This window comes from uncultured Megamonas sp. (genome assembly GCF_958438645.1).
In the GTDB taxonomy this organism is placed as follows: Bacteria; Bacillota; Negativicutes; order Selenomonadales; family Selenomonadaceae; genus Megamonas.
On the sequence record NZ_CAUBSM010000010.1, the window covers coordinates 1 to 57,671 of the forward strand.

At 31.5% G+C, this 57,671-nt stretch carries 51 protein-coding genes and 1 other RNA gene (1 of these 52 running past the window's edge); 50 read left to right on the forward strand and 2 right to left on the reverse strand.

Translation table 11 applies throughout. The features are described 5' to 3' along the window. Positions 1–415: 415 nt before the first annotated feature. From Q5I67_RS07730 to Q5I67_RS07785, 12 genes are all read left to right on the forward strand, one after another. Complete coding sequence (locus Q5I67_RS07730; protein ID WP_302486934.1) at positions 416–1,309, forward strand: phosphate ABC transporter substrate-binding protein; 894 nt, start codon at positions 416–418, stop codon at positions 1,307–1,309. Between the two features lie 93 nt (positions 1,310–1,402). Continuing rightward, a complete protein-coding gene (gene pstC, locus Q5I67_RS07735; RefSeq protein ID WP_302486935.1) occupies positions 1,403–2,308 on the forward strand; it encodes a phosphate ABC transporter permease subunit PstC in 906 nt (301 codons plus the stop codon). Next, positions 2,305–3,180: a phosphate ABC transporter permease PstA gene (gene pstA, locus Q5I67_RS07740; RefSeq protein ID WP_302486936.1), complete on the forward strand. Its 876-nt coding sequence runs from the start codon at positions 2,305–2,307 to the stop codon at positions 3,178–3,180. The genes pstC and pstA overlap by 4 nt, the downstream gene beginning before the upstream one ends. A 2-nt stretch (positions 3,181–3,182) precedes the next feature. Continuing rightward, entirely contained in the window at positions 3,183–3,947 is a 765-nt protein-coding gene (pstB, locus tag Q5I67_RS07745) for a phosphate ABC transporter ATP-binding protein PstB (protein WP_296898623.1), read from the forward strand. 33 nt (positions 3,948–3,980) lie between these two features. After that, the gene (gene phoU / locus Q5I67_RS07750) at positions 3,981–4,628 is read left to right on the forward strand and encodes a phosphate signaling complex protein PhoU (RefSeq protein ID WP_302486937.1); all 648 of its coding nucleotides are present in this window, start codon (positions 3,981–3,983) and stop codon (positions 4,626–4,628) included. 127 nt (positions 4,629–4,755) lie between these two features. Next, on the forward strand, positions 4,756–5,793 hold the full coding sequence (locus Q5I67_RS07755; protein ID WP_302486938.1) for a protein tyrosine phosphatase: 1,038 nt from the start codon (positions 4,756–4,758) through the stop codon (positions 5,791–5,793). 249 nt (positions 5,794–6,042) lie between these two features. Continuing rightward, positions 6,043–6,708, forward strand: a complete 666-nt coding sequence (locus Q5I67_RS07760) for a hemolysin III family protein (protein WP_296898616.1) — start codon at positions 6,043–6,045, stop codon at positions 6,706–6,708. 165 nt (positions 6,709–6,873) lie between these two features. After that, a complete protein-coding gene (locus tag Q5I67_RS07765; RefSeq protein ID WP_296898614.1) occupies positions 6,874–7,374 on the forward strand; it encodes a hypothetical protein in 501 nt (166 codons plus the stop codon). 39 nt (positions 7,375–7,413) lie between these two features. Continuing rightward, positions 7,414–8,076 carry an L-serine ammonia-lyase, iron-sulfur-dependent subunit beta gene (gene sdaAB / locus Q5I67_RS07770; RefSeq protein WP_296898612.1) on the forward strand — a complete coding sequence of 221 codons (663 nt, stop codon included), beginning with the start codon at positions 7,414–7,416 and terminating at the stop codon, positions 8,074–8,076. A 17-nt stretch (positions 8,077–8,093) separates the two neighbouring features. Beyond that, positions 8,094–8,963 (forward strand): L-serine ammonia-lyase, iron-sulfur-dependent, subunit alpha, encoded by an 870-nt coding sequence (gene sdaAA, locus Q5I67_RS07775; protein ID WP_302486939.1) that lies wholly within the window; start codon positions 8,094–8,096, stop codon positions 8,961–8,963. A gap of 30 nt (positions 8,964–8,993) precedes the next feature. Continuing rightward, positions 8,994–10,040, forward strand: a complete 1,047-nt coding sequence (locus Q5I67_RS07780) for a glycosyl hydrolase family 18 protein (protein WP_302486940.1) — start codon at positions 8,994–8,996, stop codon at positions 10,038–10,040. A 90-nt stretch (positions 10,041–10,130) separates the two neighbouring features. Further along, positions 10,131–11,006 (forward strand): DMT family transporter, encoded by an 876-nt coding sequence (locus tag Q5I67_RS07785; protein ID WP_296898607.1) that lies wholly within the window; start codon positions 10,131–10,133, stop codon positions 11,004–11,006. 140 nt (positions 11,007–11,146) lie between these two features. Here the strand turns inward: Q5I67_RS07785 and ssrA are convergent. After that, positions 11,147–11,497, reverse strand: a transfer-messenger RNA (tmRNA) gene (ssrA, locus tag Q5I67_RS07790). Positions 11,498–11,854: 357 nt separating this feature from the next. Here ssrA and Q5I67_RS07795 point away from each other — a divergent pair. The 12 genes from Q5I67_RS07795 to sucD all read left to right on the forward strand — a co-directional run bounded on the left by Q5I67_RS07795 (position 11,855) and on the right by sucD (position 24,627). Then, positions 11,855–12,535 carry an N-acetylmannosamine-6-phosphate 2-epimerase gene (locus Q5I67_RS07795; RefSeq protein WP_302486941.1) on the forward strand — a complete coding sequence of 227 codons (681 nt, stop codon included), beginning with the start codon at positions 11,855–11,857 and terminating at the stop codon, positions 12,533–12,535. 36 nt (positions 12,536–12,571) lie between these two features. After that, a complete protein-coding gene (locus tag Q5I67_RS07800; protein WP_296899828.1) occupies positions 12,572–13,453 on the forward strand; it encodes an N-acetylneuraminate lyase in 882 nt (293 codons plus the stop codon). A gap of 120 nt (positions 13,454–13,573) precedes the next feature. Then, a complete protein-coding gene (locus Q5I67_RS07805; protein ID WP_302486942.1) occupies positions 13,574–15,079 on the forward strand; it encodes a sodium:solute symporter in 1,506 nt (501 codons plus the stop codon). 113 nt (positions 15,080–15,192) lie between these two features. After that, positions 15,193–15,642, forward strand: a complete 450-nt coding sequence (locus tag Q5I67_RS07810; protein WP_302486943.1) for a YhcH/YjgK/YiaL family protein — start codon at positions 15,193–15,195, stop codon at positions 15,640–15,642. 29 nt (positions 15,643–15,671) lie between these two features. Next, positions 15,672–16,811: a cyclically-permuted mutarotase family protein gene (locus Q5I67_RS07815; protein WP_302486944.1), complete on the forward strand. Its 1,140-nt coding sequence runs from the start codon at positions 15,672–15,674 to the stop codon at positions 16,809–16,811. 36 nt (positions 16,812–16,847) lie between these two features. Beyond that, the gene (locus Q5I67_RS07820) at positions 16,848–17,744 is read left to right on the forward strand and encodes an ROK family protein (RefSeq protein ID WP_302486945.1); all 897 of its coding nucleotides are present in this window, start codon (positions 16,848–16,850) and stop codon (positions 17,742–17,744) included. A 15-nt stretch (positions 17,745–17,759) separates the two neighbouring features. Continuing rightward, positions 17,760–18,617: a MurR/RpiR family transcriptional regulator gene (locus Q5I67_RS07825; RefSeq protein ID WP_302486946.1), complete on the forward strand. Its 858-nt coding sequence runs from the start codon at positions 17,760–17,762 to the stop codon at positions 18,615–18,617. A gap of 38 nt (positions 18,618–18,655) precedes the next feature. Then, the gene (gene nagB, locus Q5I67_RS07830) at positions 18,656–19,411 is read left to right on the forward strand and encodes a glucosamine-6-phosphate deaminase (protein WP_296897032.1); all 756 of its coding nucleotides are present in this window, start codon (positions 18,656–18,658) and stop codon (positions 19,409–19,411) included. Between the two features lie 417 nt (positions 19,412–19,828). After that, positions 19,829–20,704: a PRD domain-containing protein gene (locus Q5I67_RS07835; RefSeq protein ID WP_302486947.1), complete on the forward strand. Its 876-nt coding sequence runs from the start codon at positions 19,829–19,831 to the stop codon at positions 20,702–20,704. A 4-nt stretch (positions 20,705–20,708) separates the two neighbouring features. Continuing rightward, positions 20,709–22,220 (forward strand): PTS transporter subunit EIIC, encoded by a 1,512-nt coding sequence (locus Q5I67_RS07840; RefSeq protein WP_302486948.1) that lies wholly within the window; start codon positions 20,709–20,711, stop codon positions 22,218–22,220. A 313-nt stretch (positions 22,221–22,533) separates the two neighbouring features. After that, a complete protein-coding gene (gene sucC / locus Q5I67_RS07845; protein ID WP_296895987.1) occupies positions 22,534–23,706 on the forward strand; it encodes an ADP-forming succinate--CoA ligase subunit beta in 1,173 nt (390 codons plus the stop codon). Positions 23,707–23,724: 18 nt separating this feature from the next. Further along, the gene (sucD, locus tag Q5I67_RS07850; RefSeq protein ID WP_296895989.1) at positions 23,725–24,627 is read left to right on the forward strand and encodes a succinate--CoA ligase subunit alpha; all 903 of its coding nucleotides are present in this window, start codon (positions 23,725–23,727) and stop codon (positions 24,625–24,627) included. A gap of 128 nt (positions 24,628–24,755) precedes the next feature. Here sucD and Q5I67_RS07855 read toward each other — a convergent pair whose 3' ends face one another. Next, on the reverse strand, positions 24,756–25,706 hold the full coding sequence (locus Q5I67_RS07855; RefSeq protein ID WP_296895991.1) for an L-lactate dehydrogenase: 951 nt from the start codon (positions 25,704–25,706) through the stop codon (positions 24,756–24,758). 318 nt (positions 25,707–26,024) lie between these two features. On the opposite strand from Q5I67_RS07855, the gene Q5I67_RS07860 reads away from it, so the two are divergent. The 26 genes from Q5I67_RS07860 to Q5I67_RS07985 form a co-directional block, all read left to right on the forward strand. Then, positions 26,025–27,062, forward strand: coding sequence for a rod shape-determining protein (locus tag Q5I67_RS07860; protein WP_302486949.1), 1,038 nt, complete (start codon positions 26,025–26,027; stop codon positions 27,060–27,062). Positions 27,063–27,213: 151 nt separating this feature from the next. Continuing rightward, a complete protein-coding gene (locus tag Q5I67_RS07865) occupies positions 27,214–28,599 on the forward strand; it encodes a phosphodiester glycosidase family protein (protein ID WP_302486950.1) in 1,386 nt (461 codons plus the stop codon). A 99-nt stretch (positions 28,600–28,698) separates the two neighbouring features. Beyond that, entirely contained in the window at positions 28,699–29,004 is a 306-nt protein-coding gene (locus tag Q5I67_RS07870; RefSeq protein ID WP_296895998.1) for a biotin/lipoyl-containing protein, read from the forward strand. A 28-nt stretch (positions 29,005–29,032) separates the two neighbouring features. Then, complete coding sequence (locus Q5I67_RS07875) at positions 29,033–31,129, forward strand: SpoIVB peptidase S55 domain-containing protein (RefSeq protein WP_302486951.1); 2,097 nt, start codon at positions 29,033–29,035, stop codon at positions 31,127–31,129. Positions 31,130–31,272: 143 nt separating this feature from the next. Then, complete coding sequence (locus Q5I67_RS07880; RefSeq protein ID WP_296897661.1) at positions 31,273–32,043, forward strand: ABC transporter permease; 771 nt, start codon at positions 31,273–31,275, stop codon at positions 32,041–32,043. A gap of 9 nt (positions 32,044–32,052) precedes the next feature. Continuing rightward, positions 32,053–32,790: an ABC transporter ATP-binding protein gene (locus tag Q5I67_RS07885; protein WP_296897663.1), complete on the forward strand. Its 738-nt coding sequence runs from the start codon at positions 32,053–32,055 to the stop codon at positions 32,788–32,790. Between the two features lie 4 nt (positions 32,791–32,794). Continuing rightward, positions 32,795–34,075: an MlaD family protein gene (locus Q5I67_RS07890; protein WP_296897665.1), complete on the forward strand. Its 1,281-nt coding sequence runs from the start codon at positions 32,795–32,797 to the stop codon at positions 34,073–34,075. Positions 34,076–34,093: 18 nt separating this feature from the next. Beyond that, positions 34,094–35,425 carry a TolC family protein gene (locus tag Q5I67_RS07895; RefSeq protein ID WP_302486952.1) on the forward strand — a complete coding sequence of 444 codons (1,332 nt, stop codon included), beginning with the start codon at positions 34,094–34,096 and terminating at the stop codon, positions 35,423–35,425. A gap of 126 nt (positions 35,426–35,551) precedes the next feature. Beyond that, complete coding sequence (locus Q5I67_RS07900) at positions 35,552–39,871, forward strand: translocation/assembly module TamB domain-containing protein (protein ID WP_302486953.1); 4,320 nt, start codon at positions 35,552–35,554, stop codon at positions 39,869–39,871. 142 nt (positions 39,872–40,013) lie between these two features. After that, positions 40,014–42,023 (forward strand): outer membrane protein assembly factor, encoded by a 2,010-nt coding sequence (locus Q5I67_RS07905; protein ID WP_302486954.1) that lies wholly within the window; start codon positions 40,014–40,016, stop codon positions 42,021–42,023. A gap of 137 nt (positions 42,024–42,160) precedes the next feature. Next, a complete protein-coding gene (locus Q5I67_RS07910; RefSeq protein ID WP_302486955.1) occupies positions 42,161–42,706 on the forward strand; it encodes an OmpH family outer membrane protein in 546 nt (181 codons plus the stop codon). A gap of 94 nt (positions 42,707–42,800) precedes the next feature. Further along, positions 42,801–43,895, forward strand: coding sequence for a hypothetical protein (locus Q5I67_RS07915; protein ID WP_302486956.1), 1,095 nt, complete (start codon positions 42,801–42,803; stop codon positions 43,893–43,895). Between the two features lie 28 nt (positions 43,896–43,923). After that, a complete protein-coding gene (locus Q5I67_RS07920; RefSeq protein WP_302486957.1) occupies positions 43,924–44,406 on the forward strand; it encodes an OmpH family outer membrane protein in 483 nt (160 codons plus the stop codon). 14 nt (positions 44,407–44,420) lie between these two features. Further along, entirely contained in the window at positions 44,421–45,452 is a 1,032-nt protein-coding gene (gene lpxD, locus Q5I67_RS07925) for a UDP-3-O-(3-hydroxymyristoyl)glucosamine N-acyltransferase (protein ID WP_296896428.1), read from the forward strand. Positions 45,453–45,586: 134 nt separating this feature from the next. Beyond that, entirely contained in the window at positions 45,587–46,477 is an 891-nt protein-coding gene (locus Q5I67_RS07930) for a lysophospholipid acyltransferase family protein (protein ID WP_296896430.1), read from the forward strand. A 49-nt stretch (positions 46,478–46,526) separates the two neighbouring features. Continuing rightward, positions 46,527–47,354, forward strand: coding sequence for a UDP-3-O-acyl-N-acetylglucosamine deacetylase (lpxC, locus tag Q5I67_RS07935; RefSeq protein ID WP_296896432.1), 828 nt, complete (start codon positions 46,527–46,529; stop codon positions 47,352–47,354). Between the two features lie 19 nt (positions 47,355–47,373). Beyond that, on the forward strand, positions 47,374–47,814 hold the full coding sequence (gene fabZ, locus Q5I67_RS07940) for a 3-hydroxyacyl-ACP dehydratase FabZ (protein WP_008539755.1): 441 nt from the start codon (positions 47,374–47,376) through the stop codon (positions 47,812–47,814). A 93-nt stretch (positions 47,815–47,907) separates the two neighbouring features. Continuing rightward, positions 47,908–48,711, forward strand: coding sequence for an acyl-ACP--UDP-N-acetylglucosamine O-acyltransferase (lpxA, locus tag Q5I67_RS07945; protein ID WP_302486958.1), 804 nt, complete (start codon positions 47,908–47,910; stop codon positions 48,709–48,711). 15 nt (positions 48,712–48,726) lie between these two features. Then, positions 48,727–49,533: an LpxI family protein gene (locus Q5I67_RS07950; RefSeq protein WP_296922975.1), complete on the forward strand. Its 807-nt coding sequence runs from the start codon at positions 48,727–48,729 to the stop codon at positions 49,531–49,533. Positions 49,534–49,610: 77 nt separating this feature from the next. Then, complete coding sequence (gene lpxB, locus Q5I67_RS07955) at positions 49,611–50,765, forward strand: lipid-A-disaccharide synthase (protein ID WP_302486959.1); 1,155 nt, start codon at positions 49,611–49,613, stop codon at positions 50,763–50,765. 5 nt (positions 50,766–50,770) lie between these two features. Beyond that, a complete protein-coding gene (locus Q5I67_RS07960) occupies positions 50,771–52,504 on the forward strand; it encodes an ABC transporter ATP-binding protein (protein ID WP_302486960.1) in 1,734 nt (577 codons plus the stop codon). Between the two features lie 9 nt (positions 52,505–52,513). Next, positions 52,514–54,991 carry a tetraacyldisaccharide 4'-kinase gene (gene lpxK, locus Q5I67_RS07965; protein WP_302486961.1) on the forward strand — a complete coding sequence of 826 codons (2,478 nt, stop codon included), beginning with the start codon at positions 52,514–52,516 and terminating at the stop codon, positions 54,989–54,991. Between the two features lie 2 nt (positions 54,992–54,993). Further along, the gene (gene kdsB, locus Q5I67_RS07970) at positions 54,994–55,731 is read left to right on the forward strand and encodes a 3-deoxy-manno-octulosonate cytidylyltransferase (protein ID WP_302486962.1); all 738 of its coding nucleotides are present in this window, start codon (positions 54,994–54,996) and stop codon (positions 55,729–55,731) included. A gap of 24 nt (positions 55,732–55,755) precedes the next feature. Continuing rightward, positions 55,756–56,586 (forward strand): 3-deoxy-8-phosphooctulonate synthase, encoded by an 831-nt coding sequence (gene kdsA / locus Q5I67_RS07975; protein WP_302486963.1) that lies wholly within the window; start codon positions 55,756–55,758, stop codon positions 56,584–56,586. Between the two features lie 44 nt (positions 56,587–56,630). Then, complete coding sequence (locus tag Q5I67_RS07980) at positions 56,631–57,602, forward strand: SIS domain-containing protein (protein ID WP_302486964.1); 972 nt, start codon at positions 56,631–56,633, stop codon at positions 57,600–57,602. Beyond that, positions 57,602–57,671: the start of an HAD family hydrolase gene (locus Q5I67_RS07985; RefSeq protein ID WP_302486965.1), read on the forward strand. 512 nt of this gene lie beyond the right edge of the window; the window shows 70 of its 582 coding nt (coding positions 1–70); the start codon lies at positions 57,602–57,604; its stop codon lies beyond the right edge, outside the window. The genes Q5I67_RS07980 and Q5I67_RS07985 overlap by 1 nt, the downstream gene beginning before the upstream one ends.

Consider the following 57,671-nt stretch of genomic DNA (forward strand, 5'->3'; position numbering starts at 1 on the left):
AAGTTATTAGTTTCTCGATTACTCATAGTTTGCACATCATGGATATGATAGCAATTCGGACAAATACCATGTTCATCTAATTCATGATTACATTTTGTGCAACGCATAATTTTTCTCCTTATATTGTTAAAACTTAAATACATTCATATTTTAAGTATATTAGTCAAAAAGTCAATTGTCAAGAATTATATCTAAAAACGTGAGTATTTTAATTATTTTTATATTGGAACTAATAATATTTGATTTAGTACTTAAAAAATATTTTACAATTCCTTTACAAAATGGGGATATTATAGCGTATTTTTGCTATATTTATTTTAAATTTTACAAAAAAGTCATTATAACTTTACATTGGATATGTATACTAAGTACAACAAATTAATTGTAAGGTATTTTTTAGGAGGATTAAGGTATTATGAATTGGAAAAAATTAGCATCTCTTGGCGTTGTTGCGATGATGTCCCTTAGTATTTTAGGTTGTGGCAGTGATACAGCTTCTAATGATAAAGCTGCAACATCTGGTAGTTCTAGCAGTGTATCTGGCAGTATCACAGGATCAGGTTCTTCTGCATTATTACCATTAGCTAAAGACGCTGCTGATAAATTTAAAGAATTACATCCAGAAGTTTCTATTACATTAAATGGTGGCGGATCTGGTACAGGTCTTAAACAAGTTGCTGATGGCTCAGTAGATATCGGTAATTCTGATGTAGCCGCTGATACAAAACTTGATAAAGCAGTAGCTGATGGTTTAGTTGACCATAAAGTTTGCGTTGTAACAATGGCTCCAGTAGTAAACAAAGATATTGCTGAAACTGTAAAATCTTTAACAAAACAACAATTAACAGATATCTTCACTGCTAAAATTACAAACTGGAAAGAAGTTGGCGGTCCTGATGAAGAAATCGTATTGATCACTCGTCCTTCTACATCTGGTACTCGTGCATTATTCAAAGAATTTGCTTTAGGTGGAGCAGAAGAAGCTTCTAACAAATCTTTAGAAACAGATGACTCTGGTACTTTACTTCAGAGCATTAAAGATAATAAAGGTGCAATTGGTTATGTAGCATTATCTTATCTTGTAAATAATCAAGATGTTGCAACTGTTGCTGTTGATGGTGTAGCTCCTACTTTAGAAAACACATACAATGGTACTTATCCTGTATGGGGTTATGAACATATGTATACTAAAGGCGAACCAAATGCTACTGTAAAAGCATATTTAGATTTTATTATGTCTGATGAATATGGTAAATCCATGGAAGCTCAAGGTTACGGTGTAACTAGCAAAATGCAAGTTCAGAGATAAGAAAAAAGAAAATTGGGCGAATGAATTTTCGCCCATTTTTTTTATAAACATAAATCCTAAATAAGTACTGATTTTTATTAAAGGAGTGTCAAAATGGAATCAACACATACAGCTGTATTTCGTCAAAACAATATTTGGCGTGGCATTATTACAGCTTGCGGTTTATTAATGATTATTATAACCTTAGCCATTGGTGCTTTTTTATGTTACAAAGGCGTAGGTACATTCACTACATATGGTCATAGCGTTGGTGAATTTTTATTTTCTTCACAATGGGCACCAGCTGATAATGCTCAAGGTGGCGGTAAAGTCGGTGCAGCAATATTTATTTTTGGTTCAATTATCACTTGTGCTTTAGCACTTGTAATTGCTACACCATTTAGTATTGCAAGTGCCGTATTTATGACAGAAATTTCCCCAGGTATTGGTAGAAAAATTCTTCAACCAGCTGTAGAAATATTTGTAGGTATTCCTTCTGTTGTATATGGGTGGATTGGTCTTACTATTTTAGTACCATTCATTAAAGATTTATTTGATTTAAAATTTGGTTTTTCTGTATTAGCAGCTGGTATTGTTTTAGCAGTAATGATTTATCCAACGATTACTAGTTTATCCGCTGATGCAATTAGAAGTATTCCTAAATCTTTCCGTCAAGCTTCTTATGGATTGGGAGCAACTCGTTGGCAGACAATCAGTCAAGTTGTAATACCTGCTTCTAAATCCGGTTTGATGACAGCTATTGTTTTAGGTCTTGCTCGTGCATTTGGTGAAGCTTTAGCTGTAGCAATGGTTATCGGTAAGATGAAAGCTTTTCCAGAAAGTCTTTTGTCTCCAACTACAAACTTAACAGCAGCGATTGCTTCTGATATGGGTGGTGCGATGGAAGGCAGTGAATATAATATTGCTTTATGGTCTATGGCATTATTGTTATTCATTATTTCCTTAGTATTTATCTTTGTTATACATTATATTTCAGCTAAAGGAGGCCATAAGGCATGAATGTAATTCAAAGAGCCAAATTCATGGATAAATTGATGACTGGCTTCTTTTATGTTGTCGCAGGTTTTTTCCTCTTATTATTACTAGCTTTTACTTTATATGTAATTATTAAAGGTTTTGCTAATTTTACACCGAATATGTTTTCTTTTTCAAGAAATGGCATTGGCAATTTGTTCTTTAATACAATTTATCTAGTATTTTTATCTTTAGTAGTTAGTGTACCTCTTGGAATTGCAGCTGGCATTTATATGGCAGAATATGCAAAACCTGGCAAAATCACAAAATTTTTAAGAATTTGTATTGAGACATTGTCTTCTTTACCTTCAATTGTTGTTGGTTTGTTCGGTTATTTAGTATTTATTGTAATGACAGGTTCTCAATGGAATTTATTTGCGGGTGCGTTGGCTGTATCTATTTTGAGTTTACCTTTGATTACAACAGTAACAGAAGATGCTTTTCGCTCCTTACCTCCTGGATATAAAAAAGGTAGTATGGGTATGGGGGCTACACTTTGGCAGACTATTCGTTATGTAATGCTTCCTGCTTGTATGCCTCGCATAATGACTGGTGTTATCTTGGCTGCTGGTCGTGGTTTTGGTGAAGCAGCTGCACTTTTATATACTGCTGGTATGAGTACAGATATTGTTTGGTCGAATTGGAATCTTTTATCTCCAACTTGTCCGCTCAATCCATTTAGACCAGGGGAAACTTTAGCACTTAATATTTGGGCTTCAAGAACAGAAGCTTTAGCTCCTAATGCGGCAGATATTGCCAATTTATCTTCAGCAATTTTGATGATAATGGTATTTACATTTAGTATAGGTGCTCGTCTTTTAAGTAGTTATCTTGATAAGAAAAATGGAGGAAAATAAACGTGGCTAATAATGCTGATATAAAATTTAATGTTGATAATCTAGAATTATTTTATGGTAATTTTAAAGCCTTAAAAGGCATAAATATGGAAATCAAGAAAAATGAAATTACTGCACTTATCGGGCCTTCTGGTTGTGGTAAATCTACTTTTTTAAAGACTTTAAATCGTATGAATGATTTAGAAGATGGTGTAAAAGTAACAGGTAAGATCTGTTTAGATGGTGTGGATATCTATAGTGAAATGGATTCGATTACACTTCGCCATCGTGTAGGTATGGTATTCCAGCAACCAAATCCATTTCCAAAAAGTATTTATGATAATGTAGCTTATGGACCAAGAATTCATGGTATTCGCAAAAAAAGTCAATTAGATGAAATTGTGGAAAGAAGTCTTCGCCAAGCTGCTATATGGGATGAATTAAAAGATCGTTTGAATAAATCTGCACTTGGTTTATCTGGTGGTCAGCAACAGCGTTTATGTATTGCCAGAACATTGGCTGTTCAACCTGATGTTATCTTAATGGATGAACCTACTTCTGCTCTTGACCCTATTTCTACAATGAAAATTGAAGATTTGGCACTTGAATTGAAAAAAGATTATACGATAATAATCGTTACTCACAATATGCAACAGGCAAGTCGTATATCTGATAAAACAGCATTTTTCTTATTAGGTGAGTTAATCGAATACGGAGAAACTACAGAATTATTCGCTAATCCTAAAAATCCAAAAACAGAAGAATATATCACTGGTAGATTTGGTTGATTTAGTAGTATTTTCTATTTGAAGGAGATAAAAATGGCTAATAGAATAAATTATGTAAATGAATTAGAATGTTTGATTAGAGATGTAGAGTTGGTAGGGGCACAACTTCAAGAAACTTTAGATGAAGTTATTGGCAATTTAGCTGAAAAAAATGAAGTTTTAGCCAAAAAAATCATAAAAAATGATATATGGTTTAATAAAGCAGAACATGATATCAATGAAAAATGTTTGCGTTTAGTATTGACTCAAGCACCAGTAGCTACAGATTGGCGTGAAATAGCCTCTATCATGAAAATGATTGGTGATATTGAACGCATGGCTGACCATTGTGGAGATATTTCTAAATACACTATGAGTTTAGCAAAAGAAAATCCTGTTAATTTACCGGATTATTTTGGTGAAATGGTAAATGTAATGCGTGAAATGGTTTTTGATAGTGTAAAATGTTTTAGAGATTCTGATGTTGATTTAGCAAGAAAAATTATTGAAACAGATAGTACAGTAGATAATTATTTTAAAAACTTCAGTGAAGATATTGCTAATTTAATAAAAGAAAATCCGCAAAACGTAAAACCATATCTTGATTATTTAATGATCGGTAAATATGTAGAACGTATAGCAGACCATTCTACAAATGTAGCAGAATGGATTATTTATATCGTTAAAAATGAATTAAAATAAATTAAAATGAATATAGATAAACTCATAGTAAATACTTGATATAATTTTTAGAAAAAAGCTATTTACTATGAGTTTTTTTATTGTCTTTATAAATATATAGGAATAAACTTAAGTTGAGGTGATAAATATGAAATTAAAATATTTAAGTTTAATTTTAAGTTCAATGTGTGTTATTCAATTTACAGCAACAGAGCAAGTAGTAAATGCTCAAGAACAAGTAGCTGATACAAAAGTGGTAGCTACTGGGCAGACGAATATAGGCGATATTCAAAATGTTAATGAATATAAAGGTTATATTTGGCGTATTGATGCAAAAGATGATGATAAATTGCCAAGGAGTTTCCGCACTTCCGAAGATGGTTTTAAAAAGGCAAGTGATAAGTATGGAATTGACATTAATTATGTGCCAACAAGAGAGGGCTTAGACAAATTGCATGCTTCAGGAAGTGCACAATTCTCCATAAATCAATTTGCGACATTGGTAAAAAATTTGCGTCAAAAGACAGATAAAGATATTTATATTGTAGATTTAAGACAAGAAAATCATGGATTTTTTAATGAAGATGCTGTCAGTTGGTATGGTAAAAGAGATTGGGCAAATATAGATAAATCAAGAAAAGAAATTATTCGTTTAGAACCTAAATTATTAAAAGCTAATTTAGATAAACATACAGAAAGAGCTACTTTAGATGATAATAAAAATGCTGATGAAGTGGATACTTCTTTAATAAAATCAGTAGGAACTGAAAAAAAATTAGTGGAAAAGAATAATTTACATTATGTACGTATAACAGCAACAGATCATGTTTGGCCTAGTCCAGAAAATATAGATGAATTTATTAAACTTTATAAATCTTTACCTGAAGATGCATGGTTACATTTCCATTGTGAAGCTGGCAAGGGCAGAACAACAACTTTTTTAGCTATGTATGATATGATGAAGAATCCACAAGTACCATTGAAAGATATATTATATCGTCAATTGTTATTAGGTGGAAATTATGTAGCATATACAGAAGATATTTCTACAAGCAGTAATTGGAAAGCTCCTTATTATAATCAAAAAGCTAAAATGATAAAAGTATTTTATCAATATGTACAAGAAAATCATCAAAATGGGTTTAAAGTTTTATGGTCAGATTGGTTAAAAAATCATAGCTTATAAATAGGATAAAGTGTATTTTAAATATGTATTTAGAAAAACTTTCGATCAAGAAAAATAGATAATAAATTTTTATAAGGTCAATGATTTTAACAGGAGTATTGATATTGATTGACTTAATCAGCATTTTTTTATTTTAAAATTAAAACCTATTAATTTAATATGTAAATACTATCTATTAATAATTTTTTATTGTGATATAATTGTTGATGTTAAAAAGATTTAAAGCTTGTGAGAAAGAAGGCGACAAAAATGAGCACGGAATATGTATATAAGTCTACGAAAAAAATAGAAGAAATTTTAAATGCCGTTACACATGGTGTAGGAACGCTACTAGCTGTTATGGGTTTAATTGCCATGCTTTATTATGGCTATGATAAGGGAATCTTACATTTAACAAGTATAATAGTATATGGTGTTTCTATGATATTATTATATTTAGCTTCAACTTTATATCATAGTTTTAGTTTTTGTAGTCAAAAAGTACAATCAATATTTAAATGTATAGACCATTCAGCAATATATTTATTGATTGCGGGTAACTATACGCCATTTGCCTTGATAGCTCTATATGGTACTTTGGGCTGGGCTGTATTTGGCGTAGCTTGGGGATTGGCTTTGGCTGGAATAGTTTTTCAGATTTTCTTTTACAATCGTTTTCGTGTGGTTGGTACTATCTGTTATTTAGTCATGGGCTGGCTTGCTGTTACAATTGTAAATCCATTACTTGATACTTTATCTGTAGAAGCTATTTGGTGGCTTGTAGCTGGCGGTGTTTTATATAGCATTGGAGCAATTTTTTATTTAGTGCGTAAAATACCATATAATCATGTTATCTGGCATATATTTGTAATTTTGGGTAGTGCAGCTCATTTTATTACTATTTATTATTATGTATTGCCACTTAGTATAAATTAAATATTTTTTAGAAAATTTAAAGCTCAATTATCTAAAATAATTATAGATAGTTGAGCTTTTTCTTGTTTTCTGTTTTAATTAAAGATGAGAAATAATGAAGTTTAGTTGAATTTAATTATATATAAATAATTTAATCTAAAAATTTTTATAAAGGGAGTGTTTTTGATGAACGAAGATTTAGATTTAATGAAGGTAATAAAATCAGAAGAGGAAATAGAACAAGAAGTTGAGTCTTTGTGCCGTTGGGCTGCTGCTAGAGCTGGTGTAATTGTAGTAGCACCTATACTTGGACAGATTGCACTGGCTGCTAATGAAATTTATCTGATAAAACGCATAGCTGGTGTATATGATAAAAAATTTGATGAGACAGCTAGTTGTGCTTTTGTTGGAGCATTAGGTGGTACATTTGTAGGTCAAAGTTTAGCAACTTTGATACCATTTCCACCATTGCAAATTCCTATTGGTATGGGAGTAACTTATGCTGTAGGAAAAGCTGCTAATGCATGGATAAAGGATGATATGCCAGACATTAATGAATATGCGGATAAATATAAAGAAATTTTTAATAAAGCAAAAGAAGATGTAAAAAATATCATACCTAGTTTAAAAAATAACCCAGATAAAGATAAACCACTAGGTGATGAAGATAAAAAATTTAAATTTTAAATTAAAGGCTAAATATTACAGGATATTGGAGGAAATATAATGCGAAGTGCATTTGACATCATTGGACCAATAATGATAGGTCCATCAAGTTCTCATACAGCAGGAGCAGTGCGACTAGGATTGATGGCAAGAGCTATTTTAGGTGAAGAAGTAAAAGCTATAAATATAAAATTATATGGTTCATTTGCACAGACTTATAAAGGACATGGTACAGATAGAGCGTTGATTGCTGGAATTATGGGTTTTAAACCAGATGATGAAAGAATTCGTAATTCTTTAGAGATAGCAAAAGAAAAAAATATAGAATTTGCTTTTGGTACAGTAGAGTTAGAAGATGCTCATCCAAATACTGCTATTATAGAATTAACAGGTGTATCAAATCGAAAAGTACAAGTAACAGGTGCTTCTATTGGTGGTGGAAATATCATTATTTCAGCTATAGATAATTATGAAGTGCAATTGAGTGGAAAGTATCCATCGGTAATTATTGTGCATCAAGATATGCCAGGTGTGGTAAATGGTGTTACAGCGGCTTTAGCTCGATATAATATAAATATTGCTTATATGAAAGTATCGAGAAGTGAAAGAGGTGCAGAAGCTTTGATGAATATTGAAGTGGATGATACAATTTCTGATGAAGCAGTAAAAGCTTGTAGTAAAGTTATTGGTGTAAAAAAAGTATTGAGAATTGATGCAATTTAATTTAATGAGGTGATTTAGTGATAAATTTTTCTTGTATACAAGATTTGATAGATATGGCAAATGCTCAAGAGCGAACAATAGATGATATCATTGTAGAATATGAAGCTACGCACAGTTTTAAATCTGTGATTTATATTAAAGAAAATATGCAAAATATTTGGCAGGTCATGAAAGAGTCAGCGGAAAATGGCATAAATAATACGCAAAAATCTGTCAGTGGCATGGTAGGTGGAGATGCTCAAAAATTATTTACTTTTAAAAATAGTTTTGCTGGAGATTTTGTCAAAGAAGCAGCTTCTTATGCTGTGGCGGTAGCCGAGACCAATGCTTCTATGGGGAAAATAGCTGCTTGTCCGACGGCAGGTTCTTGTGGAATCGTTCCAGGGGCGTTGATTGCAGCTCAAAATCATTATGGTTATGATGATGAACAAATTTGCAATGCACTGTTTACGGCAACTGGTATTGGTATGGTCATTGAAAATAATGCAATGATTGCAGGGGCTCAAGGTGGGTGCCAAGCAGAATGTGGTTCAGCAGCAGGAATGGCAGCTGGAGCATTAGTTTACCTTGCAGGTGGTTCGCCAGAGCAAATCGGCAATGGTGTAGCTTTAGCGATTAAAAATTTATTAGGATTAGCTTGTGATCCAGTAGCAGGACTTGTAGAAGTTCCTTGTGTAAAACGCAATGGATTTGCAACGACAGTAGCGATTTTAGCTGCAGATATGTCACTTGCTGGAATAAAATCAGTAATACCAGTAGATGAAGTAATTGATGCTATGTATCGAATTGGCAAATCTATGCCAGAGAGTATACGTGAAACAGCTACTGGCGGTTTAGCTACAACACCTACAGGTTTATCATTAAAGGAAAAAATTTATAGCAAATAATGAATTAATACAAGGAGAAGGGAAAATCAGTTGCATTCATATAAAAAAATTATCTATATTACATTAGGTATATATATGATGATGATATCTATGTGTTTTGCTTCACAAATAGATAATTTATCTAAAGAGTCATCAGAAAAAATAAATCTAGTATGGCAACCAGTAATTGATGAAGATAATGACTTATCAAAAATAGATAAAATACAAGGTGTAAATGTAGTATCACCTTCTTGGTTCGTCATTGATAGTGATCAGGGACATATTCAAAATAAGACGAATATAAATTATTTAAGGGATATAAAAACAAAAGGTTATAAAATATGGCCGTTAATTCATAATAATTTTGATGCTGAAATGACTCATAAATGGCTAAATGATGAGAAAGCAAAAGATTATATTATTCGTCAATTGATATTTTATGCACATCGCTATGATATAGAAGGTTATAATTTTGATTTAGAAAATATCTATGATGAAGATAAAGATAAATTGACACAGTTCATGCAAGAGGTGACAGAGGCTTTACATCAAGATAATATTGTAGTTTCTATGGACATAACAGTCAGCTCAGAGATGCAAAATTGGTCTAAATGTTATGATAGAAAAGCCTTAGGAGAATGTGTAGATTATCTAATTTTAATGGCATATGATGAACATGGAAGATTATCAGAAACATCTGGTTCAGTAGCTTCATTAAATTGGGTAGAAAATGGAATTGCGGATTTAGTAGAGCAAGTTCCTTCCGAGAAAATTATTTTAGGTATTCCTTTATATATGCGTTTATGGGAAGAAGATTATCAAGGCAATGTATCGGCTAGAACATTGACTATGGAAGAAGCCAATAAATTGATGAAAGAAAAAGATAAGTATCCTATTTGGCTCAAAAATGAAGGTCAAATATATTTTGCTTATCATGAAAATGGCAAAATATATCGCGTATGGAAAGAAGATGTAAATTCTTTGCGATTAAAAATCGATTTGGTTAAAAAATATAAACTCGCAGGAGTAGCATCATGGCGAAAAGGTTTTGAGACAAAGGACATTTGGCCGATGATAAATAAACGTCTGCAAAAATAATAAAACTATTTGTTTATGAATTATGCATAAACAAATAGCTACATAATTATCGATATTTAGAATGAAAATATAAAATATAAAGGAGTAAAAATGTCAAATAAAGTATTAGGAGGAATTTTTCTAACTATAGCAGCTAGTATTTGGGGCGGTATGTTTGTAGCTGTAAAATTAGTAGTGGATATAATACCGCCAATTCCTTTAGTATGGTTTCGTTATTTAGTTGCCTTTGTTGTTTTATTGATTGTTGTAGTGTATGAAGGCATTAATCTAAAAATAGATAAAAAAGATATATTATTGTTGATCAGTATAGGTGTGATAGGACATACGATTTCTATTGTTACTCAAGAATATGGCACGATGTATTCTTCAGCACAGATGGGTTCGGTTGTTACTTCAGCAACTCCAGCATTTATGTTGATTTTTGCTATGTGGTTATTAAAAGAAAAGATTACTTTACGCAAAATTTTATCTATTATCTTAGCAACTGTCGGTGTTATCATGATTGCAGGTATTGATAACATGGATTTTGATAGACAATTAGGTGTAATGTTTTCGACTATAGCAGCTTTAACATGGGCATTGATGTCTGTAATGTTAAAATTAATACCTAGTAAATATCCGCCATTGTTGATAAATTTTTATGCAGTAATAACAGGAATTGTATGTTTAGCACCGCTTAATATACCTACATTAGATTTACTGCCATGGGACCAGATATTAAATCCAGTAGCAATCGGTTCTGTAGTTTATTTAGGAGCGATATCTACAGCAGGTGCATTTTTACTTTGGAATAAAGGCTTATTGCTTATGGAGGCAGGGGCTAGTGGTTTATTTTTCTTTTTTCAGCCAATAGTAGGGACTTTTTTAGGTTGGTTAGTTTTAGATGAACAAATTACTTTGAATTTTTGGATAGGAAGTATTTTGATTTTTATAGGTGTATTTTTAGTTACAGTTAGAAATGAGTAAAATATTATTGATTTTAAATAAAATACGAAGACCGCAAATAATTTAAAAAATTTGCGGTCTTTATTATTTGATGGATATAAAAAATAAACCAGTATTAAAAATAATACTGGTTTATATGTAAAGTTTATTGATTTTTATTTTGGTGGAGATGAGGAGAATCGAACTCCTGTCCGAAAGTATTGTTTCACAGCTTTCTCCGAGTGCAGTCTATATTTTAATTTTATAAAACTATCGCCTATAGACAGGCTATAGTTTTACTATCTCGATGAATTTCCCTAAAAATCTCCGAGAATTGATTTTTAAGTATCCCACTGTTGGCCTCTTTTCTATTCACGTGGGAAAAGAATAGAAAGAGGTTAGCATTAAGCTGCTAAAGCGTAATCTTTGTTAGCTTTTATATTTAAATAAAAGTTTCACCTTACTAACGGGTTGATGACCTCCCGACTCGCTTACCATGCACCAACTACCCCCGTCGAAACCATTACATCCCCGAGAGTTAATATATTATATCATGAATAAAGTTTAAAAGCAATAAAATAAGTATAAATTAAAATAAAAATGAAATTTTATATCAAAAAATTGAATATATTTATTTTAATAAAAATTTGTTTTTCGTCTAAGTGAAGAATAAATTGATTTAAAATACAGTGATTAAATAATGCTTTTAACAGTTATTGATTTGATAAAATTTTAAATGATTGTAAATAAAATTGCTATTTATAAAAAAATATATGAAATAATTTGAAATAATATTGCATTTTTTGAAATATAGTATTATAATTAATTCGTAAGGAAAAAGACATTAAATGTAAGTGAATAAATTTGGATAAAGAGAGGAGTTATCAATTTTGTTAGAACAATTTAAAGGAAAATTAATAATTTCTTGTCAAGCTCTTCCTGACGAACCATTACATAGTCCATTTATTATGGGTCGTATGGCTTTAGCTGCAAAACAAGCTGGTGCTGTGGGTATTCGAGCACAAGGTGTAGAAGATATAAAAGAAATAAAAAAAGTGACAGGATTACCTGTTATTGGTTTGATTAAACGCAATTACGACGATTCAGAAATTTATATTACAGCTACAAAAAAAGAAGTAGAAGAATTATTAGAAAGTGGCTGTGAAATAATAGCTTTAGATGCAACATTACGCAAACGTCCAAATGATGAAAAATTAGAGGATTTAGTTAAATTGATAAAAGATAATGGTAAAATCGCTTTAGCTGATATCTCTAATGATGAAGAAGGTATTTTTGCTCAAAAGATTGGTTTTGACTGTGTATCTACAACATTATCTGGTTACACAGATTATACACCAAAATTGAAAGGCCCTGATTTTGGTCTAGTAGCAAGAATGGTAGATAGACTTGATATTCCAGTTTTTGCTGAAGGTAGAATAAATACACCTGAAGATTTAAAAATAGCATATGAATGTGGTGCTTTTGGTGCTATCGTAGGTTCAGCAATTACAAGACCGCAATTAATTGCTAAAAATTTTGTCAATGCATTAAATGATATCAATATAAAATAATTTTTATAAATAAGATAAATAATTGGAGGAAATAAAATGTCAACTAGAGATTTAAAAGGATTATATTCTGCTTTATTAGTAGCTTTTGACGAAAATGGTAATATTAACGAAAAAGGTTTACGTCAGATAATCCGCCATAATATCGATGTATGTAAAATGGACGGTTTATATGTTGGTGGTAGTACAGGCGAAAACTTCATGCTTTCCACAGAAGAAAAGAAACGTATTTTTGAAATCGCTAAAGATGAAGCTAAAGATGATATTACTTTAATTGCTCAGGTTGGTTCTATCAATCTTAAAGAATCTGTAGAACTTGCTAAATTTGTTACAGACTTAGGATATGATGCTATCAGTGCAGTAACTCCATTCTATTATAAATTTAGCTTTGACGAAATTAAATATTATTATGAAACAATCATCAAAGATGTAGATAACAGAATGATTATTTATTCTATTCCTTTCTTAACTGGTGTAGATATGAGTCTTGCTCAATTTGGCGAATTATTTGCTAATCCAAAAATCGTTGGTGTTAAATTCACAGCAGCAGATTTCTATTTATTAGAAAGAATGAGAAAAACATATCCAGATGTTTTAATCTTTGCTGGTTTTGATGAAATGCTTTTACCTGCTACTGTATTAGGCGTAGATGGTGCTATCGGTTCTACTTATAACGTAAATGGTGTACGTGCTCGTCAAATTTTTGAATTGGCAAAACAAGAAAAAATCTCTGAAGCTCTTGAAATTCAACATGTTACAAATGATTTAATCACAGACATTTTAGATAATGGTTTATATGGCACTATAAAATTATTACTTGAAGAAGCTGGCGTTGAAGCTGGTTGCTGCCGTGAACCAATGAAAAAATATTCTCCAGAAATGAGAGCTAGAGCTAAAGAAATTTATAAAAAATATTTTTGATATTAATTAAAAAGTAAAAAGTAAAAGGTGCATTAATTATTATCTTAATGCACCTTTTTATAAAAAATTAAATATAAAGAATTTTATAAAAATAAGTGAAGTTTTAGGAGGGGACAAAAGATGCAGGGATTTACATGGATAGATACCACTGTATTGGTAGTATATTTACTGGGTGTTTTATTTGCTGGATTATGGTTTTCTAATAAAGAACATCAAGGAAAAGAGTTTTTCAAAGGTGACGGAACAATTCCTTGGTGGGTAACATGTGTATCTATCTTTGCTACTTTATTGAGTCCTATTTCATTTTTATCATTACCAGGTAACTCTTATGGTGGTTCTTGGATTTTATGGTGGGCTCAAATTGGTATGTTGATTGCCATTCCATTAACTATTAAATATTTCTTGCCAATATATAGTACTCTTCAAATTGATACAGCTTATCATTACTTAGAAAAAAGATTTGGTAGCAAAGGCTTACGTATCTTAGGTGCGTTGATGTTTATTGTTTTCCAAACTGGTCGTATGTCTATCATCATGTACTTACCTTGCATTGCTTTAGCTGAACTTACTGGTATAAATGTAAATATTTTAATCGTTGTAATGGGTATTATCGCAATTATCTATTCTTATAGCGGTGGTTTGAAAGCCGTTTTATGGACAGACTTTATTCAAGGTGTAGTTTTAATCGTAGGTATTGCCTTGACTTTAGTAGTTATGATCGCAAGTATCAATGGTGGTTTTGGTACAGTAATGGATACTTTGACTACAGGTCATAAATTCTTATTAGAAAATGAAGTTTGGTTTAGCCCTGATATTTTATCCACAAGTGTATTTGTAATCTTAGTTGGTGGCGGTTTAACAACATTTTCTTCTTATGTATCCAGCCAGGATATTGTACAGCGTTTCACAACTACAACAGATATCAAACAATTAAATAAAATGACTTTAGGTAATGGGGTATTATCCATTTTTGCCGCAACAGTATTTTATTTAGTTGGTACAAGTTTATATGTATTTTATAATCAAAATCCAGAGCTTTTAATGACTACTCGTCAAGATTTAGTATTTGCAACTTATATCACTTATGAATTACCAGCAGGTATCACAGGTATTTTACTTGCAGCTATTTTTGCAGCATCTCAGTCCACTTTATCTACAGGTATTAACTCCGTAGCTACAAGCTGGGTATTAGATATTCAATCTGTAATCAATCCTACAATGTCTAGTGAACGTCAAACAAAAATAGCACAATATATCTCTTTAGGTATTGGTATTTTAGCTATTATCGTAGCTATATTCTTAGCTAGTGGCGATATTAAATCTGCATATGAATGGTTCAATAGCTTTATTGGTTTAGCACTTGGTGCTTTAGTAGGTATGTTCGTACTTGGTGCATTTAGCAAACATGCAAATGCTAAAGGTGCTGTTGCAGCATTCATCGTATCTAGTATCATTGTAATTTATCTTAAATATTTCGTACCATCTGTTTCTTACTGGACATATACAATTATTACAATTATTAGCTCCTTAGTAGTTGGTAATATTGTAAGTTATTTAACAGATAAAAGTTTTGTGGCTCCAAAAGGAACTACTGTATATACAAGTAAAGCTCCATCTAGTAAATAATTTAAGTAATTAATGTAAATAAATGTTGAAATTGTATTTTAGATAATGCAATTTCAACATTTAATATTTAGTCAAAATTTAGGAATTTAAATCCTATGTCAGGAGGTATTTTTATGATTTTTGGTAATATTAATCAAGAAAAAACATATGAATTTTTACCTGAAAATGTAAAAGCTTGTTTTAAATATGTAAAAGAACATGATTTATTAAATTATGAAAAAGGTACACATAAAATAGATGGTGATAATCTTTATGTGAATGTTGCAGAATATACAACAGTAAAACGTGAAGATCGTTTTTGGGAAGCACATAAAGCATATTTAGATATTCATATTTTAGTCAAAGGTGAAGAAACAATAGATATAAACTTCATTGAAAATATGAAACTCGGTGAATATAAAGAAGTGGACGATTTTCTACCTATGGAAGGTGATATGCAAGCTAGTGTAACTTTAAAACCAGGCGATTTCTTGATTTGTTATCCAGAAGATGCACATCGTACAGGGGTTATAGCAAGTAAAGTAAGTGATTTGAAAAAAGGTATTTTTAAAGTAAAAATTTAATTTTTATTAAATATATGAGGTGGATTAATATGAAAAAATTATTAGCTAGCTTGATTGTTTCTGCTACAGTAGCAGCTACATTACCATTAACTTCAGCACTAGCAGCTCCAGAAACAGTTGGACAGCCACAGATTTTATGGCAATCCGTAGGAACTTTATCACCAGCTCAAGGACAGACAGAAAATATCGGTGTAGCTGGTATGCTATCTGGAAATTATAACGGCTATATTATTGCAGGTGGCGGAGCTAATTTCCCTAATGGTGGCCCTGCTGTGGGTGGTCCGAAAAAAACATATTCTGATGTATATGTTTTTAAAGCTAGCAAAGAAGGTTTAACAGAAGTTGACCATCAACAAATGCCTTTTGAAATTGCTTATGGTATGTCTGTAACTACTAAAGATGGTGTTTACTATATCGGTGGTAGCACAGATGCAGTAGGTGCAAAAACTATAACTCGATTGACTACTGATGCAAAAGGTAAATTAAAAATTGAAAAAGTTGGAGAATTGCCTTTTAAAATACAAAATGGTGTAGCTGGTTATGCAAATGGAGCACTCTATATTGGTCTTGGCAATCAAGATGGTAAAGCAAGTGCAGACTTTTATAAGTTTGATTTAAAATCAAAAGAATTAACAAAATTAGCAAACTTCACTGGTGCTTTGCGTGAACAATCTGTATATCAAATATTGAATAATAAATTATATGTATTTGGTGGCGGTACAAATACTGCTTTAACAGATGGATATGTATATGATATTCAAAAAGATACATGGGATAAAGCAGCTAATGTAGAAGTAGATAATAAGGCAATTTCTGTATATGGTGGAAATTCTATAAAATTAAATGAAGATGAAATGCTTGTAATTGGTGGCTTCAATAAAGAAGTTTATGATTGGGCTGTAAGTAACTTAGGAAGCTTAAAAGACCAAGAATTAGCTGATTTCAAAGCTAAATATTTTGGTGCAGATGTAGCTGACTTCAAATGGAATAATCAAATTTTAGTATATAATGCTAAAACAAATACTTGGCGTTCTATAGGTCAGATTCCATTTAATGCACCATGTGGTGAAGGTCTTGTTTATGCAGGCGATAATATCATATCCATTAATGGTGAAGTAAAACCAGGTGTTCGCAGCAATAGAATTTATCAAGGTTTTATTGTAAAATAAGATTAAGATAAATTTATTGCAAAGAAGGGCGAGATTATGGATAAACAAAAGTATATTTGCATAGACATCGGTGGTACAGCTATAAAATATGGTTTGGTAGATGAAAAGGGGGTTTTTATAGAAAAAAGCTCCATGCCGACAGAAGCTAAATTATATGGTGGTCCGGGTATTGTAGAGAAAGTAAAAACAATTATTAGTGGCTATATTACTAACTATCAAGTTGCTGGAGTTGCCATATCTACAGCTGGCATGGTAGATCCAAAAGAAGGATATATTTTTTATGCTTTGCCAGATGCAATACCTGATTATACAGGAGTACAGTTAAAGAAAATTGTTGAAACTGAGTTTAATTTAAATTGTGCGGTAGAAAATGATGTTAATTGTGCGGCGTTAGGCGAAATGTGGTTAGGTGCAGGCAAGGGTTGTTCTTCATTATTTTGTATAACTGTAGGAACAAGTGCTGGTGGCTGTGCTGTATATAATCATCAAGTAATTCATGGTGCTTGCAATAGTGCTGGAGAAATTGCTTATATGAGAATTCCAAAAGGAACAATGCATGAAGTCGTTTCAACCACTCGTTTAGTAAAAGATGTAGCTAAAGCAAAACAGATGAACGAAACTGATTTAAATGGAAAAATTATTTTTGAATGGGCTAAAAACGGTGATGTAGATGCTAAAGAGGCTATTAATACATTAATGGAAAATTTAGCAGACGGTATTACAAATATAACATCAGTATTAAATCCTGAAATGGTTATTTTGGGTGGAGGCATAATGGCTCAAAGAGAATATTTAAGACCATTAATAGATAAAGCTTTAAAACAAAGATTAGTAGAAGACGTATATAATCATACAAAAGTGGATTTTGCAAAATTGGAAAATGATGCTGGTATGTTAGGTGCATTATATAATTTATTGCATCAAACAAATTGATTTGGGGAGAAGATTATGAAAATATTACATCAATTAGATAGACCAAAATTTAAAGCATCAAAATCTGATAAAATTTTAATAAAATATATAAAAGAAAATGCAGAAAAATTTTGCACTACACCAATCGCTTTATTAGCTACAAAATGTAAAGTTAGTGAAGCTACTATTACACGTTTTGTAAGAAAAATGGGCTTTAGTAGTCTTCAATTATTTAAACTTACATTGACAGAAGAGATGGTCAAAAATGAAAAAAGGACTATAATCAGTAGAGATATTACTAGTAATGAAAGTATTCTTATAACAGCAAATAAATTATTAGCTAATAATATTGCAACTTTGGAACAAACGGTAAGTGATCTAGATGAAGAAACTTTATTGAAAACCGTAAATATGTTAAAGGAATCTGAGCGTATATTTTTTATAGGTTTAGGAAATTCTGGATTTGTAGCAGATGATTCAGCTTATAAATTTATGCGAATTGGTTTTAATACAAGAGGTATAGATAATAGCCATCTTATAATGCTTCATATGGCACTTTTACATGAAAGTGATGTCGTTGTTGTCATTTCTCATTCAGGAGAGTCATTTGAAATCATAAAAGCAGTTGAATTAGCTAAGAAAAATGGTACAAAATTAATAGTAATAACATCAAATAGAGATACTATTTTGAAAGAATATGCTGATGCTTGTATTTTTTATGAAACAAGAGAATCTACATTGGAAACTGGCTCAATTACCACAAAATTAACGCAAATTTTTATTGTTGATTTATTATATACTCAGGTTGTTAAAGATACTATGGATTTAGCTTCTGCATTTAAACAAAGAACAACAGAAGCAATTAATATTTTACGATTAGATAATAAAAAATAAAAATTTAAAATTAAAGGAAAATAAGGAAGGTATATATAATGCGTATAATAGTTACAGATTCCTATGAAGTAATGAGCAAAGTAGCAGCAAGAATTGTGGCAGGTCAATTGTATTTAAAACCAAATAGTGTTCTTGGGCTTGCAACAGGTTCTACTCCAGAAGGTATGTATGCTAATTTAGTAAAAGTACATCAAAATATAGGTTTAGATTTTTCAGAGGTAATCAGTTTTAATTTAGATGAATATATAGGTTTAGATAAAGATAATGAACAAAGTTATTATTACTTTATGCATAAACATTTATTTGACCATGTAAATATTAAACCTGAAAATATTCATATACCAAATGGAAATCCTAAGAATTTAGAAGAAGAATGTAAAAAATATGATGAATTGATTGAAGCAAAAGGTGGAATTGACCTTCAAGTTTTGGGAATTGGACAAAATGCACATATTGGTTTCAATGAACCAGATATTAAATTTGAAGCAACTACACATAAAGTTAAATTAGATGAAGAAACAATTGAAGCAAATTCGAGATTTTTTAAAGATAAAGAAGATGTACCTAAATATGCTATAAGTATGGGTATTAAAACTATTATGCTCGCTAAGAAAATCATCTTACTTGCTAGTGGTAAAAATAAAGCGGAAGCAATTTATAAAGCAATATATGGCAGTGTAAGACCAGATGCTCCAGCTTCTATTTTGCAATTGCATCAAGATGTAGTAGTAATTGTAGATAAAGAGGCAGCATCTTTATTACCAGATAAAGATAAAAAAGTCATTGTAAAATAATATAAGTAAAATGAATAGAAATTGCACTTTGAATTTATTGTATAATTTTTTCAAAGTGCTTTTTTTATAAAATTTTATTTATGAATGTAAGGATGAATAAAAATAAAAATGAAAATGTAATAAAATGCAATAATATTTCATATATATCAAAATTATAGTTATGATTTTGATATGTTTAATAATTATTGAGAGAAATTTTTTAAGAATAAAATAAAAATATTAAATTTTATTGCACAAAATTTAAGGGTATGATAAAATAAAAGTAGACAGATTACTAATTAGATTAGGTCTTAGTCCAATGTTAAGTATTGCCATATTAACATTGGACTTTTTTGTTTATATCCTTTAGTTAATTGAACACAAAAAGTATTTTCTATGAATATATTTATGTTATATGAAAGGGAAAGGTGAGTGTGTATGAATGGTAAACAATGTGAAATTATAAATGTTTTAAATCACAACACCTTGATTTGCAAAAATGATGATGGAGAAACCTATGTATTTTTTGGTAAAGGTATAGGTTTCAAAAAAAAGAAAGGCGAAAAATTTATAAATGATGATAATGTACAAGACTATATGTTGGTCTTAGAAGCTAAAGAAGCTTTGAAGTATAAAGAATTGTTAAATCAAGTGACAAATAAAAGATTGATAGATGTTGTACAAAATATTGTTTATGAAGCTAATAAAGAATTTGATAATAAAATAAATGCAAAATTAAATTTAACATTGCTAGATCATTTAAATTTTGCCATGGAACGACAAAAAAATAATATTATTATCAATTATCCGTTTTTAAGTGAATTATCATATATTTATCCTAAAGAATATGAATTCTCAAAAAGAGCATTTAATTATATAAACAGAGAATTAAAAGATTCTATTCAATTTGATAAAGCAGAATTGGGTTTTTTAGTATTACATATTCATGCTGCTATTAAAAATATGAAAGTGTCAAATTTATTATTAAATAATACTATCGTTTACGATTGTACGAAATTAATAGAAAAAGAGACAAAGACTAAAATAGATTATAGGTCTATCTATTATACGAGTTTTATCAAGCATTTAGAATATGCTATTCAACGATATAAAGATGGAATACGAATAAATAATGTTTTATGGGAAAGTATTAAAGATAAATGCGATATAGAATATATCGTGGCAGAAAAAATAAATAATATATTAAAGGAAAAATATAATATAAATTTAGATGAAAATGAAATCGGTTATATAGCTTTGCACATTTATAAATTAAGAAATAGAAAAATAAATATAAATTTAGGAAAAGGGTGATTAGATGTTTAAGTATTTACAAAAAGTGGGAAAATCTTTTATGGTACCGATAGCAATATTACCAGCAGCTGGTTTATTGTTAGGTATAGGGGGTGCTTTTTCTAGTAAGGCTACAATAGCAGCATATCCTATATTAGATGTACCTATGTTACAAGCTGTTTTCAGTATTATGTCAGCAGCGGGAAATGTTATTTTTAGCAATTTAGCTCTGTTATTATGTGTAGGTTTATGTGTAGGTTTAGCTAAAAGAGATAAAGGGGTAGCAGCTTTAGCAGGCGTTGTTGGTTTCTTAGTTATGAACGGAACAATAGATGCTATGCTGAAGATTTTTAATCCTGATGGCAATCCTATTGATACTGGTGTAATCGGTGCTTTGGTAATTGGTATGATAGCAACAACATTGCATAATAAATATCAAAATATACAGTTGCCACAGGTATTAGGATTTTTCTCAGGTTCAAGATTTGTGCCAATTATTACATCATTATCAGCTATTTTTATCGGTGTAATTTTTTATATAATATGGCCTACTTTGCAGAATTTATTGATTTATATAGGTAATGTATTGATCAGTGCAGGGCCAATCGGAACATTTTTCTATGGATTTTTGATGAGACTATGTGGTGCGATTGGCTTGCATCATATGATTTATCCGATGTTTTGGTATACAGAATTAGGTGGAACTGAAATCGTAAATGGCGTACAAGTAGTTGGTGCACAAAAAATATTTTTTGCTCAATTAGCTGATCCAAATCATGTCGGTTTATTTACAGAAGGTACACGTTTCTTTGCAGGAAGATTTGCAACTATGATGTTTGGCTTACCTGCTGCTTGTTTGGCAATGTATCATTGTGTTACTAGTAAAAATAAAAAAATGTATGCAGGTATGTTCTTTGGTGTAGCTATGACTTCCTTTATAACAGGTATCACTGAACCAATAGAATTTATGTTTTTATTTATTGCTCCTGCATTATATGTAGTGCATGCTTTTTTAGATGGGATATCTTTCTGTATAGCCGATATTTTAAATATTTCCATTGGCAATACTTTTTCAGGTGGCTTAATAGATTTTGTTTTATTTGGTGTTTTACAGGGCAATGATAAAACAAATTGGATTTTAGAAATACCAGTAGGTATAATTTGGTTTATTTTGTATTATTGTGTATTCCGTTTTGCAATAACTAAATTCAATATTATGACTCCAGGTAGAGGAGATAATGATGTTGAAGAAGAGGCAAAAGATGATAAGGAAGATAATTCTAACAGTAAAATACATGAAACAGCATTGATTATTTTAAAAGCATTAGGTGGAAAAGAAAATTTAGAAGATGTTGATGCTTGTATCACTAGACTCCGTGTCAGTGTAAAAGATAGCAGTAAAGTGGATAAAGAAACATTGAAAAAAGTAGGAGCTACTGCTGTGTTAGATGTAAAAGGCGGAATTCAAGCTATATACGGAGCAAAAGCAATTTTATATAAAAATGAGATAAATGCGATTTTAGGTATAAAAGATTAATAAATTAATTTTATGATTTGAAAGTGAATAATAAAAATGATGTATATAATAATTAAAAAATATACATCATTTTTTTTAACACAATTATAAATAAAATATATGAAAGATATTTTTATTATAGATATTTACTATTTTATAAAAAAGTGTATAATAATAGTTGAATAAGTTAACTTATAAATTTTTAGTTGATTACCATAGACAATTAAATATAAAAATTAATTTGAGACAATAAGTATCTATAAGCACTTATTATTTAAAATTAATTTAAAATTATATTTTATATTGCAATAAAAAACCGAGGAGGTTATTTTGAGTGAACATTCACGAATATCAGGCTAAACAAATTTTTAGAGAATTTGGCGTTACAGTGCCAAATGGTGTACCTGCTTTTTCTGTAGATGAAGCTGTAGCTGGTGCAAAAGAAAAATTAGAAGGTCCAGTATATGTTGTAAAAGCACAAATTCATGCTGGTGGTCGTGGTAAAGCTGGCGGTGTAAAACTTGCTAAGTCTTTAGATGAAGTACAAACTTATGCAAATGAAATCTTGGGTAAAGTACTTGTTACAAAACAAACTGGCCCAGATGGCAAAAAAGTAAATCGTCTCTTAATTGAAGAAGGCTGTAAATTTAAAAAAGAATTATATCTAAGCTTTACAGTTGATCGTGTTTCCTCCAGAGTGGTTATGATTGGTTCTGAAGAAGGCGGTATGGAAATTGAAGAAGTAGCAGCTAAAACTCCAGAAAAAATCTTTAAAGAATATATTGATCCATTATTAGGGCTTACTTCTTATCAAGCAACTCGCATGGCTTTCAAAATGAACTTTACTCCAGCTTCTGTACGCAGTGCAGCAAGTTTAATGCAAAATCTTTATAAATTATTTATTGCTAAAGATTGTTCTTTGGCAGAAATTAATCCACTTGTAATTACTGAAGATGATAAAGTAATGGCTCTTGATGCTAAATTAAATTTTGATGATAGTGCATTATTCCGTCATCCAGAAATTCAGGCATTACGTGATGAATCAGAAGAAGATCATAAAGAACGTGAAGCTGCAGAGCTTGGCCTTAACTATGTAAATTTAGGCGGCGATGTTGCTTGTATGGTAAATGGTGCAGGTCTTGCAATGGCTACTGTTGATATCATTAAATATTATGGTGGAGAACCTGCAAACTTCTTGGATATCGGTGGACAAAGCTCTCCAGAAGATAATGCTAAGGCATTTAAAATTATGCTTGAAGGTGGTCAAGCAAAAGGTATTTTTGTTAATATCTTTGGTGGCATTAATAGATGTGATAAAGTGGCAGAAGGTATAGTACAAGCAAGTAAATTGATTGATCTTAATGTTCCAATTGTTGTACGTCTTGAAGGTACTAACGTTGAAGAAGGTCGCGAAATTTTGAAAAATGCAAATGTACCAGGTCTTATCATGGCAGAATCCATGGAGCAAGGTGCACAAAAAATTGTAGAATTAGTAAAAAATGCCTGATACGGGAGGGAATAGTTCGTGGGAATTTTTATTAATAAAGACACAAAAGTAATTGTACAAGGTGCAACTGGTAAAGTTGCAATGTTCCATACAGGACATATGCTTGAATATGGTACAAAAATAGTTGGCGGGGTAACACCTGGTAAAGGTGGACAAGTTGTTAATGGTGTACCAATTTTTAATACAGTAGAAGAAGCTGTTAAAGAAACAGGGGCAAATGCTTCTGTAGTATTCGTACCAGCAAGATTTGCAGCAGATAGTATTTTAGAAGCTATCGATGCTGAACTTGATATTGTTGTATGTGTAACAGAACATATTCCTGTATTAGATATGGTAAAAGTTCATCGTGCTTTAGAAGGTAAGAAAACTCGTCTTATCGGTCCAAACTGCCCTGGTATTATGACAACAGATGAATGTAATATCGGTATTATTCCAGGAAAAATTCATCGTAAAGGTCATATCGGTATTGTATCTCGCTCTGGTACATTGACTTATGAAGCTATGGATCAGATGACAAAAGCAGGTCTTGGTCAGACAACTATCGTAGGTATCGGTGGAGACCCTGTAAAAGGCACAGATTTCATTGATGTATTAAAAGCATTTAATGAAGATCCAGAAACTAAAGCTGTTATGATGATTGGTGAAATTGGTGGTACAGCTGAAGAAGATGCTGCTGCATGGATTAAAGCAAACATGAAAAAACCTGTAGCTGCTTTCATCAGTGGTCAGCAGGCTCCTCCAGGTAAACGTATGGGCCATGCTGGTGCAATCATTGCAGGTGGCAAAGGCTCTGCTGCTGATAAAATTAAAGCTTTAAATGAAGTGGGTATTGAAGTTGCTAAAACTGTAGCTCATATGGGCGATACTATGGTAGATACACTTAAAAAAGCTGGTATTTATGAAGAATGTAAAACTTGCTAATTAAAGTGAGTTATAAAAAATGCGAACTTAAATTTGAGTTCGCATTTTTTTATATTATTTAATTTAATGATGATTTGAATTAATAAAAAAGCCCTCAGTTAATCTGAGGGCTTTAATTTTAAAATGATTTATTCTTTAGCACTAGCGATAGCTTTTTTTACACTTTCAGCAGAAGCATAGAGTAAGTCAAGTTCTTCTTTTGGAAGATGTGGAGCGAAAGAACGAACGATACCATCAGCACAGATCATACGAGGAATGCTGAGTGCTACATCAGTTAAACCATATTCGCCTTCTAATACAGCGGACATAGGTAAGATTGTATGTTCATTGTACATGAAGGATTTTGTGAAACGAGCAGCTACCATTGCGATACCAGTGTTTGTATAACCTTTTAAGTTAATGATATCATAAGCTCTGTTTACAAGTGCTTGTTCGATAGCTTTTTTATCGAGTTTATCATCGAAGTGGAAGTATTCATCAACATGTTCAAGACCGAGACCAGCAACGTTTACTGTACTCCATGCAGTGAATGCAGAGTTACCATGTTCACCGAGAACATAACCGTGAATATTTTTAGGGTCGATATGATAACGGTCAGCAATAATTCTGCGTAAACGGAATGTTTCAAGCATTGTACCAGTACCGATGATTTTTTCACGTGGATAATCAAACTGTGTAGAAACATGATATGTAGCTACATCAAGAGGATTAGTAATCATGAGAATAAGTGCATTTTTAGTGTATTTTACGATTTCGGACATAACACTGCTCATGATTTTGCAGTTTGTTTTAGATAAGATGAGACGGTCAGGTTTTTCACCAGGTTTAATGCTAGGACCAGCAGTGATAATGATTAAATCAGCATCTTTGCAGTCGGAGTAGTCACCATGATAAGTTCTGATATTAAGGCTGTGAATACAAGATGTTGCATCGTTAGCATCAAGAGCTTCACCTTTACATTTATTTTCATTTAAATCGATAAGTGCGATTTCAGAAGCAAGTTGAAAATCTAAAAGTTTTGTAAGTACAGCAGAACCTACATTACTAGCCCCAACGATGACAACTTTCCCTTTAAACATTATAATATACCCCCTAATTTATACTAATTATTATGACCTCATAATAACACTTGAAATAATTGTTGTCAATTAGCATATATATAATATATATTAATAATTATATAATATTTGTTTATATATAAATAGATATTATAAATACATAAATATAAACTTTTAGCATTGGCAAATAATATTAAAATTTAGAATAGATGTACATTTTATTTTAAAGGGATTTATAATAGCTTTTTCTTGCCAAATTAATATATGTATTATATATTATAAAGTATTAAATGTAGATAATTAACTTATTAATTTGCTAAGAGAAGGGAAGTAGGATTAATGTTTGGAATGTCCATGGATATTGGGATTGACCTTGGAACAGCGAATGTCCTTATTTATATAAAAGGTAAAGGTATTGTTATGCGTGAGCCTTCTGTTGTGGCTATCGATAATGATACTAATCGTATTTTGGCTATTGGTGAAGAAGCTCGCCGTATGATTGGACGTACTCCTGGAAATATCGTAGCTATAAGACCACTTAGAGATGGTGTTATTGCTGATTATGATATCACTGAACAAATGATTAGATATTTTATAGGTAAAGTGTCTGGACGTCGTTTTATGTTTAGACCTCGTGTGATGATATGTGTACCTTCTCGAATAACTACAGTAGAAAAAAGAGCTGTTCAAGAAGCTGCAATGCAAGCTGGTGCTAGTCATGCTGAACTTATTGAAGAACCTATGGCAGCAGCTATGGGGGCAGGTCTTGATGTATCTGAACCAAATGGTTGTATGGTAGTAGATATCGGTGGTGGCACAACAGACGTAGCTGTAATTAGTCTAGGCGGTGTAGTTGTAAGTGATTCACTTCGTATGGCTGGAGATAAATTCGATGATTGCATTATCACTTATATAAAAAATAAACATAATGTAATGATTGGTGAACGTACAGCTGAAAATATTAAAATTCAAGTAGGACAAGCTTTTGCAGGAGCTCGTGATGAAAAAATTGAAATTCGTGGTCGTGATTTAATTACAGGACTTCCAAAAACAATTGAAGTAAAATCTGACGAAGTAAGTGAAGCTTTAGCAGAACCTGTATCCGCCATTGTACAATGTGTAAAACGAGTATTAGAAGATACTCCACCAGAACTTTCTTCTGATATTATGGATAGAGGTATAATCATGACTGGTGGCGGTGCAATGCTTTATGGTTTAGATAGTTTAATTCAAAAAGAAACAGGAATTACTACTTATTTAGCAGATGATCCATTAACTTGTGTAGCTATTGGTACAGGTAAAGCTCTTGAATATATGGATAAAATTACTAGAATTCGTAAAAAACCAAATGGTAATGAACGAAAAATAGAAGAATAAAAAGAAGACTGCATTAGCAGTCTTTTTTTCTTAAGAAAAATAAAATATATTTAGCAAATAAAATATGTAATAGATAAAGGATTAAGAGACAATGAATTTAAAAAGAATATTTATATTTTTGATGGTGGGAATGTGTATATTCCAATTGTCTATGGCAAGTGCTAAATCCAAAGTAGATTTAAGCAAAGATATAAAAACACAAGAGGCCTCTCAAGTTGTTGATAAACCAATAATAAATACAATTCGTTATAGTAAATCTTCAGATAAAGTTAGAATTGTTTTTGATTTAAACAAAGATACTAAATATGATGTGAAACAACAGCAAAATGGCGATATAATGGTAGATTTTTCAGAACCTATAGATAAACAATATTTAAATGGTATCAATGTGAATGATGATATTGTGCCATTTATGGAAGTTTATAGTGATGATAAAACTAGTTGTGTTGTCATTAAGATTGCCGATAATAGTGCATATGATATGGGTGAATTAAATAATCCAAGAAGATTATATATAGATGTGCAAAAAGATTATGAATATAGTATTACTAAAGAATTAGAACCAGGATTAACACAGATTTCTTATTACAGTAAAAAATCAGGTGTAAAACAGCAAGCTCAATTGGTAGAAGTTAGCCCTAAATATTTTAAATTTGTGCCAGTTTTAGGTGGCGGTGATAAAATGGCTAAAAACACAGTATCGGCGATGTCTGATTATGTAAATGCAGCTGTTGCAGAAAATGCTTCTTATTTTGGTCCTGGCAGGGAATTATATGGTGTGACTAAAATTGCTGGAGATTTAGTTTCTTCAATGTATTTGACTCGTACTGCCTTTGGTGTATTATCCGATGGGACACCTTATATTGATGATGTAAGTTATAGTGGAATTGTACAAAGTAAAAATGGAGATCTATATGTTTCTGGTTTAAATGGTACAAGAACAAGTGATAGTGTAATGTTATATAATCAATATTATGGAAAAACAACAGGAACAGATAATAGTGGCATTGAATATGTAGTAAAAGATAATAAAATTGTGAAGATAAATAATGGAAATAGTATTTTAAAGCCTGGCGAAATTGTTGTATCTGCAACAGGTAATGGAAAAAATATACTATCAGGTTTAAATGTAGGTGATGATTTAGTAATAAATCAGATTTTAAATACTCCATGGGACAGTGCTACAGATATTTTAGGTGTAGGACCTCGTTTAGTAAAAGATGGTCAAGTTGATATAACTTCTGCTGTAGAACAAATTGGACCAGATGTTACAGGAGCTAGAGCACCTAGAACAGCAGTGGGAATTTTAAGAAATGGGAATGTGTTATTTGCCGTTTTAGATGGCAGACAAGCTCATAGTAAAGGTATGATGCTTGATGAATTCGCTAGATTTTTAATTGGCATGGATGTTGTTGAGGCCGTTAATTTTGATGGAGGCGGTTCTTCTGAATTAGTTATCGGTGGGAAAATAGTAAATTCTCCATCAGATGGAATGGAAAGACCAGTGGCTACAGCACTTACGGCTGTACGTCGTTAACTTGTTTAGAATACAATGATATGGTATTATCAAAATAGGATAATTTTAATTTGAATTTGATGGAAGTAATAAATAATAAAGAAAAGGGAAGTGATATAAATGAAAAGACAATATCTAATCGTATCGGTATTCATAGCATTAGTATTGTTGTTAACGACGGTAGGATGGGCTATGGAAAATAAACAAGTAGAGCAAAAAGCAGTACTTGCAGGAACTGTAAGTTCAACAATAGCAGAAGGTACTAGTGTAAAAATGGGAGATTCTCTAGTGGAAATATCTACACTTACAGGTACTTCAGCGGCGGCTAGAGCTACTGTAAATGGTGTAGTAAAACAAGTTTTAGTAAAAGTTGGTGATAATATAACACCAAATCAAGTAGTAGTATATGTTGAACAGATAGAATAATGAGAGAAAGAGAATTGGTGTAGTATTAATGATAAAATATTTAGTAACGATATGCTTGATGTTGTTATTGTATACAAATTCTGCATTAGCTATGCCTCCAATAATGAAAACTTCAGAATTGAGACCAGGTATGCAAGGTTATGCAGAAACTGTAGTTCAAGGAGCACAGAAAGTTAGTTTTAATGTGGAAATAATAGGTGTAGTGAACAATGGCAAAGGTTCGCCAAAACAGATATTAGCACGTGCATATGGGCCAATTATTGATGATACAAATGGCGTCATTCATGGAATGAGTGGTAGCCCTGTATATGTTGATGGGAAATTAATAGGAGCTGTAGCTAGAGCTGTAGGTCAAGATGTATTGCCATATAAATTTTATATAACACCTATTGAAGAGATGTTAGATATTTGGAATTTACCAGATCCGTTGACTGTAATTAATAAATCCAATATAAAAATAGTAGATATACCATCACTAGAAGAATATGAGAAAAATCAAGATGACTTTGATAAAAATATCGATAAAGAAGTGGAAAAATATAAATCTAAACATTTAGCAACACCTGAAGGAAAAGAAGCTGTGAAGGGTAAAGCTCAAAAACGTTTAGAAGAAATATTAAGTGGTATCGATATTGAAACGGAAGAAGATAAAAATAGTATTGATGATGAAGATATTGTGCAAACAGATAAAATTATAAAGGATTTGGAAGATAAATCTAAGACGACGATTGATGCTGATAAATTGGAAGAACATATATCATTGACAAGTTTTATCTTAAAAAGTTTGCAAAAAGAATATAAATCACAAGCAAGTGATTTATCTACGACTAAAATGATGCCTATTTATGTTTCTGGATTTAATGATAATGCGTTAAACTTTTTAGCAGAAAATTTGAAGTATAAGAATATGACACCATATGCTACAGGAGAATTTATCAGTAGTCCAATAGGAAATTCAGGTAGCGATATTAAAGAAAATGCAACTTTATCGGCGGGGGATCCTGTGGGTGTAGTTTTGGCTTATGGTGATTTTTCAGCTGGAGGAACAGGAACAGTAACTGCTGTTGATGGTAATAAGATATTAGGTTTTGGTCATGCAATGACTTATAAAGGAAATGTGAATTATTTTATGACAGAAGCGGATGTCATAGGCTCAGCAGGAGGCATTTTAAATGGTGTTAAGGTAAGCTCTTTTGGTAAAATTATTGGACGAATTAATCAAGACCGTTTTAATGGAGTAGCAGGTATATTAAATGAATATCCAGCATCTATTCCTGTAAGGGTAAAAGTTACGGATAGAAATTTAGGACAAGAGAAAACATTTGTTTCTAAAGTAGCGTATGATGAAGATATTTTGCCGACATTAGCTTCAAGTATAGTTTATGCTTCAATGGATAGAACAGCAGATAGAGCAAGCTATGGTACATCAAAAATAAAATTTACAATAATGACAGATGAAGTTCCAGAAGGGAAATTTGAACGAGAAAATATGTATTATGATCCCAAAGATGTTGGTCAATTTACCGTGGGAGAATTGACGCAAGCATTGTATTTCTTGTGTACAAATATGGAAAAACCTTCAAATATTTTGGATGTAAAAGTAGATGTGGATTTTACTTCTAGTAGAAAAACAGCTTCTATAGTGAGTGCTATCCCTGATAAAGAGGAAGCAAAACCAGGAGATTTAGTCAACTTTAGCGTGACATTAAAACCATATCGTCGAGAAAATGTAACAGTAACTATACCATACACCATTCCTAAAACTCAAAAAGAAGGTCAAATGTTTTTAGAGGTAAAAGGCGGTGGCTTTGTGCAATTAGCACAAGTCTTACAAAGTGGATTAGCAGCGACACCACAAGATGCGGCTAATTTATCTACAGTTGACCGCTTAAATGATTTAAAAAATTTAAACAAGAATAATGAAATAGTTATTTCACCGACAATTGACACACAAAGTGAAGTTGATCAGGATAAAGCGATAAAAGAAGCAATAAAATTATCAGAAGAAATCGGTAAGATGAGCAAAAAAGAACGAGAAGAATTTAACAAAAATCGTGAAAGTAAAATATCTACGGATTATGTAGTAGATAATTTTATTCAAACAAGCATAAAAATTAAAAAATGATTAAAAGCTTAAAAAAAAGTAAATAACTATTTACTATTTTTAAATTCATTGCTAAAATCGAATAGTGAGAAAATATCCGTGAGTCTTTCTCACGGATATTTTTTTCAATGGACTTAATAGCTATAAAGTTGAGGATTTATAAAATGATAATAGGATTTTTTGAAAAAATAGGAAGATTTGTTATTGGTCATTTAGAGACGTTAGGACAATTTACTATTTTGGTTGGTAATACAATTGCACAATTGAGATATCCTCCGAGGATGCGACATGTTTTTCAGCAAATGTCACATTTAGGTGTAGATACTTTACCTATAATAACACTTACTATGCTGTTTACAGGTATGGTAATAACATTACAAACTGCTACAGAATTTATTCGTTTAGGAGCACAATCTACAGTTGGTGGTATAGTAACTATTGCAGTAGGTCGTGAACTAGGGCCAGTTTTAGCAGGAGTTGTAACAGCTGGTAGAGTTGGTGCTGCGATTACAGCAGAAATCAGTACAATGAAAGTAACAGAACAGATAGATGCTTTGAAAGTCATGGCGACTAATCCTATTGGTTATTTAGTAGTACCTAGATTAATAGCTTGTATGTTTATGTTGCCTATTTTGGTAGTATTTGGTGATGTCATTGGCTCAATTGGTGGCTGGATGGTAGCTGAATATTATGATATTAATATATATATGTATTTGCATTCTATTGATACTTTTGTGGATGTTCATGATATAACAGGTGGTTTAATAAAGTCTATTGTATTTGGTGCAATTATTGCTATTGTAGGCTGTTATTATGGACTTAATGCTCAAAATGGCGCTGAAGGTGTAGGTAAAGCGACGACTCGTTCTGTTGTAATTTCCATTATTGTTATATTTTTTAGCAATTGCTTATTGTCCATGTTGCTTTATCGTTGAGGTGGTATAATGATAAAAGTAGTCAACCTATATAAATATTTTAAAGATAGATTGATTTTGAAAAATATTAATTTTGAAGTTAATAAGGGAGAAACTTTAGTTATAATTGGTGGTAGTGGTTCAGGAAAATCGACTTTATTAAAATTATTAATTGGATTATTACAGCCAAATGAAGGTCAAATTTTTATTGATGATAAAGAAATATCAAACTTAAAAGAAGATGAATTAGATAAAGTTCGTTTGAATATGGGAATGGTATTTCAGTATTCAGCATTATTTGATTCTATGACTGTTGGTGACAATGTAGGTTTTGGCTTAAGAGAGCATAGTAAATTATCTACTAAAGAAATTAAAGAAATAGTAGAGGAAAAATTAAAATTAGTAGGATTATCTGGTTTTGCTAATTATATGCCAAATGAGTTATCTGGTGGTATGAAAAAACGCGTTAGTTTAGCCAGAGCAATTGCTTTTGAACCTAAAATTCTCTTGTATGATGAGCCAAGTTCAGGATTAGATCCAATTACGTCAGCGAAAATAGATGAACTTATTGTGCAGATGCAAAAATTATTAGGTGTTACTTCGATTGTAGTAACACATGATATGAAAAGTGCATTTTATATTGCAGATAGAATAGCTATGTTGTATCAAGGTGAAATGATAGCTATAGGTACTCCAGATGAAATAAGGAATTCTACAGATAGTAGAGTTTTAGAGTTTATAGATGTTAGTAAAATAAGAAAGAGGTGAAATAATGTCCAATGAAGCGAAAGTAGGCATATTTACAACAGTAGGATTGGCTTTATTGATTGGTATTATAGTTTATTTAAGTGGCTTTAATTTTGGTAAAGATAAAGATTATTCTTTTGATATTACATTTAATCAAGTTACAGGATTAAAGATAGGTGCTGGTGTTAGTTATGCGGGTATTGACGCAGGAAGAGTATCCTCAATTGAAGCTTATAAAGATAAAGCAAAAGTTACTGTTGTTATAAAAGGAAATATGCAAATAGCAAAGGATTCTTTATTTACAATTAGTAGTGATGGACTGATGGGAGAAAAATTTATCAGCATTATGCCACCACAACATCCAAAAGGTGAATACTTGGTAGGTGGCGAAACTGTAGATGGTGTTGATGAAAGAGGATTGGATTATTTATTGACACAGGCTAGTTTGACTTTAGATGATGTAAAGGGCTTGATAAAAAGCATGAATGATATTTTGGGAAATAAAGATGTACAAAATTCATTAATTCAGACAGCAATAAATCTTAAAGATTTGACTGGCAATATGAATCAATTGATGCAGGTAATGTCCACTTTAGCAGTTAACAACCAGCAGGATATAGATAATATGATCAAGAATTTATCAGCAATGACCTCAAGTATGGCTAAAGCAGCAGATGAAATTGAAGTCATGATAAATGATTTCTCTGGTGATGGTGAAACTGCTAATAATATGAAAATCGCTATTGCTAATTTATCAGCAACTAGTGAAAGTGTGAAAAAGATGGCAACTAATATGGAAACTGTAGTTGCAGATCCACAAACAGCACAGAGTTTAAAAAATATAATCAGCAATGCAGATAATATATCACAGCGTGCAGACAATATGATGAGTAAAGTATCATCTATTGAGGTTAAGCCTGGTATAGAAGCCTTATACAGTGGTGGGCAATCTGAATGGATGGTAAATGCAGATGTAAAGGTATATACAGATCCTAATTCTTTTTTGCTGATAGGAGCTGATGATATTGGCGGAGATGATAGTGGAACTAATCTACAAGTAGGTACAGGAAATGGTATTTTTACGGGTAGAGGTGGTTTGGTTGATGATAAAGTCGGTGTAGGTGTTGATTTAAAAGCAGGAGATAAGGGAAAAATCTCTGTAGATGCTTATGATCCCAATGATTTAAGAGTAAAATTAAAAGGACAATATGAGATTGCACAAGATACTTATTTGATAGGTCAAATAAAAGACATTAATGATTCAGATGAAAGAGCCGCTTATGTAGGCTTAAGACATGAATTTTAATTTAGGAGGATTTGAAAAATGAATAAAAAGTCTTTAAATAAAACAATAACTGCAGTGTTATTAAGTGGCTCATTATTTTTAGGTGGTAGTAATTTAGCTTTTGCACAAGATACTGTGGATTTAACTTTAGATAATACAGTTGAAATGGCATTAGAAAATAATAGAACTATAAAACAAGCTGTATATGATACAGATTCAGCTCGTTGGGCGTTGAGTGAAGCAAAAGGACAAAAAGGTTTTTCTATTAGTTGGCAAACAGCAGCTGCTGCCGTTGGTGGAGAAACGTATGATTTACAAAATAGAGATTCTAGCTATCAAAATGTAGTGGAAGCTTCTATTCCATTATATACAGGTGGACAATTAGAAAATAATATTAAAGGCAAAGAAATTGGTGTAGATATCAGTGATTTGACTTTAGAAAATACAAAACAACAGATTAAATATGATACAACAAAAGGCTATTATAATATTTTACAATGTCGTAATTTAGTAGGTGTAAATCAGGAAACTGTGGATCAGTTACAAGCACATTTGGATACAGTTAATGCTAAATATGCTGCAGGTACAGTAGCTAAATCAGATGTATTGCGTTCTCAAGTAGAGTTAGCAGATGCTAAACAAAATCTTGTAAATGCAGAAAATAATTATGATTTATCTATTTCATCTTTAAATAATTTAATTGGTTTACCTATTGATACTAAAATCAATATTCAAGATGAATTAAAATATACAAAATATGATTTAAGTTTAGCTGAATGTATGGATTTGGCAATGAATAATCGTCCTGATGGTATTGCGGCAGCTAAATCTGTAGAACAAGCTAAAACAAGTGTGAAAGTAGCTCAAGCTGGTAATTTACCACAAGTTTCTGCTTATGCAAGTTATACTATTGATGGAGATGATGCTTTCAATAATGATGCTGCAGAACAATCTGAAATCGGGGTTAAAGCCAGCTGGAGTATTTTTGATAATAACGTAACTAAATCGCAAGTAAGACAAGCAGAAGCCGCATTAGCTAAAGCAGAAGAAAATGTTCAATATGTAAATGAAGGAATTCAATTAGAAGTACATCAAGCATATTTAAATTTACTTTCTGCGGAAAAAAATATTCAAACAACAAGTGTTGCCGTAAATCAAGCAAGTGAAGATTATAATATCGCACAAGTTCGTTATACAGCAGGTGTAGGAACTAATATTGATGTTATGGATGCTGCTGTAGCCTTAACTACGGCTAAAACAAATTATGTACAAGCTCTTTATGATTATAATGTAAGTAAGGCTCAATTAGATAAAGCAATGGGTCTTCCTGTTGATTTAGATGTACAAGCAGTAGCAGCAAAAACATATTAATAGTATTTTCTCTATAATGAAATCATGCTATACTAAAAACAGAATAAACTATTTAAACGGGAACTAAAATAGTTCCCGTTTCTTAGTATAGAGATTATTTAACTATTTAATATAGAGGTGAGTTAGATGCAAAAAAAGTCTAAAATTATTGTAGGAGTCAGTGTATTTATAATATTTTGTATAAGTTTGATGACTTTTTTATGGATAAACTCTCAATCTTTTAAGCAAGAAACGGCAAAGTTAATATCTAAACAAGTGGAAAATATTTTAGGTACAAAGATAAATATAGATTCTTTATATATTGTTTCTATGAATTCAGCAGCTATAGATGATGTGGAAATTTATGATAAACAAAATGAATTAATAGCTAAAGCTGATAAAGTTATTTTTACTGTAGATATTTTAGAGATACTGAAACAATCACCATTAGCGGGGTTAAGTGAAGTAGATGTAATTAATCCTGAAGCCAATATTATACAGCGTAGTGATGGTTCTTGGAATGTAGAAGATTTAATAGATAAAGATTCAACGACTCCAATAGATTTTAAAGGCATGGTCAAACTCGAAAATGGACAGGCTAAAATACGTTTTGAAGGTAAGCAATTATCTATAGATAAGATTAATTTAGAAGCTGATTGTGCAGATTTAACAGCTATAAATGTCAATGGTAGCTTAAATCATGATCAAGCTTTAGTGGAATTTGATGGTATTATTGGTGAAGCTATAAAAACTAATTTAGATGTAAAAGTTCAAGATGTAGATATTTTAAAATATTTGCCATTTATACCAGAAGAGTATTTAGCTAATGTTAATATAAAACAGGGCTTTATAAATAAAGCGGATATAACAATCAGTGGTAGTTTAGAAAATAAATATGTTTTAGATGGTTCCATTAATTTTGTTGATGGAGCATGTGAGGTATTAGGGCAAGATGTAGAAGATATAAACGGTCTTATTTTATTAAATAATAAAAATATACAATTATTTGTAAGTGGTAGTGCACAAGGTCAAAAAGTTGCTATTCATGGTAGTATTGAAGATTATATGAATGAGCCTCGTTTGCGATTGATTGCAGAAAGTAAAAGTTTTAAACCTGAATTATTTATTGAAGGTGTGCCATTTAGAGGCGATGTATCTTTTGTCAGTGCTATTTATGGTACATTGGATGATATTCGCATAGGGGCACAAATAAATTCTAAACTGGGATATGTATATGATTATCCTGTAGAAAATATAGATATTCAGGCTAGATATAGAGAAAATAAAGTTTTTGTCGATGATTTTAGGGCAGATTTTGCAGGTGGTTGGATTTGGGCATCAGGTCAATGCGATTTGACAGATTTAACTTATAAAGGTTCATTTAGAGCTTCAAATATAGATATATCTATATTTAATAATTATTTACCACAAGCAATTACAGGTAATGCTGTTATTCGCGGTGATTTTAAAGGTCAAGGTGTGGACTTTGATAATTTAGATATCAGTGGTCGTTTAGAGGTAAATAATGGTAGTTATGATAATATACCTATAGAAAAAATAGAGGCATCTTTTTATAAAGAAAAAGATGCACTTCAAGTTGACGCTTTAACAGCTAATTTTGCTAATGGAGGTAGATTAGCTGCTAAAGGTGGTATGCAAAAAGATGATATAAATGTAGATTTTTATGCTTCAAATGTAGATATGTCTTTAGTTAAAAATTATTTGCCTGATATTGATATTTCCGGAGATGCTAATTTTAGTGGTCAATTGTTTGGTCATATAGATAACCCTGTATTGAGAATTGATTTAATGGCAAAAGATGGCTCTATAATGAAGCAAACGTTTGATTCGCTATTGGTGAATGCTATTGGTAATTTAGATGGCATGCGTGTAGATAGATGTCAATTAATTAATAACGGTGAAATCACTCATGAAGCTACTGGTCTATTAGGTTTTAAGGGTAAACAATTCATTGATATGACAGTTAATACAAAACAGGCACGTGTAGAAAATTTAATACAAGCTGTTATGCCAGAACTTGAGATAACAGGAAATGTAGATAATAGTATACATCTTACGGGAAATTTGCAGGATATAAAAGCTACGGGTAAAGTTCATTTTTATGAAGGTAGTGCATATGGTATATTAATTACTCAAGTAGATGGAACATATGAATACAATGATGGCGATATAAAATTGAATAATTTCATCATAACGTCACCATTTATAAAGGCTACTTTAGATGGAACAATTGATAAAAATAAGGAAATGAACTTTAAATTTAAAGCTGACGAAATTTTAATTGATAAATTGCAAGTAGATTTGCCATATCCTGTGTCTGGTAAGGCAAGTTTTGATGGCATGTTGTCAGGAAAAGTTGGTGCATTAAATTTTGATGGTATTTTACAGGCTGATGATATTGTCTTAAATGGTGAAAATATAGATGATATTTATGGTCATTTGAAATTAGCTAATAGAATTTTGAGTTTAGAGCAGTTTAAATTTAAGCAAAATGACGGTGAATTTGATTTCAATGGAGCTGTAAATTTAAATACTAAGCAAGTTGAAGGTCAGGCTACAATAATTCAAGCTGATATTAATGCAGCTATGTCTATGGCTAATTTGAAAAATAGTTTATTAAATGGTAGATTTGATGGTTCGGCTCAGTTGAATGGCACATATGAAAATCCTCATGTAGATTTGAAGGGAACAATGGAAAATGGAACATTAAAAGATTATCCATTGCAAAATATTCAAATAGATGCTCAATTAGATAATAAAATTGTAAAAGTAAATAAATTCTATGGTGAGCAAGGTGAAGGAAAAGTAGCAGCTCAAGGTAGTGTGGACTTGGCGAATGGTCCAATTGATGCTCGTGTATCTGCTAGTAATATGGATGTAAATTTATTGACTCATTTATGTGATATGAATATAGATATAAATGGGGTAATGAATGGCGATATACAAGTTGGTGGTACAATTGATGATCCAACAGCAGATATTTCTATATATACTCAAGGTGATGGCACGCAATTTGATAATGCATATGCAATGGCAAATTTAAAAAATGGCGTAATTTATATTAATCAGATGGCGGCTAATAAGGGACAATGTGCGATAAAAGCTGAAGGTAGTATACCTATTGCTGCTTTAGAAGTAGATAAGAGAAATGAAGAAAATATAAATCAGCAAATGAATTTGAAGGTTTATCTAGAAAATACAGATTTAAATGTATTACCATCGTTTACACCATACGTAGAATGGTCAATGGGTAATGTTCAAGGTAGTTTAAATATTACAGGAACAGTACAAAAACCTAATTTTAAGGGAAATATATCTACTGTAGATAGTGCTATAAAATTTAAGTATGTAGATAGTCCATTAGAAAATATAAATGTAGATATAGATTTTGATCAAGATTTAATGACGATTAAACAATTTACCGGAAAAATGGGAGATGGCAACTATAATTTAATCGGAACAGCACATCTTACAAGTCAGGGAATTACAGGGTATAATTTTAATCTTGATTTAAATGATTTAGATATTGTATCGGATTATTATACAGGTCATTTAGTAGGAAATTTACAATTTAATGAAGTTGATTTTTATGGTAGAAAATTGCCGAAATTGACTACTAATCTTGATTTTAATAATATAGAAGTTTCTATGCCACCACTTCCAGAGACAACAGATACAATGCTTCCTGAAATGGTTTTAGATATTAATGTTAATTTGGGTGAAAATGTACATGCTTATGATGCACTATTATATGATTTATATATAAAAGGGGCATTCAATATAAAAGGAACGACAATACATCCTAAAGCTTCTGGAAGCTTAACAGTTGATAAGGGAACTATAAATGTATTAAAAACTATTTTTAATATTGAAGTAGGTAATATTGTATTTAATCAAGTGGATTCATTTTTCCCAAGTATAGACTTTTTGGCTATGACTAGACTTGATCGAACAAAAGTTTTTGTAAGTTTACAAGGACCATTAGATAAGCAACTAGAACCAAGATTATTTTCTGAACCAGCAATGAATGATGCAGAAATAATAAAATTGTTGGCTTTTAGAACGAATAGTAAAGATGGCAATTCTGGAGAATTGACAGAAGATGATATATTATCATTAGCAACAGTTGGACTACAGATGAGTTTCTTAAATGAAGTTGAAGGTACTTTGAGAAATGTATTAAATTTAGATGAATTTAGAATTTCTCGAGATAGTTTAACTGATAGTGCTAAGAAACGTTTTGATACAAATGATGATGATGTTTATAGCATTCAAATTGGTAAATATCTATCTGATAAGGTGATGCTTCGTTATACGAAAGGTATAAATTATGATTTAAATAGAGTAGGTTTACAATATTATATGAATGATAATATTGGTATAATCACTGAAATTGAAGATGATGGTGTTTATAATGTAAAATTAGAAATGCAGTGGAAATTTTAATTTATTTTTAAGATAGGTTTGTTATGATACTCATATCTTTTTGGGTATCATAACTTTTTTTTTATGAAAGATATTATTTTTCATACAGTTGTGATAAAATTACAGTATTGGTGAGTTGTCTCAATTTAAGGAGGTTGTTTGTTTGAAACAGAAAAATTATAAATTATTAGTCTGTGCATTAGCTATGGCTAATATTAGTGCTTTTAGTATAAATAATTGTTTTGCAAATGTTGCAGATAATAATGTAAAAGAAAATATTGTATCAGCAGAAAATTTGACTCAAGATGAAGTAGAAGCAAAAGTTGATGAAACTATGCAAGATGTATCTGAAGGAACTAGTGCTGTAGATACAAACAAGGACATTGTCGTTAGCAAGGAAAAATCTAAAGAAAGTAAAATAGATAAAGTCCAAGACCAAGCAGCTATTGATAAGATGAATGCTTGGAAAGAGCAAAGACCAACAGAAGAAACTATTAAAAATAATAGTGCCTATACAGATATGACAGTAGTTAGCGTAGATGTGGTAGGCAATGAAAAAATAGCTAAAGATGATATATTAAAAGTATTAACTGTTAAAGCTGGAGATAAATTTAATGTAAAAAATATTGAACAAGATAGAGATAGCATATACAATACAGGTTATTTTTATGATAACTATCCTTCTTATGAAGTTGTCCCTGAAGGTGTAAAAATAACTTATCATGTAATGGAAAATCCTGTATTGAGTTCTGTAGAAATCTTGGGAAATCAAGTGTATTCCACAGATAAAATTGAAAATATGTTAACTGTAAAGAAAGGCGAAATTTTGAATATTCGTCAATTAAATACAGATTTAGCAAATATTGAGGCAAGTTATCGTCAAGATGGATATATTTTAGCAAAATTAAGAGATATTTCCATTGATGAAAGTGGTAATTTAACTTTAATCTTTAATGAAGGTATTCTCGAAGGTTATGTAGTAAAGGGTAATGATAAGACAAAGGATTATGTTATTACTCGTGAAATGCGTATAAAACCAGGTGAAGTTTTTGATGCTAAAAAAGCTCGTCGCAGTATGCAACGTGTATATAATTTAGGATTTTTTGATGATGTTAGTGTAAAAATTTTACCAGGACAGCAAGATCCTAATAATATCATTATGGAATTAACTGTTATAGAAAAACGTACAGGTTCTTTTGGTATCGGTGCTGGTTATAGCAGTGAAGATGGACTTTTAGGTATGGTAAGTATCGGTGATACTAACTTTAGAGGTACAGGTGATTCTATTAAAGCCATGTACGAATTTGGTGGCGATGATGGAGATGATAGTGGATATAGCATCTCTTATACAAAGCCATGGCTTGATGAAAAAGAAACTACAGGAACATTTCGTATATATGATCGTAAGTTTGAATATGATGATTATAATAATGATGGTAATCTTATTGAAACTTATGATAAGAAAAATCAAGGTTATGAATTGAATTTTGGCCGTCCAATCGACGAATATACAATGAATTATTTAGGTTTTAAAATAAATAATACAGATTATCGCGGTCATGAAGATGGTCCATATAATCGAGATACACCTCAATATAAAGATTGGAGAGATAATAATTTTGGGGAAACTAGAAGTATTATAGCTTCACAAATTCGTGATACAAGAGATAATATTTTCTATCCAACAGAAGGTACGAGAACAAGTTTATCTCTAGAATACGCTGGTTTAGGTGGAGATTTTGATTATACTAAACTTACAGGCAGTGTACAGAGATATTATAAAGTGGGCCATGCCCAAGTTATAGCATTACGTGGTAGTGCAGGATATGCTAATGAAGATTTACCTGAAGCTGCTTTGTTTGAAGTTGGTGGTCAAAATTCTGTTCGTGGTTATCGTGATGGACAATTTTCTGGTAATAAAATGTTGATGGGTACAATGGAATATCGTTTCCCATTGATGAATAAAGTTCAAGGTGCTTTATTTACTGATATAGGTGATGCTTGGGGTGGTAAATCATGGGGCCCATGGAGTTCTATTGAAGATGATTTAACATTACATGCTAGTGCAGGTATAGGTTTACAAGTACAATCACCAATTGGAGCAGTTCGTCTAGATTATGGTTGGGGCGAAGATGGAGGAAGACTTCACTTTAATGTAGGTGGAAACTTCTAATTTATATTTAACGTGTTTGATTTTTAACTGCAGGATTTTCCTGCAGTTAATTCTATTCTTGAATAAGATTTTTTAGTTTGTTATAATTAAAGTGTTTTAACTAAGAGGCAAAAGCCTTATAAAGGGAGAAGATAAAATTGATTAATTTTGAAAAGAAACAAGTAAAAATCATTAGTATTATCATCGCAGCAGTATTTGTATTTAGTATTGTTGCTTTAGGAGTATCACAATATCAATCTGGTATGGCAGGAGCATCTTCTTCTAATGTTGGTATTGTAGATTATTCAAAACTTATTGCAGAACATCCAGGAATGCAACCAGCTCGTGAAAAATATGAAGCAGCTGCAAAACAAATTCAAGAAGATTTTCAAAATCAAGCAGCTAATATGACACCAGAACAACAACAACAATTTATAGAACAAAAACAAAAAGAAATGCAAGATAAACAAAAAGAACTTATAGATCCTATTCGCAATAGTATTGAAGAACAAGTAAAAGCAGTAGCTGATGCTAGAGGTATTAATGTTGTATTAGATAAAAACAATGTATTATATGGTGGACAAGATATTACACAAGATGTTTTGACAAAAATTCAAGCTCAAGGCGATGTAACTACACAAGATAATGCAGATACAACATCTTCTGAAGCTACAGATACAGCTGCTTCTTCTGGACAAAATTAATTTTTATGTTTTGCAGATAAAATACCGAGCAAGTGTATTAGTGCTCGGTATTTTAATAATCTAAGTAATTTTTAGATATATGGGAGGTGGCTTTATGGCAGATGAACAAAAAGATGATAATAATATACAACAAAGAAAAGATAAAGATAAAACCAAGAAAAAGATATCTGTTATCGTTGGAATTATTTGTGTATTGTTGTGTATTATAGGTGGTGTATATATCTGGCATAAACATATGCAAAAGCCTCCTGTGCAATTAGATGTTAATTCAGCTGTAGCCACAGTAGATATAGATAAATTAATTACTAAGCATAGTGATTATGCTAAATTGGAGAAATTACAAGCTGAAAAAATATTAATATTGATAAAGTTAAAATCATATACATTAAATACAGAAGAACTACAGCCACCAGAAGTAAATCCAGCTGCTCAGGTATTTGAACAAGTTGTAGATGAACAAAATAATTTACAGGAAATAAAGGCTAAGCAGCAATTAAAAGAAGAAACAATAAATAAAGAAAATGAAATACGACAAAAATTAGCTGATGATAAAAATAAAGCTATAGCATCAATAACAGATAAATATACAAATGCTATTTTTAATTGCACTATAAAATTAGATAATGCTAAGAATTTAAAACTAACTGAAGATGAGAAAGATAAAATTCTAGATACCTTAGAGCAATTAAAAAAAGAACGAGGAGAATTAGTTTTTTCTATTGAGCAACAATATAATTTAAAAGTTGCAAATGAGTTAATGGAGTGGAGAAAACAAAGAGAAGCACAATTAGGCATAAATGTACAACAGATACATCAAATGGATGTGCAAAATTCTTTAGAAAGACAACAAGCAGAACAACAAAGGGATGCACAATACCTTCAAGATAGACTGCAAATGCTTCAAGCTAGAAAAAAAGATAGTGAACGATTAATAATATTATTGCATACAAAAGAAAATGAAATAAATTTATTAAAAAGAAGCATGCTTAAAGATATAGCTAGTAAAGCGATGAAAATAGCCATTCAAAAACATTTGAAATTGGTTATTGCTGATGTTCCAGCTAATTTAGATTTTTTTGGTAATATAAAAATAGATAGTTTTGATAATACTGTTTTAAATGGTATGGTTGTAGGGGTTGATTCAATTGATATTACAGACGATGTAATATCTGAATTAACTAATGAATAAATGCAAAAGTAAGATGTTATAATAGTATATGGAAGGACGATACGGTACAATGAAAATAAAATTAATGTTAGTAATAGCACTTATTTCTTTGATGAGTGTATTTATGTCAGGTTGTGGAAATGAAACTAAATTAGGCTATTTAGATGCTGAACGCGTGATGAATGAAGCACCACAGATAAAAACAATTAGAGACAATATTGATGCTAAAAATAAAGAAATTGAAGCAAAAGAAACTGATTTAATGAATAAAAAATCAACTATGTCAGATGAAGATTTCAAAAAAGCTCAAATGGATATTCAGCGTCAATATCAAGGCTTAGATATGCAATATAAATCTCAGGTAAAAAATACAATGGACAAGGTGCTCGCAGAAGTATCAACTGAAAAAGAATTATCTGCTGTAGTGCCAAAAACATTAGTGCGTTCAAATGGTATGCAAGTTCAAAAACAAGAGTTTGTAGTTCAAGGTGGAATTGATATTACAGACGAAGTAATTCAGAAGTTGCAATAAAAAGGGGTAATATTATGAAAAGAACACTAGCAGATATAGCAAAATTAATAAATGGCAAACTTTGTGGGGATTATGATGAACAATTAGTTATCACAGGAGCAACAGGAATAGCTTTAGCTGGACCTAGTGAAATAACTTTTGCCGTAGATCCACATTTAGAAGAAGCTATTGCATGTAATGCAGCTGCTGTAATTATACAAGATGATGTGAATGGTTTTTCTAAGACTTGTATAAAAGTAAAAAATCCTCGTGAAGCATTCAATATTTTATTAAATATTTTTAAACCAGAATTAAAAGTTGCTAAAATTATTAGTGCTAAAGCTCATATTGGTGAAAACGTAAAAATTGGTGAGAATGTAGCTATAATGGATTTTGCTTATATTGATGATAATGCAACTATTGGAGATAATGTAGAAATTTATCCAAATGTGTATATTGGTCAATATGCTAGTGTTGATGATAATACAGTACTTCATGCAGGTGTTAGTATTCGTGAATATTGCAAAGTAGGAAAAAATGTAATTATTCATGATAATACTGTAATTGGAGCTGATGGATTTGGCTTCATTACTAAAAATGGACAGCATACAAAAGTGCCACAAGTTGGCAATGTAGTTATTGAAGATGATGTAGAAATTGGCTGTAATGCAGGAATTGATAGAGCAACAACTGGTTCAACAGTGATAGGTAAGGGAACGAAAGTAGATAATCTTGTTCATATTGGACACAATTGTGTATTGGGTGAAAATTGTTTAGTAGTAGCTCAAACAGGTCTTGCAGGTTCAACAATAGTTGGGCATAATGTTACTTTTGCAGGTCAAGTTGGCTCTAAAGGTCATATAAAAGTAGGTAGTAATTCTGTGATGGCAGCACGTACAGGATTAATTGCAGATGTACCTGAAAATTCTTTTTATGCAGGTTTTCCTGCTCGTCCTCATCAAGAATGGCTCAGAATTAAAGCAAATGAAGGACGTTTGCCAGATATGATGAAAAAATTAAAATTAATGGAAAAGCGTTTAAAAGCGTTAGAAGAAAACAAGAATTAATTTATGAATTATTAAAAGTAGCCAAGCTCTAATGCTTAGCTACTTTTTTTGTAGATTTTATAAAAATTTAAAGAATATAAATTAGTATTATAAGATTGTGAAGGTATAGAAATTATAAAAGAAAGGATTTTTGAATGTTATATAATATATTAGTATTTTTGAGTAATGTCTGTTGTTTATTACCAGATGGTGTAGCAAGATTTATAGGTAAGATTTTAGGTGAATTAACATGGATTGTAGTTCCTAAAAAAAGAAAACAAATGGCAATACATAATATTGAGCGTTGTCTAAAAGTATCAAATAATGAAGCTAAAAGAATTGCCAAGAAAAGTTGGACTAGATTTGGAACGATGATCATGGAAGTATTGCGATTTAAAATTATATGTAAAAATATTGATAAATATGTGACTGTGATTGGAGAAGAAAATATAAAAAAAGCCATCACCTGTGGAAATGGCGGTGTTATCGCTACTGCACATAGTGGTAATTGGGAAATCATAGGGGCAGCACTTACTCATAGAGGTATGAAAATAGCAGGAGTAGCTCAACATCAACGTAATGAAGGTGTAAATAATTTTATAAATTATTGTCGAGCTTTTACTGGTATGCACATAACAGATAAATTGGATATCAAAGAAATGATGAAGATGCTTGGGCAAAAATATTTTATTGGCTTAATCATGGACCAAGATGGCGGCTCTACAGGTATAATGATGCCTTTTTTAGGATATGAAGCTTCTTGTGTACAAGGGCCAGCCGTTATGAGTAGATTTAAATCAGCACCTATATTGCCAGCATTTATTACAGAAGATAAAGATAAACCAGGGCATCATATATTGACTATATCTGAGCCTGTTTTTACAGCTAAAACAAAAGATAAACAAAAAGATATATATGATATGATGGCATATTTGACAAGTTTAGTAGAACAGCATATAAGAGACTATCCCGAAGAATGGTTTTGGTTACATAATAGATGGAAATATGCTGAAAAAAAGAAAAAAGAGGCAAATAACTTGCAGTAAATAGAGTTGTCTTGTAAAATAATTATATATAATTTTTAGGAGGACGACGATGACAAAGCAAAAAACAATTGCGGTAGATGTTTCATATACTGGAATTGGCCTGCATTCAGGTACAGAAGTTAATATGAGATTGCGTCCTGCTCCAGTAGATACAGGGATTGTATTTATTAGAACGGATTTACCAGAAAAAACACAGATAAAAGCAATAGCAAGTAATGTGACATCTACGTTAAGAGCAACGACAATTAGCAATGGCGATGTTAAGATTTTTACAATCGAACATTTGATGTCAGCATTATTTGCTAGTAATATAGATAACTGTTATATTGAAATTGATAGTGAAGAGCCACCAGTGACGGATGGTTCAGCAAATGTTTTTTTAGAATTACTGGAAAAAGCAGGTACAAAAGAACAAGATAAAGAAGCAAATATATTGGAGATTGATAAAGTATATCGCATAGATGATAAGGAACGTTTTATAATGGTAGTTCCTTATGATGGGTTCCGTGTGAGCTTTACATCATTAAATCCACATCCATTGATTGGTACACAATATCAAGATTTTGAATTTACCACTAAAGAACATTATAAACAAGAGATTGCTACAGCACGAACTATTGCTTATGAAAAAGAAGTAGAAGCCTTACGCAAAATGGGTTTAGGTCTAGGTGGAAATTTAGATAATGTAATTGTCTATAATGATGAAGGCTGGATGAATAAACTTCGTTTTCCAGATGAATTAGTTCGTCATAAAATTTTAGATGCTATTGGTGATTTGAGATTAGCAGGTAGAATAAAAGGTCATGTAATCGCTGTAAAATCAGGTCATGAATTAAATACAAAGTTAGCAAAAAAAATTCTTGCAGACTTTATTTAAGCAGAAGAGAGGTTATACTATGAGAATTGATATTCCTGAAATTGAAAAAGTTTTACCACATCGTCCCCCATTTTTATTGATTGATCGTATTATTGAATTAGAACCTATGAAATATGCAGTAGGTATAAAAAATATTTCTATAAATGAAGACCAATTTAGAGGACATTTTCCAGGTCATCCAATTATGCCAGGCGTGTTAATTTTAGAAGCAATGGCTCAAGTTGGTGGTTTTGCTTTATTATATCCAGCAGAAAACCGCGGTAAATTAGCTTATTTTGGCGGTATGGATAATGTTAAATTTAAAAAACCAGTAGTTCCTGGTGATCAGCTTATTATGAAATCTGAAATTGTGAAAATTCGTGGCGATTTTGGTAAAGTTCATTGTGAAGGTTTTGTTGATGATAAATTAGTAGCTCAAGGTGACTTTACTTTTGCTTTACAAAAACCAGAAAACTTATAAAATGATTAATTAAGGTGTAAAGAGCCAATTAATTGGCTCTTTTACTATGATGGAATTTCACCAAAAGGTGTAGTTTTTAAGGAGTGAATATAAATGGAGGCAGAAAGCAAAATACATCCATTAGCAATAGTTCATGAAAATGCCAAAATCGGGAAAAATGTAGAAATTGGTCCATTTGCGGTTATTGGAGAAAATGTAGAAATTGGTGACGGAACAAAAGTTGAACCGCATGCTGTGATTACAGGTTGGACTAAAATTGGTAAAGACTGCGTGATTTTTCCAGGTGCATCAATTGGTGCTGAACCACAGGATTTAAAATTTGTGGGTGAAAAATCATATGTGTATATTGGCGATAGGACTAAAGTTCGTGAATATGCTACAATTCATAGAGCTTGTGGAGCTGAGGAAGAAACACGTATTGGCAATGATTGTTTACTTATGGCATATACACATGTAGCTCATAATTGTATTGTAGGCAATAATGTTATTATGGCTAATAATGCATCAATAGCAGGTCATGTTATCGTAGAAGATAGAGCTGTTTTAGGTGGTTTTGCCGGTGTTCACCAATTTGTAAAAATCGGTAGAAATGCAATGGTAGGAGGCTTTTCTAAATTAGTACAAGATGTGGTGCCATATACTATTGTAGATGGTAGACCTGCAAATGTTTGTGGGCTAAACAGTGTAGGTATAGCACGTGCAGGTATTTCACCAACATCAAGAAGAGCTATTAAACAAGCATATAAGATTTTATATCGTTCAGGATTGAAATTAGCACAGGCGATATCTGTAATTGAGCAAGAAGTAGAATCTTGTACTGAAGTAGAACATTTTTTACGCTTTTTAAGAAATGCTGATCGTGGTATTTGTAGAGAAAACCATGAAGGTAGCAATTAAAGTGAGGATTTTAAGATGAAATCAATAGGTTTATTATCTGGTATAGGAAGATTACCAGTCGAAGTAGCTAAAGCAGCAAGAGCTATGGGCATAGATGTTTATGCTGTAGGTTTAGTTGATGGTGTAGAAGAAGATTTAAAAGATGTAGCAACAGATTTTAAATCTATAAATGTAGCTCAATTGGGCAGTATAATAGATTATTTAAAAGGCAAAGAAGTAACAGATGTAGTGATGATTGGTAAAGTCACAAAAGAAATTTTATTTTCAGGACAGCATGCAATACCTGATGCTAGAATGATGGCGTTATTATCTTCATTAAAAGATAGAAGCGATGATACAATGATGTTAGCATTCGTAGCTGAGCTTGCTAAAGAAGGTATTACAACATTTGATCAGACAATGCTCTTGAAAATGATTATGCCTAAAAAAGGTGTATTGACTAAACGTCAGCCTACAGAGAGAGAAAGTCTAGATATGGAATTCGGTTTTAAAATGGCAAAAGCTCTTGGTGGCTTAGATATTGGTCAAACAGTAGTTGTTAAAGATAGAGCAGTAATGGCTTTAGAAGCTATTGAGGGAACAGATGCATGTATTTTACGTGGCGGAAAACTCGCTTGCGGGAATGCAGTTGTAGCAAAAGTGGCAAAACCAGCTCAAGATAATCGTTTTGATATGCCAGCTGTTGGTGTAAAAACAATTGAATCTATGATAGAAGTAAAAGCTTCTGGTTTAGTAATTGAAGCAGGTCGTACTCTGATTGTAGATAGAGAAAAAGTTTTATCATTAGCTGATGAAAATGCTATAACTATTGTGGCAATGTAGTATTTTAAGACGCGGCGATACAGTATAAAAATAGTATCATCGCGTCTTTTTCTGCTTGATAAAGGCTGGAGGATTGTATGTATAAAATTATGTTTTCAGCAGGGGAAACTTCTGGTGATATGCATGGTGCAAACTTAGCTAAAGCATTAAAAAATCTATATGCAGATATTGAAATGTTTGGTTTTGGTGGGCCCCAGATGGAACAAGCTGGAGTGAAGCTTTGTAAAAACATGTTAGATTATAGTGTAATGGGTTTTTGGGAAGTATTGATTAATTTACGCAAAATGTTTAAGTTAAAAGATGCTTTAGTAGAGGAAATGAAAAGACAAAAACCTGACATATTAGTTTTGATTGATTATCCAGATTTTAATTGGCGTCTTGCTAGAGAAGCTAAAAAATTGAATATACCTGTTTTTTCGTATATACCACCTTCAGCTTGGGCTTGGCGTAAAGGCAGAGCCAAAGATGTGGCTAAAATTGCTGATAAGATAGTGGCAATTTTTCCCTTTGAATTAGATGTATATAAACAAGCAGGGGCAGATATCTCCTTTGTGGGAAATCCTTTAATGGATAATGTAAAAGCATCTATGAGTAAACAAGAAGCAGCTAAATTTTTTGATATAAATTTGAATGATGATAATATTTTATTATTGCCAGGAAGTAGAAAACAAGAAATTGCTAATTTATTAGAACCGATGCTTGATGCAGCTAAACTTATTGTTAAAGAACGAAAAAAGGCCAGGTTTTTCTTGCCTGTGGCAACGGGTATAGATAAAGTTTATTTGCAAGAAGAAATTGCAAAACATAAATTAAATATAAAATTATGTGAAGAAAAAACATATGATTTGATGAATTGTTGTGATTTTGCAATTGCTACTTCGGGAACAGTTACATTAGAGGCTGCACTTATGGGATTGCCATCAATCGTTTTATATAAAATGTCTGCAATTACTTATCGTATAGCTAAAATATTTGTAAAAATAAAATATTTTAGTTTGCCTAATATTTTAGTTGATAGGCAGGTTTTACCTGAATTATTGCAAGATGAAGTCAATGGTGAAAATATTGCTAAGTTTGCAAGACAATTTTATAAAGATACAGCTAGTGCTAAAAAGGTAAAAGAAGATTTGTTGATGGTAAAAGCAAAATTAGGTTCACCTGGAGTAGCTGATAAAACAGCTGAATTAATATTACAGACAGTTGATAAATTTAAAGATAAGATTAAGGAATAAATGATATGAATGATTATAAAAGACTGATTTTATTTATAAAACCATATTGGAAAAGGCTTTTATTAGCTATTGTTTGTATCATAATGTCAGCAGCAGCAAATTTATATGTACCTTGGATTATAAAAGATATGATAGATAAGGTACTTATGGAAAGAGATATGGTACTATTAAATTTAATAGCAGTAGGCATAGTTGTAGTATTCTTCTTTAGAGGGATATTCTTCTATGGTCAGTCGTATTTAGTATCATATATAGCACAAAGAGTAATTATTGATGTGCGTGAAAAACTTTATGTGAAATTTCAACAGTTGCAGTTAGCATATTATGAAAAGAAACAGACAGGTACAATAATGAGTTATATAACTAATGACGTAGCAGCACTTCAGGCAGCATTAGTGGATAGCTTGATTGAATTAGTAACAGAATCATCAATTTTAATCGGTTCTTTAGTAATGATGTTTTATTTAGATTGGAAATTGAGTTTAGTTACTTTGGTAGTTGTACCATTGATTGGACAAGCCATGAAAATTTTTGGTAGAAAATTAAAGAGAAGCGGATCGCTTATCCAAGAACGTACAGCAGAAATCACATCTTTATTACAAGAATCTATTTCAGGTGTGCGTGTAGTAAAATCCTTTGCTAGGGAAGAATATGAAATAGAAAGATTTCAAAAGCAAAATGATTTAAACTTTAAAGCAAATATGAAAAGTGTTCAATTGAGTTCATTATTGACACCAACAGTTGAATTTTTAGCAGCAGTTATCGTGACTGTAATTTTATGGTTTGGTGGATATCAAGTAGTTAATGGTGCATTGACAGCAGGGGCACTTATCGCCTTTTTGACTTATGCTGTAAACTTAGCTAATCCAGTAAAGCGTATAAGTAGAGTATACGGTACTATCAATAAAGCAATGGCTGCAGCAGAACGTGTATTTAATGTTTTAGATACACAAGAAGAATTGAAAGATAAGCCTGATGCGAAAGAACTTCCTAAGATTAGTGGTAAAGTAGAATTTAATCATGTTAGCTTTGGCTATAAAGATGGTATAACTATTTTACATGATTTATCTTTAACGGCTAATCCAGGTCAAGTGATTGCTTTTGTCGGTCCTAGTGGAGCTGGGAAATCAACTATTGCCAATTTAATTCCTAGATTTTACGATGTAACGAAAGGCTCTATCACTATTGATGATATAGATATTCGTGATGTAACCATAAAATCTTTGCGTGAGCAAATTGGCGTAGTACCGCAAGAAACTATGTTGTTTAGTGGTACAATTAAAGAAAATATTCGCTATGGACGATTAGATGCAACAGATGAAGAAATCATTGCAGCGGCAAAAGCGGCTAATGCACATAATTTTATTATGAATTTAGTTGATGGTTATGATACGAAAATCGGTGAACGTGGTATAACTCTATCAGGTGGTCAGCGTCAACGCATGGCAATAGCTAGAGCCATTTTGAAAAATCCGCGAATTTTGATTTTAGATGAAGCAACGTCAGCACTTGATACTGAAAGTGAAGAAATCGTTCAAGAAGCATTGGATAAATTGATGGTAGGTCGAACATCATTTGTTATAGCACATCGTTTGTCCACGATTGTACATGCAGATAAAATAATTGTTTTAGATAATGGTCGTGTACAAGAAATGGGCACTCATCAAGAACTTATGCAGACAGGTGGTTTATATAGTCATTTGTATAACATACAATTTAGTAATAAGAAAGTAAAATAGGTGGAATATATGCAGATTTTATACAATATTGTAGCTATATTGCTTGTTATACTATTGATACCATATTTTATAGTTAGAACTATTCGTGAAAAAGGTTTTTTAAAACGCATGATTCAAAGTTGTGGTTTTTTGCCAGAACATGCTTTAGATAAAGTAGCTGGCAAAAATTGTATTTGGATACATGCTTCTTCAGTAGGGGAGATTGTAGCAACAAGTCCAATCATTAAAGAGTTTCGCAGAGAATTTCCCCATACACCAATATTAGTATCAGTAGTAACTAATACAGGATATACCATGGCCAATCGCATTATTAAAGATGCCGATAGTATAATTTATTTTCCTTTAGATTTGCCATGGCTTCCTGAACGTTTTATCAAAAAAATTCGTCCTCGTGTATTTTTGCCTGTAGAAACAGAACTTTGGCCGAATTTCTTAAAAGCTACAAGAAAATATAATATACCAGTAATGATGGTAAACGGTAGAATTAGTGATAAATCAGTAAAACGTTATAAATATATGTTTAGTATTTTATCTGATATGATTGGTACAGTGAAAAAATTTGCTATGCAATCAGAAATTGATGCGTCATATATCATTCGTTTGGGAGCAGATGAGAATTTAGTTACAGTTACAGGTAATACAAAATTTGACCAGACATATACTAATGTAAATGAAACTGAACGCAGTGCAATGTTAAAAGAATTGTGTTTAGATCAGGCAAAAGGTATATTTTTAGCAGGAAGCACGCATAAAGGTGAAGAAGAAGCTGTTTTAAAAGCTTATAGTGAATTAAAAAAACAACATCCTGGAGTCAAATTATTGATTGCACCGAGAAGTATCTTACGTAAAGATGAGATTGCTAGTATTTGCCATAAACATGGATTTAAAACTAATTTCCGTACAGTATTAAAAGAAAATCCATCATATGAACAAGATGTAGTGATTTTAGATACCATTGGTGAATTAGGTAAAATATATAGTGTGGGCGATGTTATCTATGTAGGCGGTAGTTTAATAAGACATGGTGGACATAATATTTTAGAACCAGCAGCTCATGGCAAAGCTATAATTGTTGGTCCTAATATGTTTAATTTTAAAGATACGCATGTTTTATTTAGTAAACGAAATGCTTGTATAACTGTTAAGAATAGTAAAGAATTGACAAATGCAGTGATTGATTTATTTGATTGTCCTGAAAAACGACATCAAATGGAAAGAGAAACATTGCAAATAATTGAGGATAATAGAGGAGCATCTCGTCGTTCAGCTGTTATCTTACATGAATTATTAGATGAATGCGAAAAAGGTAATTCTGTACAAGTGCATTCTACAGAAAAAATAGAAAATCTCCAAACTTATTTATATAAATTAGTTCATGATAAAAATAAGAAAAGCATACCGGCAAAAATATTTTTAGGCGTATTATATGGATTTTCTTTGATTTATCGCAGCCTCGTAAATTTTCAATTAAATTTGTATAAATGGGGTATTGCCAAACAAGTAAAATTAGATTGTTTTGTTATAAGTATTGGTAATATAACAGTTGGCGGTACAGGTAAAACACCAACAGCCAAATTATTAGCCAGATATATTCGCGATTTAGGTTATAAAGTAGCTATTTTAAATCGTGGCTATCGTGCAAAATGGAAGGGCGATGTAGGTATTGTATCTGATGGCAATAAAGTTTTTATGTCAGCAGACCAAGCTGGAGATGAAGCTTATCTTTTAGCGAGAAGTTTACCTGATATACCAGTTTTGATTGGTACAGATAGAACTGTTACGGGAAAATATGCTGTAGATAATTTCAATGTAGATGTAGTAATTTTGGATGATGGTTATCAACATTGGCAATTAAAACGTGATTTAAATATTTTATTAGTTGATGCTATAAATATATTTGGCAATGGTCATATGCTACCACGCGGTACGCTTCGTGAGCCATTAAGTCATTTAAACAGAGCTGATGTTTGTCTATTGACAAAAGTTGATCAAGCTAGTAAAACTGCATGTAAAGAAATAAGAAATACTTTAGCTAAGTATAATGATCATGCTCTAGTTGTAGAAAGTACACATAAACCATTGGGTTTTGTGGAAATTGGCAATTTATTTAGTCGAAAACCAAATGAAATTTTATCTGTAGATATGATGAAAGGCCATAAAGTCATAGCTATGTCAGCTATAGGAAATCCAGCATCTTTTGAGCAGACTTTGAGCGATATAGGTGCTGTTATTACAGAAAGTTTGCGTTTCCCTGATCATCACGATTATACAGAAGAAGAAATAAAAGAAGTCATGCATCAAGCAGAAGAACAAGGTGCAGAAGCTATTATCATTACCGATAAAGATGCTGTAAAAATACCAGAAACTTTATTGAGTAAAAAAAGACCTATACCGATTTATATTATCAGTATAGAAGTTACTTTTATTGATGAAACACAAGTTTTATTTGAATATTTAAAGGAAAATTTACCTAGATTGAAGGGATAAAAATGAAAATTATTTGTGTAATACCAGCTCGTTATGCCTCTACAAGATTATCAGGAAAACCACTTGCAGATATAGCTGGGAAACCAATGATTGTACGTGTATATGAACGTGTATTAAATGCTACAAAACCAGCAGAAGTAATAGCAGCTGTTGATGATGAAAGAGTATATGATGCTGTAGTCAAAGCTGGCGGAAAAGCTATAATGACAGCAAAAAATCATCCAACAGGTACAGATAGATTGGCAGAAGTAGCTCAAAAATGCCCAGATGCAGATGTAATCATTAACGTTCAAGGTGATGAACCACTTATCGATCCACAGATTATTGATGATTTAGCACAGGAATTTTTAAATGATGAAGATTTAAAAATGGCTACAGTGAAGACTCCTATGAAAGAAGAAGAAAAAGCAAAACCAGGAAATGTAAAAGTAATTACAGATAAAAATGGTTATGCATTGTATTTTTCACGTTCTTTGATACCATATCCTCGTGAAAATACAGGAGTTGTTGTTTATAAACATATTGGAATATATGGTTATCGTAGAGATTTTCTGTTACAATATGCTAAAATGCAACCAACACCACTTGAACAAACAGAGTCTTTAGAACAGCTTAGAGCTTTAGAAAATGGCTATAAAATCAAAGTTATAACCACAGATAAACATTTTGTTGGTGTAGATACAAAAGAAGATTTAGAAGAAGTAAATAAAATATATCAAGAAATGGAAAATAATAAATAATTTAAAAAGTGAGGAAGTGTAGTTATGCATACAGTAAAAATTGGTAATTTTGAAGTTGGTGCGGGAAATCCATTAGTACTTTTAGCAGGTCCATGCGTATTAGAATCATATGAACGTTCTTTATATATTGGTAAAACTATAAAAGAAATAACTTCTCGACTTGGTATTCCTTATGTATTTAAAGCTTCATTCGATAAAGCAAATCGTTCTTCTTATAACGGATATCGTGGTCCAGGACTTGAAAAAGGATTAAAGTGGCTTCAAAGTATAAAAGATGAACTCAATGTGCCAATTGTTACAGATATTCACAATGAAACACAGGTTGAACCAGTATCCAAAGTAGTAGATGTATTACAGATACCAGCATTTTTAAGCCGTCAGACAGATTTATTATATACAGCTGCAAAATCTGGCTGTGTTGTAAATGTAAAAAAAGGTCAATTCTTGGCTCCAGCAGATATGAAAAATGTGGTTAAAAAATTAGAGGAAGCTGGTTCTGAAAAGATTTTACTCACAGAACGTGGAGCAAGCTTTGGTTATAATAACTTAGTCGTAGATATGCGTTCTTTCCCTATCATGCGTTCTACAGGCTATCCAGTAATTTTTGATGCAACACATAGTGTACAATTACCAGGTGGAGCAGGTACAAGCTCTGCTGGCAATCGAGAATATGTAGAATTCTTAGCTCGTGGTGCAGCTGGTGTAGGTGTAGATGGTTTCTTTATGGAAGTTCATGATAATCCAGAAGAAGCACTTTGTGATGGACCAAATATGGTTTATCTAGATAAATTAGAAGATTTATTAAAAGATTTAATCGCAATCAATGAAATAACAAAGAAAAAAATAAATAAATAAAATATTACTGGGATTTTTGAGAGTTAAATTGTGAGGTAATAATCATGATAAAAGAAAAGGCTATAGAAACACTTCAAATAGAAGCAGATGCAGTAAAAAAATTAGTTAGTCATATCGATGATGAATTTGAAGAAATTGTAAAGGCTATTTTAGCTTGTAGTGGCCGTATTATTGTAACAGGTATGGGAAAATCTGGACATGTAGGCAGAAAAATAGCAGCAAGCTTAGCTAGTACAGGAACACCTTCATTTTTTATGCATCCAGCAGAAGCATTTCATGGCGATTTAGGTATGGTTACAGCTAATGATATGGTACTTGCTATTTCTAATAGTGGCGAATCCAATGAAATTGTAAATATTTTACCGATAATTAAACGCATTGGTGCAAAAATTATTGCTATGAGTGGTAGACGTGAATCTACACTCGGTAAAAATGCAGATTATTATATTGATATAAGTGTAGAACGTGAAGCTTGTCCATTAGGTCTTGCACCTACTGCTAGTACAACAGCAACTCTTGCTATGGGAGATGCACTAGCTATAGCACTTTTATCTTCACGCAATTTTACAGCTCAGGATTTTGCTGTATTCCATCCAGGTGGAGCACTTGGCAGAAGATTGCTTTTAACTGTAGAAAATGTTATGCATTCAGGTGAAGATAATCCAGTTATTTCTGTGCATAAAACAGCAAAAGAAGCGTTATTCTTAATGACAGCAAAGGGATTAGGTGCAACTTCTGTAGTTGATGAAAATGGTAAATTTATTGGGCTGGTAACAGATGGCGATATTCGCCGTATGCTCGCACGTGGAGCAGAATTCTTGGATGAACCAGTAGAAGATTTAATGACTAAAAATCCAGTAGTAATTACAAAAGATAAAATGGCTGCTGAAGCACTTAGTATTATGGAAAAACATCAACCAAAACCAATTACAGTGCTTCCAGTAATTGATGCAGAAAAAAATGAACCAGTAGGTATAGTACATCTTACTGATTTACTTCGTCAGGGAGTGGTTTAATGCAATATACACAAGAGGCATTAGCACGAGCAAAAAATGTAAAAATGATTATTTTAGATGTTGATGGCG

Coding starts and splice junctions, on each gene's coding strand:
- Q5I67_RS07875 (WP_302486951.1), top strand. CDS start 29,033: ATGATAAAATATTTAGTAACGATATGCTTGATGTTGTTATTGTATACA.
- Q5I67_RS07765 (WP_296898614.1), top strand. CDS start 6,874: ATGAACGAAGATTTAGATTTAATGAAGGTAATAAAATCAGAAGAGGAA.
- lpxK (WP_302486961.1), top strand. CDS start 52,514: ATGCAGATTTTATACAATATTGTAGCTATATTGCTTGTTATACTATTG.
- pstC (WP_302486935.1), top strand. CDS start 1,403: ATGGAATCAACACATACAGCTGTATTTCGTCAAAACAATATTTGGCGT.
- Q5I67_RS07805 (WP_302486942.1), top strand. CDS start 13,574: ATGCAGGGATTTACATGGATAGATACCACTGTATTGGTAGTATATTTA.
- nagB (WP_296897032.1), top strand. CDS start 18,656: ATGCGTATAATAGTTACAGATTCCTATGAAGTAATGAGCAAAGTAGCA.
- Q5I67_RS07960 (WP_302486960.1), top strand. CDS start 50,771: ATGAATGATTATAAAAGACTGATTTTATTTATAAAACCATATTGGAAA.
- Q5I67_RS07890 (WP_296897665.1), top strand. CDS start 32,795: ATGTCCAATGAAGCGAAAGTAGGCATATTTACAACAGTAGGATTGGCT.
- Q5I67_RS07755 (WP_302486938.1), top strand. CDS start 4,756: ATGAAATTAAAATATTTAAGTTTAATTTTAAGTTCAATGTGTGTTATT.
- Q5I67_RS07980 (WP_302486964.1), top strand. CDS start 56,631: ATGATAAAAGAAAAGGCTATAGAAACACTTCAAATAGAAGCAGATGCA.
- kdsB (WP_302486962.1), top strand. CDS start 54,994: ATGAAAATTATTTGTGTAATACCAGCTCGTTATGCCTCTACAAGATTA.
- Q5I67_RS07885 (WP_296897663.1), top strand. CDS start 32,053: ATGATAAAAGTAGTCAACCTATATAAATATTTTAAAGATAGATTGATT.
- Q5I67_RS07825 (WP_302486946.1), top strand. CDS start 17,760: ATGAAAATATTACATCAATTAGATAGACCAAAATTTAAAGCATCAAAA.
- Q5I67_RS07895 (WP_302486952.1), top strand. CDS start 34,094: ATGAATAAAAAGTCTTTAAATAAAACAATAACTGCAGTGTTATTAAGT.
- Q5I67_RS07950 (WP_296922975.1), top strand. CDS start 48,727: ATGAAATCAATAGGTTTATTATCTGGTATAGGAAGATTACCAGTCGAA.
- Q5I67_RS07865 (WP_302486950.1), top strand. CDS start 27,214: ATGGCAAGTGCTAAATCCAAAGTAGATTTAAGCAAAGATATAAAAACA.
- Q5I67_RS07730 (WP_302486934.1), top strand. CDS start 416: ATGAATTGGAAAAAATTAGCATCTCTTGGCGTTGTTGCGATGATGTCC.
- Q5I67_RS07915 (WP_302486956.1), top strand. CDS start 42,801: ATGGCAGATGAACAAAAAGATGATAATAATATACAACAAAGAAAAGAT.
- Q5I67_RS07800 (WP_296899828.1), top strand. CDS start 12,572: ATGTCAACTAGAGATTTAAAAGGATTATATTCTGCTTTATTAGTAGCT.
- Q5I67_RS07900 (WP_302486953.1), top strand. CDS start 35,552: ATGCAAAAAAAGTCTAAAATTATTGTAGGAGTCAGTGTATTTATAATA.
- lpxA (WP_302486958.1), top strand. CDS start 47,908: ATGGAGGCAGAAAGCAAAATACATCCATTAGCAATAGTTCATGAAAAT.
- Q5I67_RS07840 (WP_302486948.1), top strand. CDS start 20,709: ATGTTTAAGTATTTACAAAAAGTGGGAAAATCTTTTATGGTACCGATA.
- pstA (WP_302486936.1), top strand. CDS start 2,305: ATGAATGTAATTCAAAGAGCCAAATTCATGGATAAATTGATGACTGGC.
- Q5I67_RS07880 (WP_296897661.1), top strand. CDS start 31,273: ATGATAATAGGATTTTTTGAAAAAATAGGAAGATTTGTTATTGGTCAT.
- lpxC (WP_296896432.1), top strand. CDS start 46,527: ATGACAAAGCAAAAAACAATTGCGGTAGATGTTTCATATACTGGAATT.
- Q5I67_RS07810 (WP_302486943.1), top strand. CDS start 15,193: ATGATTTTTGGTAATATTAATCAAGAAAAAACATATGAATTTTTACCT.
- Q5I67_RS07760 (WP_296898616.1), top strand. CDS start 6,043: ATGAGCACGGAATATGTATATAAGTCTACGAAAAAAATAGAAGAAATT.
- Q5I67_RS07815 (WP_302486944.1), top strand. CDS start 15,672: ATGAAAAAATTATTAGCTAGCTTGATTGTTTCTGCTACAGTAGCAGCT.
- Q5I67_RS07820 (WP_302486945.1), top strand. CDS start 16,848: ATGGATAAACAAAAGTATATTTGCATAGACATCGGTGGTACAGCTATA.
- Q5I67_RS07930 (WP_296896430.1), top strand. CDS start 45,587: ATGTTATATAATATATTAGTATTTTTGAGTAATGTCTGTTGTTTATTA.
- lpxB (WP_302486959.1), top strand. CDS start 49,611: ATGTATAAAATTATGTTTTCAGCAGGGGAAACTTCTGGTGATATGCAT.
- Q5I67_RS07920 (WP_302486957.1), top strand. CDS start 43,924: ATGGAAGGACGATACGGTACAATGAAAATAAAATTAATGTTAGTAATA.
- Q5I67_RS07835 (WP_302486947.1), top strand. CDS start 19,829: ATGAATGGTAAACAATGTGAAATTATAAATGTTTTAAATCACAACACC.
- Q5I67_RS07855 (WP_296895991.1), bottom strand. CDS start 25,706: ATGTTTAAAGGGAAAGTTGTCATCGTTGGGGCTAGTAATGTAGGTTCT.
- Q5I67_RS07870 (WP_296895998.1), top strand. CDS start 28,699: ATGAAAAGACAATATCTAATCGTATCGGTATTCATAGCATTAGTATTG.
- kdsA (WP_302486963.1), top strand. CDS start 55,756: ATGCATACAGTAAAAATTGGTAATTTTGAAGTTGGTGCGGGAAATCCA.
- phoU (WP_302486937.1), top strand. CDS start 3,981: ATGGCTAATAGAATAAATTATGTAAATGAATTAGAATGTTTGATTAGA.
- Q5I67_RS07785 (WP_296898607.1), top strand. CDS start 10,131: ATGTCAAATAAAGTATTAGGAGGAATTTTTCTAACTATAGCAGCTAGT.
- fabZ (WP_008539755.1), top strand. CDS start 47,374: ATGAGAATTGATATTCCTGAAATTGAAAAAGTTTTACCACATCGTCCC.
- Q5I67_RS07860 (WP_302486949.1), top strand. CDS start 26,025: ATGTTTGGAATGTCCATGGATATTGGGATTGACCTTGGAACAGCGAAT.
- sdaAB (WP_296898612.1), top strand. CDS start 7,414: ATGCGAAGTGCATTTGACATCATTGGACCAATAATGATAGGTCCATCA.
- lpxD (WP_296896428.1), top strand. CDS start 44,421: ATGAAAAGAACACTAGCAGATATAGCAAAATTAATAAATGGCAAACTT.